38 protein-coding genes (1 of these 38 only partly in view) are annotated in these 40,609 nt (G+C 29.3%); 27 read left to right on the forward strand and 11 right to left on the reverse strand.

Going from position 1 to position 40,609, the window contains the following annotated elements:
* On the forward strand, positions 1-1,244 hold the 3' portion of the coding sequence (locus tag L8X28_RS02575; protein ID WP_263665441.1) for a biotin/lipoyl-containing protein. Its footprint begins 535 nt before the window's first position; only the last 1,244 of its 1,779 coding nucleotides appear in the window; the start codon falls outside the window, past its left edge; it ends in the stop codon at positions 1,242-1,244.
* Between the two features lie 10 nt (positions 1,245-1,254).
* Positions 1,255-2,829: a phosphoenolpyruvate carboxykinase (ATP) gene (pckA, locus tag L8X28_RS02580; protein ID WP_263665442.1), complete on the forward strand. Its 1,575-nt coding sequence runs from the start codon at positions 1,255-1,257 to the stop codon at positions 2,827-2,829.
* A 16-nt stretch (positions 2,830-2,845) separates the two neighbouring features.
* Here pckA and L8X28_RS02585 read toward each other — a convergent pair whose 3' ends face one another.
* Positions 2,846-3,211, reverse strand: a complete 366-nt coding sequence (locus L8X28_RS02585; protein WP_220566684.1) for a histidine triad nucleotide-binding protein — start codon at positions 3,209-3,211, stop codon at positions 2,846-2,848.
* 84 nt (positions 3,212-3,295) lie between these two features.
* On the opposite strand from L8X28_RS02585, the gene pheS reads away from it, so the two are divergent.
* From pheS to efp, 8 genes are read left to right on the forward strand one after another with little or no spacing between them, the layout of a single operon-like run.
* Positions 3,296-4,288: a phenylalanine--tRNA ligase subunit alpha gene (pheS, locus tag L8X28_RS02590; RefSeq protein WP_087699975.1), complete on the forward strand. Its 993-nt coding sequence runs from the start codon at positions 3,296-3,298 to the stop codon at positions 4,286-4,288.
* Positions 4,285-6,615 (forward strand): phenylalanine--tRNA ligase subunit beta, encoded by a 2,331-nt coding sequence (pheT, locus tag L8X28_RS02595; protein WP_263665443.1) that lies wholly within the window; start codon positions 4,285-4,287, stop codon positions 6,613-6,615. The genes pheS and pheT overlap by 4 nt, the downstream gene beginning before the upstream one ends.
* Entirely contained in the window at positions 6,612-7,898 is a 1,287-nt protein-coding gene (aroA, locus tag L8X28_RS02600; RefSeq protein WP_263665444.1) for a 3-phosphoshikimate 1-carboxyvinyltransferase, read from the forward strand. Before pheT ends, aroA begins: the two co-directional genes overlap by 4 nt.
* The gene (locus tag L8X28_RS02605) at positions 7,888-8,724 is read left to right on the forward strand and encodes a 4-hydroxy-3-methylbut-2-enyl diphosphate reductase (protein WP_133319891.1); all 837 of its coding nucleotides are present in this window, start codon (positions 7,888-7,890) and stop codon (positions 8,722-8,724) included. Before aroA ends, L8X28_RS02605 begins: the two co-directional genes overlap by 11 nt.
* A 55-nt stretch (positions 8,725-8,779) precedes the next feature.
* Positions 8,780-10,447 carry a 30S ribosomal protein S1 gene (locus L8X28_RS02610; RefSeq protein WP_263665445.1) on the forward strand — a complete coding sequence of 556 codons (1,668 nt, stop codon included), beginning with the start codon at positions 8,780-8,782 and terminating at the stop codon, positions 10,445-10,447.
* Between the two features lie 6 nt (positions 10,448-10,453).
* The gene (locus tag L8X28_RS02615; protein ID WP_133319893.1) at positions 10,454-10,933 is read left to right on the forward strand and encodes a hypothetical protein; all 480 of its coding nucleotides are present in this window, start codon (positions 10,454-10,456) and stop codon (positions 10,931-10,933) included.
* Complete coding sequence (serA, locus tag L8X28_RS02620; RefSeq protein ID WP_263659747.1) at positions 10,930-12,510, forward strand: phosphoglycerate dehydrogenase; 1,581 nt, start codon at positions 10,930-10,932, stop codon at positions 12,508-12,510. The genes L8X28_RS02615 and serA overlap by 4 nt, the downstream gene beginning before the upstream one ends.
* Positions 12,511-12,570: 60 nt before the next feature.
* Positions 12,571-13,140, forward strand: coding sequence for an elongation factor P (gene efp / locus L8X28_RS02625; protein ID WP_039618934.1), 570 nt, complete (start codon positions 12,571-12,573; stop codon positions 13,138-13,140).
* A 16-nt stretch (positions 13,141-13,156) separates the two neighbouring features.
* Here the strand turns inward: efp and uvrB are convergent, their stop codons facing one another.
* Entirely contained in the window at positions 13,157-15,130 is a 1,974-nt protein-coding gene (gene uvrB / locus L8X28_RS02630; protein ID WP_263665446.1) for an excinuclease ABC subunit UvrB, read from the reverse strand.
* A 154-nt stretch (positions 15,131-15,284) separates the two neighbouring features.
* Here uvrB and L8X28_RS02635 point away from each other — a divergent pair, with 154 nt between their 5' ends.
* From L8X28_RS02635 to L8X28_RS02650, 4 genes are read left to right on the forward strand one after another with little or no spacing between them, the layout of a single operon-like run.
* Positions 15,285-15,518 carry a hypothetical protein gene (locus L8X28_RS02635; protein ID WP_012661890.1) on the forward strand — a complete coding sequence of 78 codons (234 nt, stop codon included), beginning with the start codon at positions 15,285-15,287 and terminating at the stop codon, positions 15,516-15,518.
* Positions 15,505-15,744 carry a hypothetical protein gene (locus L8X28_RS02640; protein ID WP_133319896.1) on the forward strand — a complete coding sequence of 80 codons (240 nt, stop codon included), beginning with the start codon at positions 15,505-15,507 and terminating at the stop codon, positions 15,742-15,744. Before L8X28_RS02635 ends, L8X28_RS02640 begins: the two co-directional genes overlap by 14 nt.
* Positions 15,745-16,215, forward strand: a complete 471-nt coding sequence (locus L8X28_RS02645) for a type II secretion system protein (RefSeq protein WP_263665447.1) — start codon at positions 15,745-15,747, stop codon at positions 16,213-16,215.
* Complete coding sequence (locus L8X28_RS02650) at positions 16,212-18,056, forward strand: primosomal protein N' (protein ID WP_220566691.1); 1,845 nt, start codon at positions 16,212-16,214, stop codon at positions 18,054-18,056. The genes L8X28_RS02645 and L8X28_RS02650 overlap by 4 nt, the downstream gene beginning before the upstream one ends.
* Here L8X28_RS02650 and L8X28_RS02655 read toward each other — a convergent pair.
* Complete coding sequence (locus L8X28_RS02655; protein ID WP_263665448.1) at positions 18,049-18,534, reverse strand: DUF2972 domain-containing protein; 486 nt, start codon at positions 18,532-18,534, stop codon at positions 18,049-18,051. The two genes, L8X28_RS02650 and L8X28_RS02655, sit on opposite strands and share 8 nt — an antisense overlap.
* Entirely contained in the window at positions 18,512-19,342 is an 831-nt protein-coding gene (locus L8X28_RS02660) for a hypothetical protein (protein ID WP_263665449.1), read from the reverse strand. Before L8X28_RS02660 ends, L8X28_RS02655 begins: the two co-directional genes overlap by 23 nt.
* 67 nt (positions 19,343-19,409) lie before the next feature.
* Between L8X28_RS02660 and ispG the strand changes: the two genes are divergently transcribed.
* A complete protein-coding gene (gene ispG / locus L8X28_RS02665; RefSeq protein WP_412175520.1) occupies positions 19,410-20,474 on the forward strand; it encodes a flavodoxin-dependent (E)-4-hydroxy-3-methylbut-2-enyl-diphosphate synthase in 1,065 nt (354 codons plus the stop codon).
* Here ispG and L8X28_RS02670 read toward each other — a convergent pair.
* The 5 genes from L8X28_RS02670 to L8X28_RS02690 all read right to left on the reverse strand — a co-directional run bounded on the left by L8X28_RS02670 (position 20,471) and on the right by L8X28_RS02690 (position 26,489).
* Complete coding sequence (locus tag L8X28_RS02670) at positions 20,471-21,835, reverse strand: nicotinate phosphoribosyltransferase (RefSeq protein ID WP_263665450.1); 1,365 nt, start codon at positions 21,833-21,835, stop codon at positions 20,471-20,473. The two genes, ispG and L8X28_RS02670, sit on opposite strands and share 4 nt — an antisense overlap.
* Positions 21,836-21,856: 21 nt before the next feature.
* On the reverse strand, positions 21,857-22,963 hold the full coding sequence (gene ftsZ / locus L8X28_RS02675; protein ID WP_039626779.1) for a cell division protein FtsZ: 1,107 nt from the start codon (positions 22,961-22,963) through the stop codon (positions 21,857-21,859).
* 11 nt (positions 22,964-22,974) lie between these two features.
* The gene (gene ftsA, locus L8X28_RS02680; RefSeq protein ID WP_263665451.1) at positions 22,975-24,354 is read right to left on the reverse strand and encodes a cell division protein FtsA; all 1,380 of its coding nucleotides are present in this window, start codon (positions 24,352-24,354) and stop codon (positions 22,975-22,977) included.
* Positions 24,351-25,829: a peptidylprolyl isomerase gene (locus tag L8X28_RS02685; RefSeq protein WP_263660229.1), complete on the reverse strand. Its 1,479-nt coding sequence runs from the start codon at positions 25,827-25,829 to the stop codon at positions 24,351-24,353. Before L8X28_RS02685 ends, ftsA begins: the two co-directional genes overlap by 4 nt.
* Before the next feature lie 81 nt (positions 25,830-25,910).
* On the reverse strand, positions 25,911-26,489 hold the full coding sequence (locus L8X28_RS02690; RefSeq protein WP_263659740.1) for a class II aldolase and adducin N-terminal domain-containing protein: 579 nt from the start codon (positions 26,487-26,489) through the stop codon (positions 25,911-25,913).
* A 60-nt stretch (positions 26,490-26,549) separates the two neighbouring features.
* Here L8X28_RS02690 and rsmH point away from each other — a divergent pair, with 60 nt between their 5' ends.
* Together rsmH and L8X28_RS02700 are read left to right on the forward strand one after the other, a co-directional pair.
* Positions 26,550-27,467, forward strand: a complete 918-nt coding sequence (gene rsmH / locus L8X28_RS02695) for a 16S rRNA (cytosine(1402)-N(4))-methyltransferase RsmH (RefSeq protein ID WP_220566698.1) — start codon at positions 26,550-26,552, stop codon at positions 27,465-27,467.
* A gap of 3 nt (positions 27,468-27,470) precedes the next feature.
* A complete protein-coding gene (locus tag L8X28_RS02700; RefSeq protein WP_263665452.1) occupies positions 27,471-28,394 on the forward strand; it encodes a hypothetical protein in 924 nt (307 codons plus the stop codon).
* Here L8X28_RS02700 and L8X28_RS02705 read toward each other — a convergent pair.
* On the reverse strand, positions 28,391-28,882 hold the full coding sequence (locus L8X28_RS02705; RefSeq protein ID WP_133319905.1) for a hypothetical protein: 492 nt from the start codon (positions 28,880-28,882) through the stop codon (positions 28,391-28,393). The genes L8X28_RS02700 and L8X28_RS02705 overlap by 4 nt on opposite strands.
* A 132-nt stretch (positions 28,883-29,014) precedes the next feature.
* Between L8X28_RS02705 and L8X28_RS02710 the strand changes: the two genes are divergently transcribed.
* Complete coding sequence (locus L8X28_RS02710) at positions 29,015-29,992, forward strand: glycosyl transferase family 90 (protein ID WP_263665453.1); 978 nt, start codon at positions 29,015-29,017, stop codon at positions 29,990-29,992.
* 11 nt (positions 29,993-30,003) lie between these two features.
* Positions 30,004-30,861: a D-amino-acid transaminase gene (gene dat, locus L8X28_RS02715; protein ID WP_263665454.1), complete on the forward strand. Its 858-nt coding sequence runs from the start codon at positions 30,004-30,006 to the stop codon at positions 30,859-30,861.
* On the opposite strand, the gene L8X28_RS02720 is transcribed toward dat, so the two are convergent.
* Positions 30,858-32,234 (reverse strand): cation:dicarboxylate symporter family transporter, encoded by a 1,377-nt coding sequence (locus tag L8X28_RS02720; protein ID WP_263662183.1) that lies wholly within the window; start codon positions 32,232-32,234, stop codon positions 30,858-30,860. The genes dat and L8X28_RS02720 overlap by 4 nt on opposite strands.
* A gap of 285 nt (positions 32,235-32,519) precedes the next feature.
* Here L8X28_RS02720 and L8X28_RS02725 point away from each other — a divergent pair, with 285 nt between their 5' ends.
* From L8X28_RS02725 to L8X28_RS02760, 8 genes are all read left to right on the forward strand, one after another.
* Positions 32,520-34,571: an FTR1 family iron permease gene (locus L8X28_RS02725; protein WP_263665455.1), complete on the forward strand. Its 2,052-nt coding sequence runs from the start codon at positions 32,520-32,522 to the stop codon at positions 34,569-34,571.
* A complete protein-coding gene (locus tag L8X28_RS02730; RefSeq protein WP_012661874.1) occupies positions 34,568-35,089 on the forward strand; it encodes a ferrirhodotorulic acid transporter, periplasmic binding protein in 522 nt (173 codons plus the stop codon). Before L8X28_RS02725 ends, L8X28_RS02730 begins: the two co-directional genes overlap by 4 nt.
* Before the next feature lie 77 nt (positions 35,090-35,166).
* Positions 35,167-36,588, forward strand: a complete 1,422-nt coding sequence (locus L8X28_RS02735; protein WP_263665456.1) for a Fe-S-containing protein — start codon at positions 35,167-35,169, stop codon at positions 36,586-36,588.
* Positions 36,578-37,870 (forward strand): ABC transporter permease, encoded by a 1,293-nt coding sequence (locus L8X28_RS02740; RefSeq protein ID WP_263665457.1) that lies wholly within the window; start codon positions 36,578-36,580, stop codon positions 37,868-37,870. The genes L8X28_RS02735 and L8X28_RS02740 overlap by 11 nt, the downstream gene beginning before the upstream one ends.
* A complete protein-coding gene (locus tag L8X28_RS02745) occupies positions 37,860-38,975 on the forward strand; it encodes an ABC transporter permease (RefSeq protein WP_263665458.1) in 1,116 nt (371 codons plus the stop codon). Before L8X28_RS02740 ends, L8X28_RS02745 begins: the two co-directional genes overlap by 11 nt.
* Positions 38,975-39,631, forward strand: a complete 657-nt coding sequence (locus L8X28_RS02750) for an ABC transporter ATP-binding protein (RefSeq protein WP_012661870.1) — start codon at positions 38,975-38,977, stop codon at positions 39,629-39,631. The genes L8X28_RS02745 and L8X28_RS02750 overlap by 1 nt, the downstream gene beginning before the upstream one ends.
* A complete protein-coding gene (locus tag L8X28_RS02755) occupies positions 39,621-40,112 on the forward strand; it encodes a TlpA family protein disulfide reductase (RefSeq protein WP_220566705.1) in 492 nt (163 codons plus the stop codon). Before L8X28_RS02750 ends, L8X28_RS02755 begins: the two co-directional genes overlap by 11 nt.
* Complete coding sequence (locus tag L8X28_RS02760; protein ID WP_318529628.1) at positions 40,073-40,570, forward strand: TlpA disulfide reductase family protein; 498 nt, start codon at positions 40,073-40,075, stop codon at positions 40,568-40,570. The genes L8X28_RS02755 and L8X28_RS02760 overlap by 40 nt, the downstream gene beginning before the upstream one ends.
* The last annotated feature ends 39 nt before the right edge of the window (positions 40,571-40,609 follow it).

Here is a 40,609-nt window from a genome sequence, read left to right on the forward strand (position 1 = left end):
ATAGTATTTGTTTTAAAGATGCAAGCGGAACTTCAAATCCAAATAAAATTTATGAAGTTATTAAAATGGCTAGAAAAAACCTGCCTGAAAATATGCATATAAGATTACATACGCATGAAACCGCAGGGGTAAGCATAGCATGCTATTTAGCGGCTTTAGAAGCAGGTGTTGATGGTATAGATTTAGCTGCAGCTCCTGTTAGTGGCGGTACTTCTCAACCTGATATTTTAACAATGCTTCATGCTCTAAAAGGAAGCAATTTTGATCTTGGTTTAGATGAAGAAAAAATTTTAAAATACGAAGAAGTATTAAAAGATTGTTTAAAAGATTATTTTCTACCACCTGAAGCAACGGCGGTGAATCCTTTAATACCTTTTTCACCTATGCCGGGTGGAGCACTAACTGCTAATACACAAATGATGAGAGATAATAATATTTTAGATAAATTTCCTCAAGTTATAAAAGCTATGCAAGAAGTAGTAGAAAAAGGTGGTTATGGTACTTCTGTTACTCCTGTATCGCAGTTTTATTTCCAGCAAGCTTTTAATAATGTAATGTTTGGTCCTTGGAAAAAAATTGCAGATGGATATGGAAAAATGGTTTTAGGATATTTTGGAAAAACTCCCGTTGCTCCAGATCCTGAAGTAATTAAGCTTGCAAGCGAGCAATTAAAATTAGAACCAACTACAAAATTAGCCACAGATATTGCTGATGCTGATGAGAGCAAAAGTATAGCTTATATTAAAAACTTATTAGAAAAAGAAAATTTAGAAACAAGTGAAGAAAATATTTTTATCGTTGCAGCTTGTAAAGAAAAAGGCATAGCTTTCTTAAAAGGCGAAGCTAAGGTTAATGTTAGAAAAAATAGCAAATTAAAATCAAGTCTTATCGATGAAAATCAATTTACCGTTTCAGTTAATGGTAACAAATACCATGTAGAAGTAAGTGCAGGTTTTGATAGAGATGTTAATGTTAAAAGTGCTGTAAAAGTAAGTGCAGATAATGCAAAAGTTGCAAAAACTCAAGTAAGTGATAATGCTATTGTTGCAAGTATGAATGCAAATGTATTTAAAATTTTAGTTAAAGAAAATGATAGTGTAAAGGCAGGTCAAGTTGTAGCTGTACTTGAAGCTATGAAAATGGAAATTGAGATTAGTGCAAGTAAAGATGGAGAAATTGCAGAACTTTTAGTAAATGCTGGTGAGAGCGTAAGTGAAGGTCAAGTTTTAATGACTTATAAATAAGGAGGTAAAGATGAAAGGTTTAGAAAATTTAGGCTTAGAAAATATCGGACAAGTTTTTCACAATCTTAGTTATGATGAGCTTTTAAAGCACGAAAAAAACAATAATGAAGGTGTATGTACTAAAAATGGTACCTTTAGTGTAGATACAGGAATTTTTACTGGAAGAAGTCCTAAAGATAAATATTTTGTAAAACAAGATCCTTCGCAAAAATACATTGCTTGGGGTAAGATTAATCAGCCTATTAGTGAGAAATTATTTGAAAAGCTTTTAGCAAAAGCTAAAAAACAACTTAGTAATAGTGATATTTATATCCAAGATGCATATTGTGGAGCTTCGTTAAAAAGTCGTAAAGCTGTGCGTTTTGTAACTCAAATTGCATGGCAAGCACATTTTGTAAAAAATATGTTTATTCGTCCAAAAGAAGAAGAACTTAGTGAGTTTAAACCTGATTTTGTGGTGTATAATGCTTGCAAATGTATTAATGAAGATTATAAAAAAGATGGTTTAAATTCAGAGGTTTTTGTCATTTTTAACATAGAAAAAAATATAGCAGTAATTGGTGGAACTTGGTATGGTGGAGAGATGAAAAAAGGAATTTTTTCTATGATGAATTATTGGCTTCCACTAGAAAATAAACTTTCTATGCATTGTAGTGCTAATGTTGGAGAAAAAGGTGATGTAGCGCTTTTCTTTGGGCTTAGTGGTACAGGTAAAACTACTCTTTCAACTGATCCAAAAAGAAAATTAATAGGCGATGATGAGCATGGTTGGGATGATGAGGGTGTGTTTAATTTTGAAGGAGGTTGTTATGCAAAATGTATTAACCTTGATCCTCAAAGTGAACCAGAAATTTATGGAGCTATAAAGCAAAATGCACTTTTAGAAAATGTAGTTTTAAAAGATGATTTAAGCGTTGATTTCAATGATGGTTCTAAAACTGAAAATACTAGAGTTTCTTATCCGATAGAGCATATTTTAAATCACGAGCCAAGCCTTAGTGCAGGTCATCCTAGTAATATCATTTTCCTTTCAGCGGATGCTTTTGGTGTTTTACCTCCGGTTAGTAAGCTTAGTAAAGAACAAGCAATGTATTATTTTCTAAGTGGTTATACTGCTAAAGTAGCAGGTACTGAAAGAGGCATTACCGAACCTGTTGCGACTTTTTCAGCTTGTTTTGGAGAAGTGTTTTTGCCATTACACCCAACTGTTTATGCAAAACTTTTGGGCGAAAAAATCAGCAAGCATAATGTAAATGTTTATCTGGTAAATACCGGTTGGAGCGGTGGAGCTTATGGTGTAGGTACAAGAATGAGCATTAAAGCTACTAGAGCTTGCATTAATGCGATTTTAGATGGTAGCATACAAAATTGTGAGTTTGAAAACTATGATTTATTTAATCTTGCAGTTCCAAAAGAATTAGCAGGTGTAGAAAGTAAGTTGTTAAACCCTGTTAATACTTGGGAGGATAAAAAAGCTTATGAAGAAACTAAATTAAAGCTTGCAAAAATGTTTATAGAAAATTTCAAACGCTATGAAGATGTAAAAGAAGGAGCAGAATTTAAACTAGCTGGTCCTGCTATCTAAAAAGAGTTAGCTCTTTTTAGAATAAAGATTGAGGATTGATTTGGGTTTCTTTATTTTTTGGAAGCTCAAATCCACCTAACATATGAAAATGTAAATGAAAAACTTCTTGTCCGCTATTTTTTCCACAATTTGTGATTAATCTATACCCACTTTTATCAAGTCCTAAAAGAGTAGCTAGTTCTTGGATAAATTGTGTCATTTCGCTCATTAATTCAGGTCTTAATTCTTGAAAGTTTTCAAAATGTTCTTTTGGAATGATTAAAATATGAATAGGTGCTTTAGGATTGATATCATGAAAAGCTAAAAATTTTTCACTTTCTAAAACTTTATTAGCAGGGATTTTTCCTTCTACGATTAGTTCAAATACGGTTTTTTCTCTCATTTAGTAGTCCTTTTTTTATTATTTTTGCTAATTTTAAATAATTTTACATTAGAATGTTTAAAAAAAATTTAGTTGGAGCTAAAATTGCAAGATATGATAGAAAAAATTGCTTCTGTAAATACTTTAGCAGAGCTTGAAAATATAAAAGTAAGTGTTTTAGGAAAAAAAGGTATTTTGACTTTAGAATTTGCAAAGTTAAAAGATTTGCAAGGTGAAGAAAAAAAAGAATTTGCCAATGGTTTAAATAAAACAAGAGATGAATTTAATGAGGCTTATCAAATAAAATTAAAAGAATTAGAAGAAAAAGCTTTAAATGAAAAAATGAAACAAGATGTGCAAGATTTTAGCTTTTTTGATGAAACTTCAAATGCAGGTGCTTTGCACCCAATCATGCAAACTATGGATAAAATCATAGAATATTTTACAGCTTTAAATTTCAGTATAGAAAAAGGGCCTTTGATCGAGGATGATTTTCATAATTTTGAAGCATTGAATTTACCACAAAATCATCCTGCAAGAGATATGCAAGATACTTTTTATTTTGAAGATAAAACCTTGCTTAGATCTCAAACTTCTCCAGTTCAAATTAGAACTATGCTATCTCAAAAACCACCTATTAGAATGATAGCACCAGGTGCAGTTTTTAGAAGAGATTTTGATATTACTCATACCCCTATGTTTCATCAAGTAGAAGGACTTGTGGTAGAAGAAGGCGATAAGGTAAATTTTGCAAATTTAAAAGATATGCTAGAGCATTTTTTAAAACATATGTTTGGCGATGTAAAAGTGCGTTTTAGACCAAGCTTTTTTCCTTTTACAGAGCCATCTGCTGAAGTAGATATTTCTTGTGTGTTTTGTAAAGGTTGTGGATGTAGGGTTTGTAAGCAAACAGGATGGCTTGAAGTTTTAGGATGTGGCGTTGTTGACCCTAATGTTTATAAATTTGTTGGTTATAAAAATGTAAGTGGTTATGCTTTTGGTTTGGGTGTGGAGCGTTTTGCTATGCTTTTACATAAAATTCCTGATTTGCGTTCTATGTTTGAAGGTGATTTAAGATTATTGGAGCAATTTAGATGATTATTAGTAGAAATTGGTTAAATGAATGGATTGATTTAAGTGAAATATCAACACAAACTATAGTAAATACTTTAAATTCCATAGGATTAGAGGTTGATAGTTTCAAAAGTGTTAAAGCTCCCCAAAAAGTTGTAATAGGTAAGGTTTTAGAAAAAGTTAAACATGAAAATTCAGATAAATTGAATATTTGTAAAGTAGATATTGGGAATGAAATCTTACAAATTGTTTGTGGTGCAAAAAATGTTGATAAAGATCAATTTGTAGCCGTATCTTTAGTAGGTACAGTGCTTCCTAGCGGACTTGAGATAAAACCTGCCAAACTTAGAGGGGTTGAATCTATGGGTATGATTTGCTCTTCTAGTGAGCTTGGTTTTGGAAAAAGTAATGAAGGCATTATGGTTTTAGATGAAAGTATGGGAGAGTTAGTTTTAGGAAAAACTCTTAATGAATATGATTTGTTTAATGATGAATTAATTGAAATAGAACTTACTCCAAATCGCGGGGATTGCTTGAGTTTATATGGTGTTGCTAGAGATTTAAGTGCAGCACTTGATTTAAATTTAAAAGAATTAAATCCTTTAAAAGAAGGTGAAAATAGCGTAGGTATAGGAAGAATACTAAGTGTTAAAAATCAAAGTGATGTTGAAGGATTTTTTGCTTATAAGGCACTAGAGATTAAAGAAGAATTTAAGTTAAATATCACGATACAAATTCGCCTTGCTTTGATTGAAGCATATAAAAATAACAACATAGAAAATCTTTTAACTTATGCAACTCATGCAAGTGGAGTGATTTTTTGTGCTTATGATTTTCATAAGCTTTGTCAAGATTGTCAAATTGATGAAAAGATTGTTTTAGAGATTAAAACTCAAGAGCATGGAGAGTATGGGGTTTATTATAAAGATGAGTTGATTGCTTTAGCAGGTATAGAGCAAGAAGATAAATTTAAAATTAATGATGAGAGTAAAATCATCATTATAGAAGCAAGCTATACTCATCCTCAAACTATAGCAAATGCAATAGCCTTTTATAAAAAGAAAAATGATACTATATATCGTTCTTTAAGAGGCAGTGAGCCTAAGCTTTCTTTGGGAATGGAGTATTTATTTAATGAGTGCTTAAAAATTAGTGCAATGGGTGTTTTTTCAGGAAGCCAACAAGTTTTTAAAGAAAATGAAGCAAATATTATTGGGATTTTTGGTACAGAGATTGATAAAATCATTGGTATGCCTATAGATAAAAATAATTTAGTCAAAATTCTTAGAAAACTAGGCTTTGAAATAAGTGTGGTAAATGATGAACAATTTAATATTAAAATTCCACTTCACCGTAGTGATATAGTAAATATAGCTGATATTAGTGAAGAAATAGTAAGAATTATCGGTATTGATAATATCCCATCAAAAGCTTTAGAATTTAGAGAAAAAAATCGCTTAAATCAAGTATATTTTGATTATCAAGAGCTTAAAAATTTAAGATTAAAAGCAAGTAACAATGGATATTTTGAAAGTGTGCATTATGTTTTGGATAATGAAGAAGAATTAAGTCAGCTAGGATTTAAATGTATTAAAAACAAACTCATTAATCCTATTACTAACGAACTTAATACTTTAAGAAGTACTTTAATAAATCATCTTTTAAATGCAGTAAGCTTTAATCTAAGAAATTCAAAAAAGAAAATCAAGCTTTTTGAGTGTGGTAGTGTTTTTGATGAGTTTTCAAACGAGCATGCTAAATTTGCAATGATCTTTAGTGGCTATAAAGAAGAAGCTAAAATCACAAATAAGGCCAAGCCTGTTTTAGTGGATTTTTATACCTTTTTAGCAGAATTAAAAAGCATTATAGGTGAGTTTAGTTTACAAAAATCAGAATATGCATTTTTAAGCCCATATGAACAAGCAAATGTATATAAAAATGGCAAGCGTATAGGTTTTGTAGGTAGAGTGCATTTAAGTATAGAAAATGAAAGAGATTTGGTTAAAACTTATATTTGTGAGCTTGATTTGGAAGGCTTAAAACAAGACTTTAAAACCGCTAAAGCATATTCTAAATTTCCATCTATGAGCAGGGACTTAAGTATAGTTATACCTAAGGGTTTTGAATATGAAAAAATCAAACATACCATTGCTAAATTAAATATCGAAAGATTAGAAAGCTTTAGAGTGGTAGATTTATATACAGATGAAAATTTGGGTGATTTTTATAGCTTGACTATTAATTTGGTATTTAGAGATTTTGAAAAAACCTTAGAAGATAATATTATCCTTGAATATATTGATAAAATTATCAAAGCTTTAGATGATGAGCATGGTTTAAAACTTCGATGAAGATAAGCCCTATTGATTCTTTTAAAGTAGAGCTTGAAGATATAGCTTCTGATAAGTCTATATCTCATCGCTTTGCTATTTTTTCTTTGCTTACTCAAGGAACTTGTAAGATTAAAAATTATCTAAAAGCACAAGATACTTTACATACTTTAGCAATCATTCAAGCTTTAGGAGCTGAAGTTGAAGAAATTGATGGATTAATTTATATTAAAGCTCCAAAATATATAAAATCTCCAAATTGCGTTTTAGATTGTGGAAATTCAGGTACAGCTATGAGACTTTTAATAGGTTTTTTAAGTGCTATTGAAGATGAATTTTTTGTTCTTAGTGGAGATTGTTATTTAAATGCTAGGCCAATGAAGCGAGTGAGTGGGCCTTTGATGAGTTTAGGAGCTAAGATTTTTGGAAGAGCTAATGCAAATTTAGCGCCTATTTGCATACAAGGGGCTAAGTTAGATGGTTTTGACTTTAGTAGTAATATTGCTTCAGCTCAAGTAAAATCAGCTTTAATTTTAGCAGCTTTATTGGCTAAAAAAGAAAGTTATTTTAAAGAAGTTGAGCTTTCAAGAGATCATAGTGAGATTATGCTTAATAAAATGGGAGCTTGCATTGAGTATTTAAATGAGGATAAAACTTTTATCAAAATCAATCCTTTAAAAGAAAAATTAAAAGCATTTGAAGTATGTGTACCAAATGATCCATCATCAGCCTTTTACTTTGCCTTAGCTGCTTGTATTTTACCTCATTCAAAAGTAGTCTTAAAAAATGTTTTGTTAAATAAAACACGCATTGAAGCCTTTAAAATTTTAGAAAAAATGGGTGCAAAGATCACTTATAATATTACTAATGAAGATTTTGAAAGTATTGGAGAAATTTGTGTTGAAAGTACGCCTTTAAAGGCGGTAAATGTGAGTGAAAATATCGCATGGTTGATTGATGAAATTCCAGCTTTGGCTATAGCTTTTGCTTGTGCAAAAGGAAAAAGCATTATAAAAAATGCTAAAGAATTGCGCGTAAAAGAAAGTGATAGAATTAAATCAATTGTATTAAATTTGCAAAAATGTGGCATAAAAGTAAAAGAATTTGAAGATGGTTTTGAAGTAGAAGGTGGCGAAGTTAAAAATGCTAAAATAGAAAGCTTTGGAGATCATAGAATAGCGATGAGTTTTTTAATTTTAGGTTTAAGATGTGGAATAGAAATAGATGATAGCGAATGTATCAAAACTTCTTTTCCAAATTTTATTGAGATTTTAAAGCAAATAGGAGCTAAAATTGGAGATTGAATTAGCAAAAAGTTATGGATTTTGTTTTGGAGTAAAAAGAGCTATTAAAAAAGCCGAGCAGATTAAAGATGCAGCTACTATAGGACCTTTAATTCATAATAATGAAGAAATCACAAGACTTTGGAAAAATTATAATGTCAAAACATTAAATGATATTAATGAATTAAACGCAGAAAAAAAAGCCATCATTAGAACCCATGGTATTACAAAGCAAGATTTAGAAAAATTAAAACAAAAAGATATAGAAATTTTTGATGCAACTTGTCCTTTTGTGACTAAACCTCAAAAAATTTGTGAACAAATGAGCAATGAAGGTTATGAAGTTGTTATTTTTGGGGATGAAAATCATCCTGAAGTAAAAGGGGTTAGAAGTTATGTAAGTACTAAAGCTTATGTAGTGCTTGATGAAAAAGAATTGCTTGATATTAAATTGCCTTCTAAAATTGCAGTAGTATCACAAACTACAAAAAAGATAGAAAAATTTATGGAAATTGTAAATTTTTTAATGCTTAGGGTTAAGGAAGTGCGTGTTTTTAATACAATATGTGATGCGACTTTTAAAAATCAAGAAGCAATCAATGAACTTGCTAAAAAAAGTGATGTAATGATAATAGTTGGAGGGAAGAACTCAGCCAATACTAAACAGCTTTTTTTGATAGCAAAAAACTATTGTGAAGATAGTTATTTAATCGAAAATGAAAAAGAAATTCAGAAAGAATGGTTTAGCGGTAAAGAAAAATGTGGCATTAGTGCGGGTGCTTCTACACCTGATTGGGTGATTGATTTGGTTTTGGAAAAAATCAAAGAATACGCCAAAATTAACTAAGTTTAAAGAAAACAATACTATAATCAACAATTAAAATTTAAAACAAAGGACCACAATGAGCGAGGTGAACAAAAAAGTTCAAAACAGACTAGAGGATATTATCATAGAAGAAGATTTTGAGCAAATGCTTGAAGAATCTTTTAAGTCTGATGAGGAGGCAACTACACAGGGTATAATTGTCGCGATTAAAGGCGATGAGGTATTTGTAAATGTAGGACAAAAATCAGAAGGTATTTTAGTAGCAGAAGAAATTCAAAACGAAAAAGGCGAATTTATCTTCAAAGAAGGTGATACATTAGAAGTTGCTATAGTAGGTTCTCGCGGTGGCAGATCTTTACTTTCTCATAAAAAAGCTTTAAGAAAACAAAAAGTTAAAGAATTTATTAACAATTATAAAGATGATGAAACTATATTTGATGTAAAAATCATTGGTAAAAATAGAGGTGGCTTTGTAGCTGTGGATGAAAATGGAGTGGAGTTTTTCCTACCAAAATCACAAAGCAGTTTTAAAGATTCAAACAATATTATCAATAAAACTTTTAAAGTTAAAATTATAAAAATAGATAAAGAAGCTCAGAGTATAGTAGTTTCTAGAAAAAAAATAGTAGATGAGGAAAGAAAAAAACGCAAAGAAATTATTTCAAATGTATTAAATCAAGAAGAAATTATAGAAGGTGTTGTTAAAAAAATCACTACTTACGGTATGTTTGTTGATGTAGGCGGTGTTGATGGTTTAGTTCATTATAGCGAAATTTCTTATAAAGGACCAGTAAATCCTAGTTCATTGTATAATGAAGGTGATAAAGTTCCTGTAAAAGTGATTAAATATGATAAAGATAAAAAACATCTTTCTTTATCTATAAAACTTGCCATGCCTGATCCTTGGGATGAAATCAAAGATGGTTTAGAAGTTGGCGATACTATTAAAGTTACGGTTTCAAATATAGAACCATATGGTGCTTTTGTAGATTTAGGAAATGATATAGAAGGATTTTTACATATAAGTGAAATTTCTTGGGATAAAAATGCTAAAAATCCAAAAGATTATATTAACGAAGGTCAAGAGCTTGATGTGGAAGTGATTGAAATTAATGCTAAAGAAAGAAGACTTAGAGTTTCTTTAAAAAATTTATTAGCAAAACCTTTTGATGAGTTTTTAAAATCGTATAAAGTAGGTGATGTGCTAAAAGGCAGCGTTACTTCTGTGACTAATTTTGGTGCCTTTATAAAAATTGCTAATTTAGAAGGTTTATTACATAATGAAGATGCTTCTTGGAATAGAAGTGATAAATGTAAAGATATGTATAAAGTTGGTGATGTTGTAGAAGTTAAAATCATTAAACTAGATAAAGAAAATCAAAAAATTTCTTTAAGTACTAAAGAATTACAAAAAAGTCCTGTTCAAGTTTATGCTCAAAAACACCAAGTAAATGATGTTATATCTGGTAAAATTAGAGATATTAAAGATTTTGGAGTTTTTGTAGAGCTTGAAGAAGGCGTTGATGCGCTTATTCATAAAGAGGATTTAGGTAATATTGATTTTTCAAGTTTAAAAGTAGGTGATACAATAGAAGCTTTGATTGTTTTCATTGATGAAAAGAAAAATAGAATTCGTTTAAGCGTAAAAAGCCTTGCAAGAATGAAAGAAAGAGAAGCGTTAAATGAAATCAATGATAATGACAAAGTAACTTTAGGTGATATTATCAAAGATCAACTTTTATAATAAAAAATGAAAAAATATACCCTTTATGGTATTTTAGGTTTTTTAAGCCTAATTTTATTTATTGCTTTTATTTTTATGGTGAGATATGTAGATATTGGGAATTTACCTATCTCACAAAATGTTAAATATTCTTTTGATGAAATAAAAAAAGAGTTACCACAAACTTGGCAAGATAAACTTTCAAATATTAAAATCAATGATTTTTCTCCAGCAGCAAATGAATTTTATATGAGTTTTAATATGGATGATTCTGTAGTAAAGCCAAAACAAAAATTTTATATGCTCGATGTAAATAAAAATGATGTTTATTCTATGTTTTGTTTAAAGCAAACTCTGCATTCTTTTTTTATCAAATACACTTTAACACAGAGTAAAGATGAAGTGGCAATTTATTTAGATACAAATAATGAAAAAGTATTAAATACACTGATCGACAAATTAAAAATTTACAACATAAATGCAAAATTAAAGGAGGTTTGGTTATGAAAAAAATTATTGTATGTGATGCGATATTAGACAAAGGCGTAGAACTTTTAAGAAAAGCTGATGATGTTGAGCTTATCGAAGCAGCACATTTGCCTAAAGATGAACTTTTAACAAAATTAAATGATGTAGATGTTGCTATTACTAGAAGTTCAACGGATGTGGATTTGAAATTTATCAATGCATGTTCTAATTTAAAAGCTTTAGTTAGAGCAGGCGTTGGGGTTGATAATGTTGATATAGATGAATGCTCTAAAAAAGGCATTATAGTAATGAATGTACCAACGGCTAATACCATAGCAGCAGTTGAGCTTACTATGAATCATTTATTATGCTCTGCAAGATCTTTTGTAAATGCTCATAATTTTTTAAAAATACAAAGAAAATGGGAAAGAGAAAAGTGGTATGGTGTTGAACTTATGAATAAAACTTTAGGAGTTATAGGTTTTGGTAATATAGGTTCAAGAGTGGCTGTACGTGCAAAAGCTTTTGGTATGAAAGTTATAGCTTATGATCCTTATGTGGTAGCTTCTAAAATGACTGATTTGGGTATAGAGTGTGTGAATTCTTTAGATGTAATCTTAACTCAAAGTGATTTTATTACCATACATACGCCAAAAACAAAAGAAACAACAGATATGATTTCTTTTGAAGAAATTTCTAAAATGAAAGATGGCGTAAGATTGATAAATTGTGCCAGAGGTGGTCTTTATAATGAAGATGCATTGTGTGAAGGTTTAAAAAGTGGTAAAATAGCTTGGCTTGGTATCGATGTGTTTAATAAAGAACCAGCAACTAATCATCCATTTTTAGACTTTGAAAATGTTTCTGTTACTTCTCATCTTGGTGCAAACACTTTAGAAAGTCAAGAAAATATCGCTATCCAAGCATGCGAGCAAGCTTTAAATGCTGCAAGAGGAATTTCTTATCCTAATGCTTTAAATTTACCGATTAAAACTGAAGATTTACCAAGTTTTGTAGCACCTTATATTGAGCTTATTTCCAAAATGGGCTTTTTGGCTGCTCAGCTTGATAAAACTCCTATTAAGGCTATTAAACTTGAGAGTGAAGGACAAATTAGCGAGTATAATGAGTCTTTATTAACTTTTGCAACAGTGAGTGTTTTAAGAGGTATTTTAGGTGAGAATATTAATTATATTAACGCACATTTTGTAGCTAAAGATAAGGGCGTAGAACTTTCTTCTTGTATTCTACCAAGTAGTGGTTATAGTAATAAAATCACTATAAAAGTAATTACAGATAATTCTAACCTTTCTATCTCAGGAACTATTTTTGGTGAAAATGAACAAAGAATAGTAGAATTGAATGGTTTTGATGTAGATTTTAAACCAAAAGGGAAAATGATAATTTTAAACAATAATGACATACCAGGAGTTATTGCTAATGTTAGCGGAATTTTAGCCAAAAATAATGTCAATATAGCTGATTTTAGACTTGGTAGAAATGGCTTTGGAAAAGCTTTGGCTGTAATTTTGCTTGATACGAAAATTTCAAAAGCTTTGCTTGAGGAATTAAGAGCTATTGATGCTTGTATTTTTGCAGAATATGCAGAAATTTAAGGCTTTTTATAAGCCTTAATTGTTACAATTATTTTTTAATTTTAAAATTAAGGAAAATATATGGCTTCTTATGGAATGGGAGATTTAAAAAAAGGTTTAAAAATAGAAATTGATGGTATTCCTTTTAAAATCGTAGAATATCAACATGTAAAACCAGGAAAAGGTCCTGCTTTTGTTCGTATTAAAATTAAATCTTTTATCGATGGTAAGGTTTTAGAAAAAACTTTCCATGCAGGGGATAAATGTGAATCTCCAAATTTAGAAGAAAAACAAATGCAATATCTATACGATGATGGTGAAAATTGTCAATTTATGGATACTCAAACTTATGAGCAAGTTGCAATTAGTGATGAAGATGTGGGTGAAGCTAAAAAATGGATGCTTGATGGAACTATGGTAGATGTTTTATTTCACAATGGAAAAGCAATTGGTGTGGAAGTGCCTCAAGTAATGGAACTTAAAATTATTGAAACAGCGCCGAATTTCAAAGGCGATACTCAAGGCTCAAATAAAAAACCAGCTACTTTAGAAACAGGTGCGGTAGTACAAATTCCTTTCCATGTGCTAGAAGGGGAAGTAATCCGTGTTGATACTGTGCGTGGAGAGTATATAGAAAGAGCAAATAAATAATCCCTTATTTAAGGGATTATAAAGTTCTTAATTTATTAATTTCATCTCTAAGCATTGCCGCTTTCTCAAACTCAAGATTTTTAGCCGCTTCTAGCATTTGTTTTCTTAATTCTTTTACTATTTTGGCGCGTTCTTTTGCAGGCATTTTTTCAAGTTCTTTGCCTTTGCGATAAATTTCTCCTTGCTCAAGTTCATGTTTTAAACTTTCTTCTATATTTCTTTTTACTGAGGTTGGTGTGATGTTGTGTTTTTTATTATAAGCTTCTTGTAAAGCCCTTCTTTCATTGGTAGTATCGATAGCTTCTTGCATGGATTTTGTGACTTTTTTGGCAAAAAGCAATACTTTTCCATTGACATTTCTAGCCGCGCGTCCCATCGTTTGAATGAGTGCAGTGGTGCTTCTTAAAAAGCCTTCCTTGTCTGCATCCATAATCGCTATAAGGGAAACTTCAGGTAAATCAAGTCCTTCTCTTAAAAGATTAATCCCGATTAAAATATCAAAAGCGCCACTTCTTAAGCCACGGATGATTTCATTGCGCTCAATTGCATCAATTTCTGAGTGCATGTATTTTACTTTTAAGCCAAGTTCCAAGTAGTATTTACTAAGCTCTTCAGCCATTTTTTTAGTTAAAACGGTTATTAAAACTCTTTCATTACGCTCTATAACTTTTTTAGCTTCATCGTATAAAATTTCTACTTGATTTTCACTATCTTTGATTTCTATTTTAGGATCTAAAAGCCCTGTTGGACGCATGATTTGATAAAAAATATTTTCTTTGCTTAATTCTAGTTCTAAAGGTGCAGGTGTGGCTGAAACAAATAAAAATTTACAATTTTTATTAATAAATTCATCAAACATCAAAGGTCTATTATCTAAGGCACTTGGCAAGCGAAAACCATAATCAACCAAAGTTTGCTTTCTGCTTCTATCCCCTGCAAACATTCCGCGAAATTGTGGTAAAGATACATGAGATTCATCTACAATGACTAAAAAATCTTGATTTTTAATGGCAAAATAATCAAAAAGCGTATAAGGTGTATCGCCGCTCTTAAGCCCTGTTAAATGCAAGGCATAATTTTCAACTCCTTTGCACATGCCAGTACTTTGAAGCATTTCAAGGTCAAATTCTACCCTTTGTTTTAGTCTTTGTGCTTCTACGAGTTTATTTTCATTTTCAAAATAAGCAAGGCGTTTATTTAATTCAGCTTTTATACCTTTTATAGCCTCTTTAAGTCTAGCTTCACCTACGCTAAATTGACTAGTTGGATAAAGTATAAATTTTTTCAAGTCTTTACCTTTTTTATTTTCTAAGATATTATAATGATACATCGCCTCAAGTTCATCGCCAAAAAATTCAAGTCTAATAGCTTCATCCTCATAATAAGCTGGATATATATCTACTATATCTCCATTGACTCTAAAATCAGCTCTGTCAAAGAAATTATCATTGCGTTTATAACCCATATCTACAAGTTTTTTTAAAAGTTCTTTTTGATTTATTTGCATATTAAGCTCTAAAATCAAAACCATACCCACATACTCACTTGGATTTCCCAAACCATAATTTGCTGAAACACTAGCTATGCAAATAACATCATCATAACTTAAAAGCGAAGCACTTGCGCTTAGTCTTAATCTTTCTAAGTCTTCATTAGTAGAGCTGTCTTTTTCTATAAAAACATCGGTTCTTGGTATATAAGCCTCGGGTTGATAATAATCATAATAGCTTATAAAATACTCCACATGATTATTTGCAAAAAAGCCTTTAAATTCACTATAAAGTTGCGCGCATAAGCTTTTATTGTGGCTCATGATAAGAGTAGGCATGTTTAAGTTTTTAATGATATTTGCCATAGTGAAAGTTTTTCCACTACCTGTAACACCTAGCAAGGTTTGGTATTTATTGCCTGCTTTAATGCTTTTTACTATACCATCAATAGCTTGCTTTTGATCAGGACTTGGCTTAAATTCGCTAGTAAGTTCAAACATAATTTTTCCTAACTTATATTTTTACTAATTTTACACAAATTTTTTTCTAAAAATTTAAATTTTAAAACAAAAAGCTATGCAAAATTAAATTTTTTTTTGTTACAATATGTGTTTAAAATACTCTAAAATATAAAATCAATAAAGGCAAAAAATTATGTATGATGAAAGAATAATCAACACAATGACAGATAAAGTAAATGAGCTTTTGGCTAAATATAATGAAGTATGTGAAATAAATGAAAATTTAAGAAATGAATTAGTGAGCGTAAAAGCACAAAATGAAGCCAAAAACAATCAAATTGCGCGTTTGGAAGAAGAGCTTAAAAATAAAAATATTGAAAGTGAAGATGTGATCAAAAAAATAGAGGCAGTTCTTGGCAAACAATAATCAAAGAAAAGTTACAATCAATGTCTATGCGAAAGACTTTGTTGTAACATGCAGTAATGAATTTGCAAATCATCTTGAAGATGAGATTGCTTTAATTTCTGGAGGCACAGGTAAGATAGAACTTGCAAATTTCATTAATGCTTTTGTAAAACTTAGCTATGAAAATTATATCTTAAAAAAAGAACTCAACAAACTTATAAACACTATCGATGAAGAAATACAATAAATGCAAGTAAAAAAAGCTTTTACTTTAGTAGAGCTTATTTTTTGTATGATGATTATTGCTATTCTTAGCACAATTGCTTATCCGTATTTTTCTTTTGGAAAAAATGATGCTAAACTTATCCAAGCAAAAAGTGAGGTAGAGTTCATCAATGCTTCTTTGGCCTTACTCAAAAATCAGTTTTTATTTAAAGAAAGTAAGGATTTTCCAGCCATTTTAGATGAAGCTTTGATAAATAGTGAAAATCAAAAATTATTTTTTTGTGATAGTTTGCAAAATTACAAAAAAACAAATCATTGTACATATAGTGTATTAGATAAGCCAATTGTTTCAAGTAAAAAATCATGGATGAAAATAGCAAATACTCAATATAGATTTTTTATAAATGCTAAAAATTACATAGATTTTTCTTATAATGGTGAAAAAGTTTTTTTAGAATGTGTGAGTTTAAATTGTAAGGATTATGGGTTTTGAATTTTTATCAACTTGCTATAAAAGGATATTATTTAGATACCTTAATTTATGAAAGTGAAGAAGAAATTGAAATTTTAGATGAAGTGATAGTTGATCTTGCAAGGAAAAAAAATCTCAAAGCTATAATTTTACAAAAATGTTCAAAGCCTGATTTTAAAACCCAAGCTATAAAAGAAAAAACAGGTTTTAAACTAACGCAATACCAATACGAACTTGCTCAATTTATTGCTTATTATTATGCTAGTAAAATAGCTTTTGTTTTGGGTATGTTTGAAAGCATTAAAGAGTATAAAAATGAAAAAATTCATATAGAAAAAGCACCTAGTTTAAGTAAAAACCAGCAAGAGGCTTTGGAATTTATAAAAACTAAACAAACTAGTTTATTATTTGGCGATACAGGAAGTGGTAAAACTGAAATTTATATTAGCTTGATAAAAGAATATCTAGAGCAAGGAAAGCAAGTTTTGCTTTTAATGCCAGAAATCGCTCTAACTCCGCAAATGCAAAAAAGATTAAAAGTGTATTTTGGTGAGCATTTTTTCTTGTGGCATTCTAAAATTACTAAGAAAAAAAAGCAAGAATACTTGCAAGATTTAACAAATTCAAAAGCTCTTTTGGTGGTGGGAGCTAGATCGGCTTTGTTTTTACCTTTTAAGAATTTGGGTTTGATTATTATTGATGAAGAGCATGATAATTCTTATAAAGCTTCTAATAATCCAAAAATCAATGCAAGAGATTTGGCTTTATTTGTAGCAAAAAAAATGCATATAAAAGTTCTTTTAGGTTCGGCTACTCCAAGTGTTGTAAGTTATTATAAACATCCTTGTTTTAGACTTAAAGGAACCTTTTTTGAAAGCAAAAAGCAGTTTTTATATGATGAGAGCGAGCTTAGCGTCTCGTCAAAATTACTTTTAGAATTAAAAATTAGCTTAAGAAATAAAAAGCAAGCTGTGGTATTTTTACCTACAAGGGCAAATTTTAGACAAATTTTATGTAAAGAATGTGCTAATACCATTAAATGCCCTTTTTGTTCTATTGCTTTGAGTTTGCACAAAAATAAAAATGCATTAAAATGTCATTATTGCAATTTTACTAAAGAAATCGATCAAACCTGCCCAACTTGCAATGGAGTTATGCTTGAAGCTAAAAAAATGGGCACAGCAGAGCTTTGCGAGCTTTTAGAAAGAGAATTAGCTGAGTTTAATCCTATCATAAAAAGATTTGATAGTGATGAGATTAGCAGTGTAAAAAAGCTTGATATGATTTTAAAAGATTTTAACCAAGAAAAAATTGATATTTTAGTAGGCACTTCTATGCTTGCTAAAGGACATGATTATCATAATGTGGATTTGAGTGTGATTTTGGGGCTTGATGAGTATTTATTTAGACCTAATTTTAAAGCTTTAGAAGAGACTTTGGCTCTTGCTATGCAAGTAGCAGGTCGTGCAGGTCGTAAGGGTGAGGGTAGGGTGCTTTTACAAACTAAGAATAGATCTTTTTTTGAAAAATATATACAAGATTATGATAGTTTTTTAAAAGATGAATTAAATTCTAGAAGTGAGCTTTACCCTCCATTTAAAAGACTTTTAAGGTTAATTATTGAAGATGAGGATAAAAACAAAGCTTTAAATTTATGTGAATTTATAGCTAATAAAGTTCAAGAATTAAAACAAGTGCAATTAGTAGGTCATGGTGCTTGTGGCATTGAAATGCTAAATAAAAAATGGCGTTTTTATGTATTATTGCGTGCTAATACTCATCAAGAACTTGTAAAATTTGAGCACTTTGCTTTAAATTTTAAAAATATTACTTGTGATATAGATCCGGTTGATTTTAGTTAAAGAATTTTTCAAATTCTTGGTAATATTTCCATGATTTCACAATATCAGGGCGGAAATTTTTAATATGTATTAGTTCTTTATCTAATATATCTTTGAGTTTTAGCCTTGCTGTTTTGTTTTTCTTGAGATAGTCTAATACTTCATCTTCTTTCATAAGATTTGTTTCTGTGTAGTCAACAATTTCTTTGATTGCATCTAAAAAATTGGATAAATATTGTTTGATTCTTGCATAATTTTTATGATTTAAAAATTTAGATATTTTATTTTTATCGATATAAATGCCAATGTTATTTTTAAGATCATTATTGCTAATGTAGGAAAAAATATTTATTTGTTCGTTGCTTATATGATATCTATTAATAATTAATTTTATTTCATAATCTACTTGAAAAATTAAAGGAAGCAAATATCTTATATAACCTCTAAATTCTTTTCTTTTAAAAAGATTTTCATCATTATGGGGGGGGGGTAAAATCAAATTTATCTGCCAAGTTAATAAAAGTATTATAAGCTTTCTTTTCGTTTAAATCGCACATATCTATATAAGTAATATTGTTTGTGTTAATTTTATTAAGTAGAGTATGCATTATAAAAGTATTTTCTAGTAAATTTTCAAAATCATCTTTCATGTAAGTTTTGTTTGGTTTTAAAAAATTAATATATTCTTGGTAGTTAAAATTTAAGTTAAAATTCTGATTATAGTTTCTTTGAACTTTACTCCAATCTCTTCCATATGAATGTTTTAATAAGGATATGGGATCTCGTGTTTGAATTAGTATAGGTATATCATAACTAATTAAATTTAAATATTTATCCAAATCTAAAATATTTGTCTCGGATATATTAATAGCTGTTTGAGAGTATTGAAGAAGTGATTTAAAATTTAAATTATATCTGTAATATCCGTTGTTTGGAGATACCCAAGAAGCAGAGCAATAAACATTGCATGCTTCATTGAGTAGTGTTAAAAAAGCAGCAGCGCCAACACCATGAGGGGAAATATAGATAAATTTAGCATTTTCTAGAGGTATGTTTAGTTTCCAAGCAAGTTTTGCGCAATAATCACTAGGTTCTATATCGATATTTTTTGGATTTACTAATGGTGGATAAGTCTTATTTTCATATTGTTTAAAATCGTCACTATTAAGCCAAGCTGTAATATGATTTATATTATCTAGTATAAATTTTTGAAAAAAATAATCTTGATTGGTTTTGAGTGAATTTAATAAAAAATTTGCTTTTTTGCTATCTAAATGAGCTGATAAAAAATTAAGTAAATTTTCCATATTAAATCCTTGATATTTTTAGATTAAATTATTAAAATTATATAAAAATATTTTTAGAGTGATTTTAATGACAAGATATAAAACAAGACAAATAAAAGTAGGCGATATTTTAATAGGTGGTGATGCACCTATTTCTGTGCAATCCATGCTTTTTACTAAAACAAGAGATATTGAAGGTTGTTTAGAGCAACTTAATAGGCTTTATTTTGCCGGTGCAAATATAGTGCGTTTAGCTTGTTTGGACATGGCAGATGCAAGAGCTTTAAAAGAAATCAAAGCAAAAAGTCCCTTGCCTTTAATAGTGGATATACATTTTAATCATAAGCTAGCAGTTTTTTGTGCTGAATTTATCGATGGGGTGAGAATTAATCCGGGAAATATAGGCTCAAAAGAAAATATAAAAGAAGTGGTGCAAGCTTGTAAACAAAGAAAAATTCCTATTAGAATAGGGGTAAATCATGGCTCTATAGAAAAGCAATTTAGCGATAAATATGGTTATAATATAGAGGCTATGCTTGAGAGCGCTTTATATAATATAAAATTACTAGAAGATTTAGACTTTTTTGACATTAAAATTTCTATGAAAACTTCAGATGTGCAAAATACCATAAAAGCTTATGAAGCTCTAAGACCACTTTGTGATTATCCGTTTCATTTAGGGGTTACTGAAGCAGGAACTAAATTTCATAGTACGGTTAAAAGTTCGATTGCTTTAGGAAATTTGCTTTTAAAAGGTATAGGCGATACAATGAGAGTTTCTATGACAGGGGAACTTGAAGAAGAGATTAAGGTAGCAAGGGCTATTTTGCAAGATAGTGGAGTGCAAAAGAGTGGAGTAAATATCATCTCATGCCCAACTTGTGGAAGAATTCAAAGCGATTTGATTAAAGCGATTAAGATAGTAGAAGAAAAAACTAAACATATAAAAGAACCATTAAATATAAGTGTTATGGGTTGTGTTGTAAATGCCTTGGGTGAGGCTAAGGGCGCTGATGTGGCTATTGCTTTTGGAAAAAATCAAGGTTTAGTTATAAGACATGGTGAAGTGGTAGCAAAATTAAAAGAAGATGAGCTTGTTGATAGATTTTTACTTGAAGTAGAAGATGAAGTAAAACTTAGAGAAAAAGATTAATTTTTTTCTAAGTAAGTTTTTTGCATATTTTGTAATTTTTTAGAAATTTTTACTTTATAAATACTTGGATTTTGAAGTTTTTTTAGTTTAAAATCCAAACTATCAACACTTTTTTTATGATACTCTTGAATATTTTTCAAGTTAGGAAGCCCATAGATTAATTTTCCATCTTTAAAAATAAGCTCATGTAAATTTTTATATGTATAACCTTGATAATTTTTGATACTCTCATCATGTGTATATAAAATATCAAAACTTGCTTTATTATTTTTATAATACCTTATGAGTTTTTTAAAATGTGGCAAGGTTGTTTTGCTTGAGCTTGCGCTGATTTTTATTTTAGGGATGATTTGATTGTTTTTTTCTAATGCAACAAGCTTATAAACAGCTCCAAAAATAGGCGAGCTTGCTGAAGTAATAAGCTTTTCTCCAATACCAAAAGCATCGATTGGAGCTTCGTTTTTTAGTAATTTTTCTATGATGAACTCATCTAAGGCATTACTAGCTATGATTTTGCATTTTGTTAAGCTAGCAAGATCTAGTTTTTTTCTAATATATTTAGAGATTTTCAGCAAATCTCCTGAATCAATACGGATGGAATAATTTTGCATAGAATCTTGCGCATTTAACTCATTAAAAACTAAAATAGCATTTTCAATACCTTTTTTATAATCATATGTATCAATCAAAAGACTTATATTATCTTTATAAATTTGACAATATGCTCTAAAAGCACTTGGCTCATCATCAAACATTTGTACCCAAGCATGAGACATGGTTCCACTAATAGGAATATTAAATTTTTTCCCAGCTAAAGTACAAGCACTTGCATGAAAACCACCTATAAAAGCAGCTCTAGCACCATTTAAAGCTGCGCTTTCTCCATGGGCTCTGCGAGAGCCAAATTCTAAGAGTAATTTTTCTTTTGCAATTTGAGCAATTCTGCTAGCTTTAGTGGCAATTAGACATTGATGATTTAGGGTTAAAAGTATGAAAGTTTCTAATAATAAAGCTTCTATTATAGGTGCTTTGATGATCATTAAAGGTGTATTAGCAAAAATACATTCACCTTCTTTAACACTTAGTATATCTCCACTAAATTTTAAAGTTGAAAGGTAGTTTACAAAATCATCATCAAATTTTTTAGTATTTTTCAAAAAATCTATGTCATCTTTAGAGAAAGAAAAATGATTAATATGATTTATGATTTGTTCTAATCCACAAAAAATAGCATAAGAAGCACTATCAGGAGCTTTTCTAAAAAAAACTTCAAAATAAACAATCTGCTTATGCATATTTTGTTTAAAATAAGCATAAGCCATACTTAGTTCGTAAAAATCACATAATAATGAAGAATTCATATAAGGATTTTTACTTACAAATTAATCCATTTGACGACGCAAGAAAGCAGGAACATCAAGTTGAGAAATCACTTCCTCATCAAACCCACCGCTAGCTTTGCGCAAATTCATATAGCTATTTTTTTTACTTTCTTCTTGCTCTTTAGCACTTTCTATTTCAGCTTTATCTTCAAAACCTGTAGCAATGATAGTTACTTCAACACGATCGCCCATGCTTTCATCAGTAGTTGCACCAAAGATTACTTTTGCATTTTCATCTGCTATATCGCTAATGCTTTGAGTAGCTTGTGAAATTTCTATCAATGAGCATTCAGGTCCAATTTTATAATGGATAATCACGCCCTTAACACCTTTCATAGTCATACCATCTAATAATGGAGATTCTATAGCGCTTGATAATGCGTCCATGATAGCATTTTCACCTTCTCCATGACCCACACCCATTAAAGCTAAACCTCTATGGCTCATAACAGTTCTAACATCTGCAAAGTCAACATTGATATCGCCATCTTCTAAAAGAATAGACACCATACCTCTAACAGCTCTAGCTAAGATATCATCAACTAGTTTGAATGCTTCTTTTATACCTGCTTTTTTTGGAAGTATGCTAAGAAGTTTTTCATTTTGGATTACAATGATAGAATCACTTTCTTTTTTTAATTCAGCCAAGCCAGCTTCAGCTAATTTTTTTCTTTGTTTTCCTTCAAAAGCAAAAGGCATAGTTACAACCGAAACAGTTAATGCGCCTACTTCTTTAGCAGCTTGTGCTACAACAGGAGCTGCACCTGTACCAGTTCCACCACCAAGTCCTGCTGAAATGAATACTATATCACTTTGACTTAAAGCTGCTTTTACTTCTTCAAAGCTTTCTCTTGCACTTTCTGCTCCAATTTCTGGTTGCATTCCAGCACCTAAACCTTTAGTTTTTTTCTCACCTAGTTGAATTCTAGTTTTTGCTAAAGATTTTGCTATAGCTTGTGCATCAGTATTTGCTGAGATAAGATCAAGATCATGTAAGCCCATATTTACCATGTGATCTATCATATTACCGCCACCGCCACCGCAGCCTATGACTTTTATTTTTGCACCTTTTGCGTGTTGCATTTCTTCTACTAGATATTCGCTCATTGTATCTCCTATTAGAACTGGTTTATTAATTTATTCCAAAAATTATGCATAAAACTTGATTTTTTATCTTTTTTGGTTTCAACTTTTGTTAATTCTGTTTTTTCATCTTCAAAATCTCTCTGTTCTTGAAAAATTTCTTCAAAATTTTTATTTTCTTCTTCATGTTCTTCTATGGTGAGATTTTGTTTTATCTGTTTGTTGATAAATTCAGGCTCTCCTTTGTATCTTAGTTTTTCATTAGAATCTAATTCATAAGGAGTAAAATGTCCACCACCATATAAACAAAGACCTATAGCGCAGCTATTTTCTGCATCTTCAAAAATTTCTTTAAAGCCATCCATAGTATCTTTTTTTGCGGTCGCTATTCTAACAGCTTTATTATCAAAATAAGCTGAAGCAAGTTTGTCAAGTCCTGCAAATTTTGTCATTCCACCTGTTAATACTATGCCTGCTCCTGCTTGATTTGCACAAGCATTATCACTTAGCATTTTAGCCAAAATAATAATAGTTTCTTCAATTCTTGCATAAATAACATTAGATATAACTTCTACTGAAACTTCATTTTTTCTTTTTTCATCACCCATATATGGAATTTGTATAATTGAGTTTTCATTTTGTGCTAAAGATGCATAATTTAATTTTAGTTTTTCTGCTTCTTTTGGTGGGGTATGCAAAGCTATGGATAAATCATTAGTGATATTTACTGAACCAATTTGTAAGCATTCATTATATCGTATAGAATTACCCGCATGAATGACCATATCGCAAACTGCTCCACCCATATCGATTAAAATAGCACCTAATTCTTTTTCACTATCATCAAAGCATGCGATAGAAGAAGCATATCCTGAAAGAACGATATTATCTACTCTAAGATCAGCGAGCTCAACTGCTTTTTTTAGATTTTTAATATGCACTTCTTGTGAGATTACAATATGTGTAGAAACTTCAAGACGATTTCCACTCATTCCCAAAGGATCTTCTACATGCTCAAGATCATTTACTTTAAAATTATAAGGCAATACATGAATGATTTCATATCCATTAGGTATATTTGCGGTATGTTTTGCTGTGCTCACTGCTCTGTGAATTTCTTTAATACCTATTTCATGATTTGGTATATTAACTACACCTATACTGTCTACACTTTTTGCATAAGCACCTGAAATAGATACAATTACTTTATCATAATGCACACCTGACATCATTTGTGCATCGGCTACTGCCTCTTCTATAGATTTTGAAGCAAGCTCTATATTAGTAATTGCTCCTTTTTTTATGCCATTTGATTTTGATTTTCCAAAACCAATGATTTTAAGTCCTTCTTCGCTTTTTTGTGCCAAAATAGCACAAGTTTGTATTGAGCCTAAATCAATTCCTAAAATATTCAATTTGTATTTCCTTTATAATAGCGTTGGATTGGATATAATTCTATAAGTTTTTTTAATAATTCTTCCTTAAGTAAAGCTTGTTTAGTTTGTTTGGCACTTTGTTCTATGATAAATTTATAAATTTCTTCTTTATCTTTGTTTTCTAGAGTTTGCTTTGTAATTTCATAAACTATCGCTTTATCATCAAATAAAACATAAGATTTAGCTTTATTTGAGTCAAATACATGCATTAAAAACTCACTAAATTCAGCATCATTTATCATTTCACCTACTTTTGCTCCTTTACTTGAGTCGCGACTATAAGTTCCTATATCTATGCCTTGGAAATTATTTAGGGCAAGCTTTGCTTTTTCTTCTAATAAAGTTTTAGTTTTTTCTCTGATGTAAAGTTTGCTCACTTCATTTTTGGCTTGCTCAAAAGTCATAGTCTGTATAGGATTTATTTTTATAAGTTTTGCAATCATATAGCCATTTTCAAATTTAAAAGGCTTAATAAAATCATTTTCTTTAGCTTTTTGTATGTTTTCTAAAGGGTAATAAATATCAGCATCGCTTATTGTGATGTTTTTGTCAAAACTAAGCTCGTTTTTTCTCAAAGCAACATAGCTTTCATTAGCTTTAAGTTTAAGCTTGGAAAGTTTTAAATCTTTTATAACTTTATCTTTGCTTTGTTCTAAGCTTAGAATTTTTCCTGCAAAATCTTTATAGTCATTTTTATTTTCTTCATAGTAAGCTTGAATTTCTTTATCAACAACTGTGATTGTATTAGGATCTAAAAAATAAGTTGCAAGCTCATAGCTTTTTTGTGTTTTATATAGGTTTTTGTTTTTTTCCCAAGTTTGTTTTAGTTCTTTTTCATCAATAGGAATATTTTTATTATCAAGTTTTATTATTTGAATTTTTAAATTATCTTGCATTAAAAAACTTGCACCAAACATATCAAGCTCATTTTGTTTGATTTGTAAATTTAAAATAGCATTGATTTTTTTAAGCAATAATTCATCATGGATAATTTTTTCATAAGCTTTTGGTGTATAGTTGTTTCTTGCAAGTAAATTATAATATAAATCTTTATCAAAAACACCTGAAGCATTATGAAAAATTTTTTGATGCGCTAAATCATAAGCAATTTCTTCTTCGCTTACATTTAAACCTAAAGTTTTAGCATAAGAAAGTAGAAGTTTTTCTTGTATAAGTTCATTGATAGCTTGAGTATCTAAGCCATCTTTTTGTGCTTGTTCTTGTGTATAATTGCCATTGTTTAATTGTGAGTAGTAGTTAAATAATTGAGAATATTTTAGATTGAATTCATCATAGCTTATTTTTTCATCGCCTACTTTTGCAACAGAATTTGATCTATCGGTGTTAAAATCATAACTTCCCCAGCCAACAAAACCTGCTCCAACAAAAGCAATAACACTAATCCAAATAGTAATAACTAAATATTTTTTATGATGCTGCATCCAAGTGAGCATTTTTACCCCAATCCATAATTAATTAAATTAAACCATAAATTATAGGTAATTTGTGATTAATAAAAAATTAATTTTATGATTTTATGATAAATTTGTCTCTGCTAAATGGATAATTTTACAAGAATTCTCGATTAAATCTATTATTTTTCCAAGTTCATAGCTTGTTCTTCCATAAGCAAATATTCCATATCCTTTCACAACGACAAAATTTTGTTTTTGTTCTAACATATAACGATAAATTTCAGTTTGTGATCTATCATCCCAATCCTCATAACTTTTAGGATTGTAAACTCGAATTTCTTCTAAAAAAATTTCTCCAAAATAATCTTGAGGTGTTATGAAATCATGATTTAAACTCATGGATAAGGTATAAGCTGGATAAGCAAAACATACGAATTTAGCTTCAGGTATATTTTCATATATGCTTTTATGTATTTCACTATCGCTGCTTGCTTCATCCCAGCTATAATCTTTTGCAAATTTTAAGATACTTAAATTTTTTTCATCTAATTGATTCAAAAAAGCATTGCTTTTGTTGATAATAAATGAGCCTTGGGAAAGTTTTGCTGAAACAGAACCATGGCAAATTCCAAAAAAATTTTTTTTAAACATTGATGAGGATAGAATTTGAATTTGGGAAATAATATTTTCTTTATTCATTAAAAACCTTGTTTTAAACTTAGCTAAGGTATTATACTAAAAAATATTAAAAGGTATATTTTGCAAAGTCCACATATTCCTGTTTTATTACAAGAAGTTTTAAATACTTTTGATGATTTTGATAGCGGAGATTTTTTAGATTGTACTTTGGGTTATGGAGGGCATTCTAAAGCATTATTGCAAGCTCATGAAAAATTAAGATTAATTGCTTGCGATAAAGATTTAGAGGCTTTAAGTTTTTCCAAAGAGTTTTTAAAAAATTTTCAAGATAGAATAAGTTTTAATCATATAGGTTTTAAAGATATTTTAACTCAAATTTCAACGCAAAACATAAGAGGAATTTTAGCCGATATTGGTGTATCTTCTTTGCAGCTTGATAAAAATGATAGGGGTTTTTCACTAAATTCTGATTTTTTAGATATGAGAATGGATCAAAATAATCCTTTAAGTGCTAAAGAAGTAGTAAATTCTTACAACAAGGAAGCTTTAGAACGAATTTTTAAAGACTATGGAGATCTAGCGCCGGTTGCTTCAATGCTTGCTCAAAAAATTATCAATGCAAGAAGTCAAAAAGAGATTACAAGTGCAAAAGAATTAAGTCAAATTATAGGAAATGCTAAGTTAAAAGGACGCAATGTATCTTTAGTTTTGCTCGTATTTCAAGCTTTGCGTATAGAAGTAAATAATGAACTTGGTGAGTTAAAATCCTTACTTGAAAATATAGAAAAAGCAAAATTAAAAGATTGTAAATTAGCTATTATTAGCTTTCATTCTTTAGAGGATAGAATAGTAAAAAATACTTTTAAAAGATGGGAAAAAGACTGCATTTGTGATGAAAGAGCTATAAAATGCGAATGCGGTAAAGGACATAGTCTTGGTAAAATTTTAAGTAAAAAGGCTATAAGTGCCTCCAAAGAAGAAATAAGTTATAATAGTAGATCAAGTTGTGCAAAAATGAGAATTTTTTATTTTAGGTAAATAATGATTGAAGATGATTTTTTAAAAGAAAAACAAAATATACGCGAAAAAATGTTGAAATATTCTAGGGCTATTAAAGAAGGTAGACCTTATGAAGAGTATGAGCACAATTTCAATGAAAGCGATCGCATATTAAAAAATAGAATACAGCGTAAAAAAAGACCTAAATTTACAGACTTTGATGAAGAATATAAAGAAAAACCTAAAAAGCAATCCGCTATTTATTTAAAAGAAGATTTGATAAATGTTAAATTAGAAGAAAAAAAGCCTTTTAAATTACAACTCAATTTTTTCAAAAAGCAAAAAGAAAAATTTGATAAAAAAAATGATAAAAATCTTAAGCCATCTAAAAATGTTAAAACTTTGCAGGAAGTAAAAAAAGTAGAAAAAATACAACAAGAAAAAAAAGATTCTATTCAAATATCTAAAATTCTTACTCAAAGTAATGTCTTTGTTGCTTCAAAATTTCAAGATTTAAAAGAAAAAAGAAAAGAAAAAATCAAACTCAAACAAGAATTAAAAGAGCAAAAAAAAATCGAACAAGAAAAAATAAAAAAAGCTCAAGAAGAATTAAAAGAAAAAGAAAAATTAGCTAAGCAAGAGCAAAAAATTTTAGAAGAAAAAGTAAGGCTTGAAGAAAACCAAGAATATAATCAAGAAGATAAATACGAACTTTTAGATAGCATAGTAAGTGAGGAAAATAAAAATTTAACCCCTAAAAATTTATTATATGCAGGTTTGATGATAGCATTTGCTTTATTGATATTTTTCCCACAAATTTATATTAGAAATCAAATTTATTATGTAAGTAGAGAAATAGCAGATTTAAGATCGCAAGAATTAGTTTTAGATGAAGAAAACAAAGAGCTTCAAAGACAGCTTGAAGCATTGTATTTTCAAAATCAAGTTTTAGACTTTTTAGATTAATCTTGTGTTTGAATGATTTTCTCTAAAACATATTGTTCAAGTTGATTTTTTGGAATTTCTTCTTTAATAGCTTGATTATAAATATTTTCTGCTATTTTTGAATATTTTTCATAAGCAAAATATGGAAAATGTAAAGTCCAGGCTTTTTTCAATAATCTTTTGCTTATTACTTTTCTAGTATAAATTTTAAAAATATCATAGCCAACAAAAACACAAGCGGTAACAAAAATAGCACTTAAGATACTAATATGAAAATCAATAATTGTTAAAAAATAATGGCTGATGATAAGCATAGGAACTAAAATGGCTATACAAAAAAGGGTATATATAAGATAAGAATTAAATACCTTAAATTTAAAATTTAATTTCGCAGGATCTATCATCATACCTTCATTTAACAAGGCATTTGCTTCTAATAAATCTTTTAAATTAACAGGTTGATTTGAAACTTTAAAAATAAAGTTTAAAATAAATTCTTGTATTTTCATTGTTTTACCTAGTAAGTATGTGATTTTTGTGATTTTAGCATTTTTGTTTTTAAATAAGATAAATTTTAAGTCTTGTAAATGAAATCTTGTGTTAAAATTTACATTATTTTTGCATATTAAAGAAAGAAAAAGATGGCAGACTCTAGATTTATGATGAATGTAAAAGGCATAGCTAAAAGTTTTATACCTAGAAAAATTTATCAAAATCAATTACAAAATATTTTCAAAGAGCTTTTAAAATCAAAAAATATAGATAATATTATTACTCGCTTAAATTATTACAATTTGCAAAATGATTTTTTTGATATAAAAAATTTTCAAAATTATGAAAAAATAGGAAAATTTCCCTTTAAAAAAACTTCCTATGCTTATGATGCTTATGCAATTAGTAAATATTTTAATGATGATTTCTTATGGATTAAAGGTTTTGGAGATATTAGTTATAATCTTAAATATCCAAGCATAGCTAAATCAAGACCAGTTGAAAATGGCTTTAATAATATCATTTTAAAATTAGACAAAAACAGACATTTTGATTTTATACAAGATAAAAACCAATTTGAAGAAAAAAAAGATTTACTCTTTTTTAGAGGTGCAATTTATCAACCTCATCGTATTAAATTTTTTGAAAAATATTTTGATAATCCTCGTTGTGATATTGCTCATGTTGGCGGTAGAAAAATTCAAGCCGAAAAATGGATTAAAAATTTAAATTTTAAAATCAGCAGAGCCTATCAAACGCAGTTTAAATTTTTGCTTTCATTAGAAGGTAATGATGTAGCAAGCAACTTAAAGTGGACGATGAAAACAAATTCTTTAGTTTTAGCCCCAAAAATGCGTTATGAAACTTGGTTTATGGAAGGAAAGTTAGTTCCAAATGAGCATTTTGCTTTGATTGATGATGATTATGAAAATGTAGAAGCTTTGCTTGATTATTATTTAGCTAATCCACATAGAGCAAAAGAAATCATACAAAATGCTCATGCTTATATAGAGCAATTTTTAGATGAAAAGATAGAATTTTATATAGGAATTTTAGTTTTAGCTAAGTATTTTTATTATTCTAATCAGCTTGATTTACCAAAAGATATTATTGATTTATTTGATTAAAAGGAGAGTTTATGCAAGAGATGGAAATAGTATTTTTAAATGATGAATTTATAAAAGCTAGCGAAGCTAAAGTGAGTATTTTTGATAGAGGTTTTATCTTTGGAGATGGAATTTATGAAGTAGTTCCTGTGGTAAATGCAAAAATAGCTGATAAGGAAGAATTTTGGGAGCGTTTTGAGCGTAGTTTAGCCCAAATTGATCTACAAATTCCTTATACAAAAGAAGAATTTGAAAATATTTTAAAACAATTAATCATTAAAAATTCTCTCAAAGAAGGCGGGCTTTATATGCAAATTACTAGAGGGGTTGCTAGTAGAAATTTTGCTCTTTTAAAGGGGTTAAAACCTACTATTATGGCCTTTGCTTTTGAATGCAAGGTGATTGAGCATGAGTTTGCTAAAAATGGGGTGAGTGTTATTTCAACAGCTGATTTAAGGTGGAAAAGAAGGGATATAAAATCAATTTCTTTATTAGCTCAATGTCTTGCAAAAGAAGAAGCTGTTAAAGCTAATGTTTTTGAAGCTTTTATGGTAGAAAATGCTTTAGTAACGGAAGCTTCTAGTAGTTCAGCTTTTATTATAAAAGATAAAACTTTAATCACTAAGCCATTTTCTAATGAAATCTTACCAGGAATTCGCCGTAAAAATATCTTAAAATTTGCAAAAGAACTTGATCTTAAAGTAGATCAAAGAGCTTTTAGTATGAAAGAAGTGTATGAGGCTGATGAGGTGTTTATTTCTGCGGCTACTTTTTTGATTTTAGGTATTATAAAAGCAGATAGTAAGGTAATTAATGATGGTAAGGTGGGCTTTTATACCCAAAAACTAAGAGAAAAATATGTAGAAAAAATTCAAAAAGAGGTTTTTTAATCAAAACCCGCATTAGTAAATTCTTTAGGATTATCTAGAGCGTAGCGAAACTTTTCCCAGTCTATTTGTTTATCCCAAATAGCTACGATTAAAGCTGCTACGCTATTACCACATAAATTTCCCACAGCACGAATTTCAGACATAAATTTATCCACGCCCAAAAGTATAGAAATGGCAGCCACAGGTAAAACCTCGCCCAAACTTGCTCCTAAGCCATTGTTAGCTTCTGCAATGTGCATATTAGATAAAGCCGCAAGTGTACTTCCTAGTATAATAAAACCTGATCCAGTCACACCAACAGCACCTTTTGAGGCTATCATAAGCACTATTAAAATGCTAATTTCATGAGTTAAAGAAAGTTCTACATTAAAAGCTTGAGCAAGGAAAATTAAACTCATAGCCAAATAAATATTAGTACAATCAAGATTAAAACTATATCCAGTTGGTAATACCAAGCCCACAGTGGCTTTTGAAATTCCTGCTTTTTCAAGTTTTCTCATAAGCGGAGCTAATGCTGATTCGCTAGAACTCGTGGCAAAAACTATTAAAACTTCTCTTGAGATAAAACGCATAAATTTAAAAATATTGACTTTAGCAATAAAACAAATAAGCCCTAAAACTCCAAAGATAAAAAGCAAAGAAGCAAGCAACATAACAATAAGCAAATAACCCAAATTTAATAAAGAATCAAGTCCATATTTTGCCACTAAAAAAGCCATCGCAGAAAAAGCGGCGATGGGAGAAAAATACATAATGATTTCTAAGATTTTAAAAACAAAACTTTGCATTATTTCTAAGGTTTTTTGTATAGCTTTTCTCTCATCAATTCTCATAAGCGAAATAATAAAAGCACAAGCTAGAGCTATAACTAAGATTTGCAAAGTTTTTCCTTCGCTAAAAGCAGCTATGATATCAGTAGGTATAGCATCTTTTAAAATATGCAAAATTTCATTTTGCGCACTTATTTCTATATTTTTATTAACAAATTGAGCTACACTTTCTTGATCTAGAGTGCTTGGATCAAGGTTCATTCCTTTACCAGGTCCCATAATGTTTGCCATAAAAATGCCAATAGCTAAAGCAAAAGTGCTTACTATTTCAAAATAAAGCAAAGCTTTAGCTCCTATGCTTCCAACTTGTTTTAAGCTTTCAAGACTAATAACACCTAAAACAATAGTTAAAAATATAATAGGACCTATGAGAATTTTTAAAGCTTGTATAAAATAATCTACACCGATTTTACTAGCTAATGCAAATTCCTTATCTAATAAGCCAAGGCAAATACCAGCTATAATTCCTATAATCACCCAAAAACCTAAATTTTTTAACATTTTTTTGAGCTTGCTTGGTTTTTCATGAGTAATAACTAGCATAAAAAACTCCTTGTAATTTTAAAAAACGATACATATTAGCAAAGAAAAACTTATTTTTATTGTTAAAATAAATAAAAAATAAATATAAAAGCTAAAAATAATAATTTTTTATCTTATTTTGTAGATAAAAGTAGCATTTTGTAGTATTTTTGTATGATTTATTATGAAATAAATAATGATAATGTTTATCTAAATTTAAGAAAGCTAGTACTATACTTGTGACTATGATTTTAAAAATGAATATCATTTCGGAGTAAAATAGTGTTTAAAAAAATAAGTTTATTAATGATTTTTTTATTTTGTTCTTTAACACTTGCTAGGGATATTGATTATCAAAAAGAAAGTCAAAATATTAAGCAAATTTTGAATGAAAGCATGGTGTTATATAAAGATAATAAAAATTTAGAAGCTAAGAAAAAAGCTGAAGATGCATATTTTCAGCATTTTGAAACCATGGAAGGCTCTATTGGTCGTAATGTCGGTAGAAAAGTCATTGTGATGGAGCGTAAATTTATTAATTTAAGAAAAATGTATAAAGATAAAGAAGATATTTCTAAGATAGAAGCTTTAATTAGTAGCTTGTATTTTGATTTAGATGAAGTCATTCCTATATTAGAAAAAGGATTTCAATTAAAAGCTGAAGCTAGTGATATAAATTATGATAAAAAAGCAGCTGAAAGCTCATCTTTAAAAGCAGAAAAAGAGCGTCAAGCGCAAGCTGAAGCTATGTTTGCATCTTTACTTGGAGAGGATGTTAAAGGACAAACATCATCAAATTTGACTCAAAATTCAACTACTCAAGAGCAAAATATCCAAAAAGACGAAACATTATTAGCCTTACAAGAAGCTTCAGCTATGGATGCAAGATTGCAATTTTTAATGGATTCAATGATTTCAAAACTTGATCAAGCAGCATTGGCTTTTGTAAATAAAGATTACCAAAAAGCTAAAGATTTAATCCAATCAGCATTATTCGAAGATTATAGAAATTCAAAGGTAGAAGTTTTAGTAGCAAGATACACAAAAGCGGGTATGGATAAAAAAATTCAAACAAAACTTAGAACTATAATAAGAAAAATCAACAATAACACTTTGGATGAAAAAGCTATAAGAGATGAAATTTCAGACATATCAGATTTATTATATGAAGCATTCCTAGCTTTACCTAAAGAAGAATTAGCTTTACTTCAGGTTAAAGGCTTTGATGAAAGTGTTATGAGTACTAAAAACTATACTAAAGTATATGATGATATAAAAATTGCACTTAATAATATTTTACAAAATTATGATGGTTTTAATTTAAATAGCATAGATGCTTTACAAAATGTTTATTTGGATATTTTTGAAGCAAGTGGTATGGAAAGTAAAATTGGTGCTATTGATAGTGCTTTAAAATTAAAAATAGAAAGTTATTTTTCAAAAGGTGTTGCACTTATTAAAGCAAGTGTTTCTAAAGAAGAATTAAAACAGAATTTTGATGAGCTTGGTGCATTAATTGAAAATTCTTTGGATAAAATTCAAGAATCTTCACCTATGTCTTTATTTATATGGGCTTTGGGTATTATCTTAAGAGAAGGTTTAGAGGCTTTAATCATTGTTGTAGCCATAGTTTCATATTTAGTTCAAAGTGGCAATAAAAAGCGTTTAAGTATAGTATATTCAGCACTTTGGAGTGGAGTATTTTTAAGTTTTGTAACTGCATTTTTTATTTCATGGATTTTTAAAGAACAAGCAGGGCAAAGTAGAGAATTTTTAGAGGGCATTACTATGCTTGTGGCTGTTGCATTACTATTTTATGTCGGTTTTTGGCTTTTATCAAATGCGCAAAATAAAAAATGGGCAAATTATGTAAAAACTCAAGCAGTTGAAGCTATCTCAAATAATTCAGCAAAAACTTTATGGTTTAGTGTGTTTTTAGCTGTATACAGAGAAGGTGCTGAAACTATTCTTTTTTATCAAGCTTTATTATTTGATGCAAAAACAAGCACAGATTATAGTTTTATATTTATAGGATTAGCTAGTGGATTAATTATACTTATAATACTTTATTATTTATTAAAAGCTGGTGCTTTAAAAATACCAGTAAAACAATTTTTCTATATAACTTCATACATTATTTTTTATATGGTCTTTGTCTTTACAGGCAAAGGCATTGGTGAGCTCATAGAAGCCAAGGTTATTACACCAAGCTTACTTCCTTTTGATTTTGAAGGAATTTTATGGCTTGGAATTTATCCTTACTATGAGAGCATCATACCTCAGTTTATGGTTTTAATCTTACTCATTATGGGTATTTTTATAACAAAGCAAATTTCAAATAAAAGGGAAAAAATATGAAAAAAACTTTATTAAGTTTAGGTGCAGCAGCTAGTATTTTAGCTAGTTCAGTTTTTGCAGCAGAGGTACCAATTGGCGATCCTTATGAGTTAAATGGTATGGAAATAGCAGCTGTTTATTTGCAGCCAATCGAAATGGAGCCAAGAGGGATTGATCTTGCAGCAAGTTTAGCAGATATTCACCTTGAAGCAGATATTCATGCATTAAAGGGTAATAAAAACGGCTTTCCAGAAGGTTTTTGGATTCCTTATTTAACTATAGCTTATAAGCTAACTAATCTTGACAATGGTAAAGTAAAAACAGGAACTCTTATGCCTATGGTAGCAGATGATGGCCCTCACTATGGTGCAAATTTAAAAATGGATACAGGCATAGGAAACTATGAGTTAGTATTTTTAATAGAAAGCCCAGAAAAACAAGGTTTTGGACGCCATGTTGATAAAGAAACAGGTGTTGGTAAATGGTTTGAGCCATTTTCAGTTAAATACAACTTTAAATACACAGGAAAACCTAAGTGATTTTTTCCCTAGCTTTTTGCTAGGGTTTATTTATAAAATTATTGATTTTATAAATAAATTCTATCAAAGAAGAGCCCATGTCGATTTATTTTGTACATTTTTTTGGAGTATTTTTTTCTTACGCACTTTTAAGTGCTTTATTTTTTTATAATCTAAAAAATTCTTTAGTGTTTAAACTTGCTTTTGTGGGTTTTGTTTTTTCTTATTTTGCTTTTTTTATTAGCGCTAAAACACTAAGTTATGATTTGTTGTATTTTTCTAATGATGTTTTATTTGTTTTATTGTTTTTAAGTGTTATCATTTTTTCTTTTATAAAAAATAATTTTTTAAAAGAAAAAATTCAAGCAATATTGCTTTTTTTATTATCTTTTGCTTTTGGTATAAAATACTTACATATTTCTATCGACTTTCCTATATTAAGCACTAATTTTTTAGATTCTTTAGCGATTAGTTCTTTTGGGCTTATTTTGCTTGCTTTTGTGATGTGTTTTGGGGTTAATCTTTTTACAAGATGGCTAAGGGAATTTAAATTTAAATTTTTAAATTTATTTTTACTCATTATCGTGATTTTTTATCTAAATGAAGCTTTAGCACAAATTTTATTGCACCTTATGAGAGAAGGTGTGATAGAAACAGAAAGTTTATATTTAAGCTATGTGGCAAAAAGTGTATATTATGCTAAATTCTATACATATATATGGTTTTTATTGCTAGGAATTTGTATAGTTTTAGCTTTAAAGCAAAGAGTGAGTGAAAACAGCAAGAAAAAAGATTTTGATATAGAATTTAGAAAAAATCAAGCAAAAAATTCAACTATAACTAATTTTAGTGCAAGTATTTTTAGTGCTATGATTTTAAGTCTTTGTATTTTTCTCTTTTATGACTTGCATGCTTCAAGACCAATCACCATAGACGAGCCAACCTATGTAGAGCCAAATGAAAATAATGAATTTGTTTTTGATGTGGCAATATTAAGAGATAATAACTTACATCGCTTTGCTTATATTAGCGATGAGGGTAAAGTGGTAAGATTTTTCTTGATTAACAAAAGAGAAGATAAAGACTCTCCAGTAGCAGTTTTTGATGCTTGTAGTATATGTGGAGATATGGGGTATGTTAAAAAAGGCGGAGAGTTAATTTGTATTTCATGTAATGTTAGAATTTTCTTACCAAGTGTAGGTAAGGCAGGTGGGTGTAATCCTATCCCTATGAAATATAAATTTGAAAATGGTAAAGTTATCATACCTTTTTCAGAAATTTTAGATGGGGTAAATTTTTTCACTCAAGTAGTAGAAAAGAAAGTTTATGATCCTATTGATCATACTGAGCTTATTAACTTAAAAGCACCAAGATCTTATGTTTATAAAGGAAGAACATATTTTTTTGCTAATGAAAAAAATTATGAAGAGTTTAAAAACGATCCTTTAAAATACATTGATATGAATAAATCTTCAAAATATAGAATTCATAATTTATTAGGAAATGACTATGCAAGTTAAGATTGTAAAAAACTCTATTTTTCAAAATAAAATCCAAAAATCTCTAGCCTTACTAACGATTTTTTTAGCTACTTTACTTATGGCTACTATGTTAAATCTTACTTTGGGTGTAGGTAATGAAATTACAAAAGAATTAAGAAGTTATGGATCAAACATTTTAGTTTTACCTAAAGGTGCAAGTTTGAGTGTAGAAGTGGGTAATAAAATTTATGAGCCATTGAAAAATCAAAATTTTTTAGAAGAAAACAAGCTCCATACTATAAAAGAAATTTTTTGGAGAAATAATATCAATGCCTTTGCGCCATTTTTAGATACTCAGGTAAAAATTCAAACTCCAAATGCAAATTATGAAAATATCTCTTTAGTGGGAACTTATTTTGATAAGGCTATAAAGATTCAAGATGATGATGATTTTTATGCAGGTATTAAAGAATTATACAAATATAGTCAAATCAAAGGAAATTACCCAAAAGATGATAGTTTAGATGAAATAATGCTAGGAATAGATTTAGCACAAAAGTACGATTTAAAAATAGATGATGAAATCACCCTTGTGCAAAATGATCAAATTTTTAAAGTAAAAATTGTTGGTATTATGGATTTAACTCAAGCTTTTTCAAATAAAATCATCACTTCTTTACTTTTAGCACAAAAGCTTTCTAAAAAAGAAGGTTTATTCTCAAAAGCAGAAGTTTCAGCTTTGACTATACCTGAAAATGATTTAGCACAAAAAGCAAGACGCGATGTAGATAGTCTTGATCAGCTTGAGTATGATCAGTGGTATTGCACTGCTTATGTAAGTTCTATTGCCTATCAAATTGCAGAAGATTTTAAAGGTGCAAGCACAAAAGTAGTGAGTGCTATTTCAGATGCAGAAAGTTTGATAGTATCTAAAATTCAATCTTTAATGGCAGTAGTTAGCATTATATGCTTAATCGTAGCTTCTATAGCCATATCATCTTTAATGAGTGCGGATATTTTTAGAAGAAAAAGTGAAATAGGGCTTTTAAAAGCTTTAGGTGCTAGCACTTTGCAAATTTATATGATTTTTGCGTTAGAAGGGGTTGTGGTAGCTTTAGTTGGGGCTGTTTTGGGCTTTGCTTTTGGTATAGGTATGTCAGAGATTATCGCCTTGAGTATATTTGAACATACCATTGAAATTTCCTGGATTATCCTACCAATTTGTTTATTTTTTGCAGTGCTTATAGTATTTTTAGGATGTTTGTTTTCTATCAAAGGAATTTCTAAACTTTCTACTTCAGAGGTTTTATATGGGAAATAATTTTTTTATGCAAGAGGTTTTTAAATCTCTTATTTTTTCTTATAAAAGAGTTTGTATTATTTTTATAGCTGTGTTTATGGGTGCTATGGTAAGTGCTTCGTTTTTTAATATTTATTTTGATATTGACACAAAATTGTCCAAAGAATTAAAAGCCTATGGAGCTAATTTTATCATCACGCCAAAAGATGATGAGTTTTTAAGCATGGATGAATTTAATCAAGCCAAAGAAAACTTGAAAGCAAAAGCTTTAACCCCATTTTTATATGGTTTTTATAATCTTGAAAGTTCAAGTGCGGTAGTTGTTGGGGTTGATTTTGCAAATTTAAAGCTTACCAAGCCTTTTATGGAGGTTTTAAAAGGAAGCTTTTCTTTGAGTGATTTTAGTGAAGATAGTGCCTTTGTGGGGGCTGATTTAGCTAAACAATTAGAGCTTAAAATAGGACAAGAATTGCAAATTTATAACCCAAGTATATCTAAAATAGTCAAAGTAAAAATCAAAGCTATTTTAAGAAGCAATGATGAGCAAGATGGGGTTTTAATCATCTCTTTAAAAAAAGCTCAAGAGTTAGCAGCTAAAGAAGTGATAAATTATGCTCAAGCTATTTTACTAGGTGATTATGAAAGCTTAGATCAAAAAGCAAAAGAACTTAGCAAGGCTAATGTAGAAGCCAAAGTCATAGCTTCAGTATCCATTAGTGAAGGTGTGATTTTAGAAAAGATCAAGGCTTTGATGGCTTTGATTAGTTTAACTATTTTGCTCATCAGTTCTTTGAGTGTAAATACCACTCTTAGCGCAGTGATTTTTTCAAGAAAAAAAGAAATAGCCTTGCACCTTGCACTAGGAGCTAAGCATAAAGAAGTTATTAAACTTTTTGGAGCTGAAGTGTTTATTTTAAGCTTGAGTGCGAGTTTGCTCGGCGCTTTTTGCGGATATTTTTTAGCAAATATTTTTGGATATTTGATTTTTAATGCAAGTATAGATTTTAGATTGTTTTCAGTGTTTTTTGCGGTGCTTGTTTCTTTAGTATTTGCATTTTTTGCAAGTATCTTACCGCTAAAAAAAGCTTTAAAAATCAATGTTTGTGAAAATTTAAAGGGTGAGTGATGAAAAATATTATAAAAATTTCAAATTTAAATCGTAATTTTAATGAAGTTAAAGCTTTGCAAAATATCAACCTAGAAGTAAAGCAAGGCGAATGGCTAGCCATTATGGGCCCATCAGGTTCAGGTAAATCAACACTTTTAAATATACTTTCTTTAATGGATACTCAAAGTAGTGGGGAGTATTTTTTAGATGATAAAGAAGTTGGAAATTTAAGTGAAGAAGAAAAAAGCGTAATTAGAAGAGAAAAAATAGGTTTGATTTTTCAACAATTTCATTTAATACCTTATTTAAATGCTTTAGAAAATGTTATGCTAGCTCAGTTTTATCACTCAAGTATAGAGCAAAAAGACGCTATAATGGCACTAGAAAAAGTAGGGCTTTCACACAGACTTACGCATTTACCTAGCCAATTAAGTGGCGGGGAGCAACAAAGGCTATGTATAGCAAGAGCTTTAGTGAATGATCCTGAAATTTTATTAGCAGATGAGCCAACTGGAAATTTAGATGAGGCAAATGAAAAAAATATTCTAGAGCTTTTTTGTAAATTAAAACAAGATGGTAAAACCATAGTTTTAATCACTCACAATCCAGACTTAGCTACTTTTGCTGATAGAACTATCATTTTAAGCCATGGAGTGATGAAAAGTGAAAATTAAGAGTATAATTTTAGCTTGTTTATGTTTAGTTTTTTTAAGTGCATGTTTTGAAAACAACAATAAAAATGGCGGCAAAGTAGGCTTAAAAGCACCAGAAATCGCAGCTAAAAATTTAGAAGGTGAGAAAATCAAACTAGCTGATTTTGATAATCTCATTGTTTTAACCTTTGTAGAGCAAGGTTGTGCATCTTGTTTAAAAGACTTACCACTCTTGGAAAAACTAGCTAACGAATACCCTAAAAAAATCACTATTTTAGCACTTGATTCTGTGGATAAGGGGAAAGATTTTGAAGAATTTGCTACAAAATATGATTATAAAAATATTATATTTTTGCAAGATGATTTAGATATATCATGGCAAAGATTTAACATTTTTGCAGTACCAACAACTTTTGTCATTAAAGATGGAGTTGTGCAAGATAAAATTATAGGAGAAAAACCATGGTCACAACTAAAAGCTTCTATTGCTTCTTGGCTTTAATAAGTGTTTTTTTCTTTAGTGCATGCTCAAATAATGAATTTCAAACCTTAAATTCAAGTCAAAACTATACTTTTAAATACGATGGTTTTGAAAAAACCTTAAAAACACAAAATGCAAATCAAGCTTATGCTTTATTTTTTTTCACGCAAGATTGTGGTGTGTGTAATGCGCAAATTCCTATGCTAAATGAACTTTATAGAGAAAGAAATTTTCCTATTTTAGCGGTGTTAAATGGAGCTAAATCAAAAGAAGAAGCTCAAAAAATTCTTTTGGAAAAAAAGTTAGATTTGCCACTTTTATATGAAGCTAAAGCAAGTTCATTTTTGTCTAAAGCTGTGGGTGGAATTTATGGTGTGCCTGTGATAGTTTTTTATGATGAAAAAGGCAAAATAAATGAAAAATTCATCGGACTTACTCCAAAAAGTGTTTTAGAAAATAAGATTAAATTTTTACAATAATTTTTTTATTAAAAGTATTAATATTGTTGTATTTGCAGT

Origin of the sequence: Campylobacter sp. CNRCH_2016_0050h (assembly GCF_025772605.1) — a bacterium.
Classification (GTDB): domain Bacteria; phylum Campylobacterota; class Campylobacteria; order Campylobacterales; family Campylobacteraceae; genus Campylobacter_D; species Campylobacter_D lari_D.

Excerpts from the sequence above, each read along its gene's own strand:
- L8X28_RS02760 (WP_318529628.1), top strand. The coding sequence starts at position 40,073 with ATGGTCACAACTAAAAGCTTCTATTGCTTCTTGGCTTTAATAAGTGTT.
- L8X28_RS02660 (WP_263665449.1), bottom strand. The coding sequence starts at position 19,342 with ATGGAAAATTTACTTAATTTTTTATCAGCTCATTTAGATAGCAAAAAA.
- aroA (WP_263665444.1), top strand. The coding sequence starts at position 6,612 with ATGAAGATAAGCCCTATTGATTCTTTTAAAGTAGAGCTTGAAGATATA.
- L8X28_RS02685 (WP_263660229.1), bottom strand. The coding sequence starts at position 25,829 with ATGCTCACTTGGATGCAGCATCATAAAAAATATTTAGTTATTACTATT.
- L8X28_RS02720 (WP_263662183.1), bottom strand. The coding sequence starts at position 32,234 with ATGCTAGTTATTACTCATGAAAAACCAAGCAAGCTCAAAAAAATGTTA.
- L8X28_RS02645 (WP_263665447.1), top strand. The coding sequence starts at position 15,745 with ATGCAAGTAAAAAAAGCTTTTACTTTAGTAGAGCTTATTTTTTGTATG.
- L8X28_RS02700 (WP_263665452.1), top strand. The coding sequence starts at position 27,471 with ATGATTGAAGATGATTTTTTAAAAGAAAAACAAAATATACGCGAAAAA.
- L8X28_RS02730 (WP_012661874.1), top strand. The coding sequence starts at position 34,568 with ATGAAAAAAACTTTATTAAGTTTAGGTGCAGCAGCTAGTATTTTAGCT.
- pckA (WP_263665442.1), top strand. The coding sequence starts at position 1,255 with ATGAAAGGTTTAGAAAATTTAGGCTTAGAAAATATCGGACAAGTTTTT.
- L8X28_RS02670 (WP_263665450.1), bottom strand. The coding sequence starts at position 21,835 with ATGAATTCTTCATTATTATGTGATTTTTACGAACTAAGTATGGCTTAT.
- ispG (WP_412175520.1), top strand. The coding sequence starts at position 19,410 with ATGACAAGATATAAAACAAGACAAATAAAAGTAGGCGATATTTTAATA.
- serA (WP_263659747.1), top strand. The coding sequence starts at position 10,930 with ATGAAAAAAATTATTGTATGTGATGCGATATTAGACAAAGGCGTAGAA.
- uvrB (WP_263665446.1), bottom strand. The coding sequence starts at position 15,130 with ATGTTTGAACTTACTAGCGAATTTAAGCCAAGTCCTGATCAAAAGCAA.
- efp (WP_039618934.1), top strand. The coding sequence starts at position 12,571 with ATGGCTTCTTATGGAATGGGAGATTTAAAAAAAGGTTTAAAAATAGAA.
- L8X28_RS02610 (WP_263665445.1), top strand. The coding sequence starts at position 8,780 with ATGAGCGAGGTGAACAAAAAAGTTCAAAACAGACTAGAGGATATTATC.
- L8X28_RS02735 (WP_263665456.1), top strand. The coding sequence starts at position 35,167 with ATGTCGATTTATTTTGTACATTTTTTTGGAGTATTTTTTTCTTACGCA.
- L8X28_RS02705 (WP_133319905.1), bottom strand. The coding sequence starts at position 28,882 with ATGAAAATACAAGAATTTATTTTAAACTTTATTTTTAAAGTTTCAAAT.
- L8X28_RS02740 (WP_263665457.1), top strand. The coding sequence starts at position 36,578 with ATGCAAGTTAAGATTGTAAAAAACTCTATTTTTCAAAATAAAATCCAA.
- L8X28_RS02635 (WP_012661890.1), top strand. The coding sequence starts at position 15,285 with ATGTATGATGAAAGAATAATCAACACAATGACAGATAAAGTAAATGAG.
- pheT (WP_263665443.1), top strand. The coding sequence starts at position 4,285 with ATGATTATTAGTAGAAATTGGTTAAATGAATGGATTGATTTAAGTGAA.
- L8X28_RS02725 (WP_263665455.1), top strand. The coding sequence starts at position 32,520 with ATGATTTTTTTATTTTGTTCTTTAACACTTGCTAGGGATATTGATTAT.
- L8X28_RS02615 (WP_133319893.1), top strand. The coding sequence starts at position 10,454 with ATGAAAAAATATACCCTTTATGGTATTTTAGGTTTTTTAAGCCTAATT.
- L8X28_RS02710 (WP_263665453.1), top strand. The coding sequence starts at position 29,015 with ATGGCAGACTCTAGATTTATGATGAATGTAAAAGGCATAGCTAAAAGT.
- L8X28_RS02745 (WP_263665458.1), top strand. The coding sequence starts at position 37,860 with ATGGGAAATAATTTTTTTATGCAAGAGGTTTTTAAATCTCTTATTTTT.
- dat (WP_263665454.1), top strand. The coding sequence starts at position 30,004 with ATGCAAGAGATGGAAATAGTATTTTTAAATGATGAATTTATAAAAGCT.
- L8X28_RS02750 (WP_012661870.1), top strand. The coding sequence starts at position 38,975 with ATGAAAAATATTATAAAAATTTCAAATTTAAATCGTAATTTTAATGAA.
- L8X28_RS02585 (WP_220566684.1), bottom strand. The coding sequence starts at position 3,211 with ATGAGAGAAAAAACCGTATTTGAACTAATCGTAGAAGGAAAAATCCCT.
- ftsZ (WP_039626779.1), bottom strand. The coding sequence starts at position 22,963 with ATGAGCGAATATCTAGTAGAAGAAATGCAACACGCAAAAGGTGCAAAA.
- L8X28_RS02690 (WP_263659740.1), bottom strand. The coding sequence starts at position 26,489 with ATGAATAAAGAAAATATTATTTCCCAAATTCAAATTCTATCCTCATCA.